Raw genomic sequence first — 54,700 nt, forward strand, 5'->3', positions numbered from 1 at the left:
GAGTGAGGGGCGGGCCCGGTTACGTGGTAACAGCGTGAACGCAAGCGGCGCGTGAAAGCGGCGTTAGACGTAGTGCATCCTGCGGGTCATGCCGCCGTCGACGACGAACTCCTGCCCGGTGATGAAGCCCGAGAGGGCCGGGGCCAGGAGGTGGACGGCCAGCGCGGCGATGTCCTCCGGCGTGCCGACGCGGCCGGCCGGGTGCTGCTGGTGGTCGCGGCGCGTCAGCTTCGGTTTGCGCCGGCTGGCTGGCGCGCGCCAGCCCTCGGTGGCGATCCAGCCCGGGCTGATGCAGTTCACCCGCACCTTCGGGCCTTCGCTCAGCGCCAGCGCATGGGTGAAGGCGACCAGCCCGCCCTTGGCCGCGGCATAGGCCTCGCTGTGGGGTTCGGACTGGTGGGCGCGGGTCGAGGCGATGTTGACGATGGCGCCGCCATCCGGCGTCTGGCGCAGCGCGGGCAGGGCATGGCGGCTGCACAGGAAGGCCCCATGCAGGCTGGACAGGCGCCGGTTCCATTCCGCCGGGTCCAGCCGTTCGAGCGGCGGCACGTGCGGATCCGGCAGGCCGGCGTTGTTCACCAGGCCGTCGATGCGGCCGAAGCGGTCCAGCGCCGCGGCGACGAACGCGGCGGCGCTGCGGTCGCTGGCCACGTCCAGGCGGCGGAACAGCGCCCGCGCCGGGGCGCCCCACTCGCGCAGGCAGGCGCGGCCGGCGTCGGCATCGAGGTCGCCGATCACCACGCTGCCGCCGGCGCCGATCACCGCCTGGGCGATGCCGCGGCCGATGCCCTGGGCGCCGCCGGTGACCAGGACCACGCGGTCCTGCAGCGGCGCCGGGTTCCAGGGCTGGATGGGCGGGATGGATGGCATGGGCTGGCTCCGGCCGGGACCTGCAGTGTCGCCACGCCCGCGTGCAGGGGATGCAGGCGCGACGGCGGCCGCGCCTGCACCCGGCTCAAGCTGCGTCGTCGTCCGCGAGCAGCCTGCGCCAGCCCTCGTGGCCGAGCTTGCGCAGGGTCGCGTAGTTGCGCTCCACGATCACGTCCGCTTCCGGGTAGGCGTCCACCGCGCGGCTGACGCTGTCCTCCCGCAGCAGGTGCAGGATCGGGTAGGGCGCGCGGTTGGAGTAGTTCTCGATGTCGTCCGGGCGGCTGTCGGCGAACTGGTAATCAGGATGGAAGCTGGCCACCTGCAGCACGCCGTCCAGCTCCAGCGCTTCCACCAGCGCGTCGGCCTGGTCGAGGAAGTCGTTGAAGTCGAGGAAGTCGCCCAGCACCAGCGGATGCACCAGCAGGGTGGTGTCGACCTGCCCGGCCGGGGTGTCGCGCAGCAGCACCAGCTCCTCGCCGAGCTGCTCGACCAGCTGCTCCGGCGTGGTCGCGTCGCTGACCACGAAGCGCACCTGCTCCTTGACGTACACCGCCTTGGCGAACGGGCACAGGTTCAGGCCTATCACGGCCTTCTCCAGCCAGCGCCGGGTGTCGGCCAGGACCTTCGCTTCGTCCAGCGCGCCCTCGGCGGGATTGCCCGCGTCCAAGTCAGTCACGGAAGTTCTCGAACTGCAGCGGGATGCCGAAATCGCCCTTGCGCAGCAGGGCGATGGCCTCCTGCAGGTCGTCGCGCTTCTTGCCGTTGACCCGCAGCTTCTCGCCGTTGATCTGGCTGTCGACCTTGAGCTTGGCGTCCTTGAGCGCGGCCTGGATCTTCTTGGCCGTCTCGCGCTCGATGCCCTGCCTGACGGTGACCTTCTGCCGCGCGCCGGCCAGGTTGGTCTCGACGTCGCCGAATTCCAGGCAGCGGATGTCGATGCCGCGGGCAGTCAGGCGCTGCTTGAGGATGTCGGTCATCTGCTTGAGCTGGAAGTCGCTGGGCGCGGACTGGCTGATGATGTTGTCGTCCAGGGCGAACTTCGCGTCCACGCCCTTGAAGTCGAAGCGGGTGGTCAGTTCGCGGCTGGCCTGGTCGACTGCATTGGTCAGCTCGTGGGTGTCCACTTCGGACACGATGTCGAACGAAGGCATTGGGATACTCCTGGTGCGATGCGCACATTCTAGGCGGTGCCCGGGCCGGGAGCGCGCATGGGGCCGCGCATGCGCGGATAATGGGCGCATGCCTCCCCGTCCCCGCTCGAACCTGGCCGCCGCCGGCTGGATGGTCGCCGCCATCGCCTGCTTCTCGGTGATGGACACGGCGATGAAGCTGCTGTCCGCCCGCTACCCGCCGTTGGAGGTGACCCTGCTGCGCGGCGCGGCCTCGTTGCCGTTCGTGCTGGCCTGGGTGATGGCCACCGCTGGCGTGCGCTCGATCCTGCCGGTGCGCTGGGGCCTGCACCTGCTGCGCGGCGTGCTGGGCATGGCGATGATCGGCTGCTTCGTGTTCGCCTTGAAGCGCATGCCGCTGTCCACCGCCTACACGATCTACTTCGTCGCGCCGCTGCTGGTGGCGGCGCTGTCGGTACCGGTGCTGGGCGAGCGCGTGGGGCCAAGGCGCTGGACCGCGATCGCCATCGGCCTGGTCGGCGTGGTCGTGGTGCTGCGGCCGGGCGTGGACGGGCTGGTGTCGTTCCCCGGGCTGATGGTGCTGCTGGCCGCCGCCGCCTATGCCGTGGCCGCGGTCAGCGTCAGCCTGCTGACCCGCACCGACACGCCCCAGTCGATGGTGGCGTGGTTCCTGGCGATCATGGCCATTGTCGCTGGCCTGGCGGCGATTCCCGGCTGGGTGCCACTGCAGCGCGGGGATGCGCTGCTGATCCTGGGCATGGGCCTGGCCGGTGCGCTCGGCCAGATCGCGCTGACCACCGCCTTCATGCGTGGCGACGCCTCGCTGATCGCGCCGCTGGAATACACCGGCCTGGTCTGGGTGATCGGCTGGGACTGGCTGTTCTGGCGCACCCTGCCGGACGGCGTCACCTGGATCGGCGCGGCCATCATCATGGGCAGCGGCCTGTACCTGCTGCGCCGCGAGCGCACGGTCGGGGCCTCGCGCAGCGCACCGCTGGACCATTCCTGAGCTGGCGCGGTACGCGGGGGAGCGGGACGCAGCGGCGCGCGGCTGGAACGCCGGCCCGCGCCGCCGGGGCAGGGCAGCTGCTAGGCTTGCCGGCCCGCGCGCCGATGCCTTCCAAGCCCACGTGATCCGGTTCCAGCAGGTCCACAAGTCCTACGCCGTGGGCGGCCGCCAGGTCGCCGCCCTGCATCCGCTCGACCTGGAGATCGAGGCCGGCGAGGTGTTCGGCATCATCGGCCACTCCGGCGCCGGCAAGTCCACCCTGATCCGCCTGATCAACCGCCTGGAGGCGCCCAGCGGCGGCCAGCTGTGGGTCGAGGGCCAGGACGTGGCGGCGCTGGACGGCGACGGCCTGCGCGCGCTGCGCCGCCGGGGCGGCATGATCTTCCAGCACTTCAACCTGCTGTCCTCGCGCACAGTGGCGCAGAACGTGGCCTTCCCGCTGGAACTGGCCGGCGAACCGCGCGCACGCATCGACGCGCGGGTGGCGGAACTGCTGGCGCGGGTCGGCCTGGCAGACCAGGCGAACAAGTATCCGGCGCAACTTTCCGGTGGACAGAAGCAGCGTGTGGGCATCGCCCGCGCCCTGGCCACCGGGCCGAAGATCCTGCTGTGCGACGAGGCCACCAGCGCGCTGGACCCGCAGACCACCGCCTCCGTGCTGTCCCTGCTGGCCAGGATCAACCGCGAGCTGGGCCTGACCATCGTCCTGATCACCCACGAGATGGACGTGATCCGCCGCGTCTGCGACCGGGTCGCCGTGCTCGACGCCGGCCGCCTGGTCGAGAGCGGCCCGGTCACCGAAGTCTTCCTGCACCCGAAGCACCCGACCACCCGCCGCTTCGTGTCCGAGGCCGAGCACGTGGACGAGCACGGGCTGCACGCCGACTTCGCCGCGGTGCAGGGCCGCATCCTGCGCCTGACCTTCCTCGGCGCCGATACCTATGCGCCGCTGCTGGGCCGGATCGCGCGCGAGGCGGGCGTGGACTACAACATCCTTTCCGGACGCATCGACCGCATCCGCGACACGCCCTACGGCCAGCTGGTCGTGGCCCTGGTCGGCGGCGACGCCGACGCGGCGCAGCGGGCGTTCGAGTCGGCCGGGGTCACCGTGGAGGTGCTGCGCACATGAACATCTTCGCCATGATCGCCACCAGCGCGGGCTTCTTCCGCAACCTGGACGCCGGCAAGTGGGCCGAGATCGGCCAGGCCACGCTGGATACACTCGCGATGCTTGGCGGCGCGCTACCGCTGACCATGCTGTTCGGCCTGCCGCTGGGCGTGCTGCTGTTCCTGGCCGGGCCGCGCCAGCTGCACGAGCGCCGCGGGCTGTACGCGGTACTGTCGCTGGTGGTGAACATCCTGCGTTCGGTGCCTTTCATCATCCTGATGATCGCGATGATCCCGCTGACCCTGGCGGTGATGGGCACCTCGCTGGGCGTACGTGGCGCGATCCTGCCGCTGGTGGTGGGCGCGGCGCCGTTCTACGCGCGCCTGGTGGAGACCGCGCTGCGCGAGGTCGACCGCGGCGTGATCGAGGCCACCCTGGCGATGGGCGCCACCACCTGGCAGCTGGTCTGGCGGGTGCTGCTGCCGGAGGCGCGGCCTGGCCTGGTCGCCGGCGCCACCGTCACCACCATCGCCCTGGTCGGCTTCACCGCCATGGGCGGTGCGATCGGCTCGGGCGGCCTGGGCGACCTGGCCTTCCGCGACGGCTACCAGCGTTCGCACACCGACGTGGCCCTGGTCACGGTGGTGCTGCTGCTGGTGCTGGTGCAGCTGGTGCAGATGCTGGGCGACCGCCTGGTAGCCCGCTACAGCCGCCGCTGAGCCTTATCCTCCATCCACGTCCTTCCCCACGGATTCCTTCCCATGCGCGCCATCCTCCTGCCCGTCCTCATCGCCGCCAGCACCGTGCTTGCCGGTTGCGGCGGCGGTTCCGGTTCCACCGGCAACGACACCCTCAGCGTGGCCGCCACCGCGGTGCCGCACGCCGAGATCCTGGAGGTGGCCAGGCCGATCCTGGAGAAGGAGGGCGTGCGCCTGCAGGTGCGCGTGTTCAACGACTACGTGCAGCCCAACGACCAGGTCGCGCAGAAGCACATCGACGTCAACTACTTCCAGACCGAGCCCTACCTGGATGCCTACAACAAGGGTCGGGGCACCGGCCTGGTGACGGTGACCGGCGTGCACATCGAACCGTTCGGCGCGTACTCGCGCCGCCACGCCTCGCTGGAGGCGCTGCCGGCCGGCGCCGACGTGGCCATCCCCAACGACCCGAGCAACAACTCGCGCGCGCTGATCCTGCTGCACACCGCCGGCGTGATCACCCTGGCGGACCCGAGCAACGCGCTGGCCACCCAGCGCGACATCACCGCAAATCCCAAGGGCCTGAAGTTCCGCGAGCTGGACTCGGCGATGCTGCCGCGGATCCTCGACCAGGTGGACCTGGCCCTGATCAACACCAACTACGCGCTGGATGCCGGGCTGGACCCCACCCGCGATGCGCTGGCGATCGAAGGCAGCGATTCGCCGTACGTGAACTTCCTGGTCGCCCGCCCGGACAACAGGGATGATCCGCGGGTGCAGGCCCTCGCACGCGCGCTGACCAGCCCGGAAGTGAAGGCCTTCATCGAAGACAAGTACAAGGGCGCCGTGCTGCCGGCGTTCTGAGCCGCGCGCATGCCGGTCCTGCTGGCCCTCGTCGCCGTCCTGGCGCTGTTCCTGGCCCTGCTGCCGGTGGCGCTGGCGCTGCGCATCCGTGGCGCCTTCAACACCCGCCGCCAGGCATGGGTGCTGCCGCTGCGGCTGGCCTGGTGGTCGAGCCTGTTGTCGGCGGGGCTGTTCGCGCTGACCGTGCTGCTGGCGGGATTCTTCTGGAGCAACGTGTGGAGCTACGTGCCCGTGGCGGCGCTGGCGGGCATCGCGCTCGGCCTGCTCGCCACCACCCGCGTGCGCTTCGTCGAGACCACCGAGGGCCTGTTCTACCGGACCAGCCCGGTGGTGTCGGTGGGCCTGATGGTGCTGGTCCTGGTGCGGCTGGTGGCCGGCATGGTGCAGGGTTTCCGCGTGGCCTTCGGCGGCGCGGCGTGGCCGGAATCGGGCTGGCTCAGCCATGCCGGGATGATGGCCGTCGGCGGCCTGCTGCTGGGCTATGCCCTGGTCATGACCCGATACCTGTACGCACGTACCGCGGCGTACAGGCGCGACGGCGGGGTGCTGCGCCGCCGGTGAGGGCGCGCGTCGGTTAGCCTTTCCCGGTCCACCCGGGGAGGAACACGATGGTGCTGCAGTGGATCGGTGGGCGCCTGGCGCGCTTCCTGGCAAGGCCCCGTCCGGGTCGCTCACGCGGTCCCACCAGCCGCCTGGAGCTGGTGGCGGCGACCCTGCGCCGCGGCGACGTGCTGCTGGTCGAAGGCACCAGCCGCTTCGCCAGCGCGATCAAGTACCTCACCCAGTCGACCTGGTCGCATGCCGCACTGTGCCTGGGCGTACCCGACGGCGAAGACCAGCCGTGGTTCGTGGACGTGGACGTCAACGACGGCGTGCGCAGCGTGCCGCTGTCGGAGTTCGCGGGCCTGCACCTGCGCATCTGCCGGCCGGTGGGGCTTGCGCCAGGCGAAGTCGATGCTGTCGCCGGCTTCATGCTGGAGCGGCGGGGCCACAGCTACGACCTCAAGAACATCCTCGACCTGGCGCGTTACCTCATCCGCCAGCCGCCGGTGCCGGACACCTTCAAGCGGCGGATGCTGGCGCTGGGCAGTGGGGAGCCGACGCGCGCGATCTGTTCCACCCTGCTGGCGCAGGCCTTCGGTTCGATCGGCTACCCGATCCTGCCCGGGATCGAAGTGCTGGAGGGACAGGGCGCGGACGGACGGTTCATGCGCGAGGAGGTGCTGCACATCCGCCACCACAGCCTCTATACGCCCCGCGACTTCGACGTCTCGCCGTTCTTCCAGGTGGTCAAGCCGCGGCTGGAGGCAGGATTCGACTACCGCCGCGTGGTGTGGGCGTCGCAGCCATTGCACGACGCGATCGCCGCCACCGCGGCCTGACACGTCTGGCCGCGGCGCAGACGCGGGGAACGGGCCCGGGGGCCCGTTCTCCCTTGCAGCGTTGGAACGCGTGGTGGATCAGAAGCGCGCGCCGATACCGATGCCGACGGTCCACGGGTCGAGCTTGAGGTCCTCGCCGGTGCCCTGGCCGGCCACGCGGACTTCCGGGCGCGAGTGCATGTAGCGCACGTCGGTACGGGCGAACCAGGTCTCGTTGATGTTCATGTCCACGCCGACGGTGCCGATGGCGCCCTTGGCGGTCTCCAGGCCGACGACGCCGTCCAGGCCGGCCACGTCCTCGTTGCTGAAGTTGGATTCGTAATAGCCCAGGCCCACGAACGGACGGAAGGTCTGGCCGGCCTGGCCGAAGTGCCACTGGCCGCTCAGCGCGATCGGCTGCTGCTGGACGGTGCCCAGCTTGCCCAGGCTGTCGCTGCGGACCCGGTGGTCGAACTTGTCGGCCGCGCCCCACAGCTCCACCGCGAAGTTCTCGGTGGCGTACCAGCTGGCGCTCAGGGTCGGGGCCGGGCCGCCGTCGACCCGCAGGCCATTGCCCGGATCGGAGGGCTCCATGTGGGTGATGCCACCGACCACGGCGAAGCGCTTGTCGGCCGCGGTGGAGGTGGAGGCGTCCTGGGCGAACGCCGGGGCGGCGACGGCCAGGGCGGGAACCAGGGCGAGGGTCAGGATTCGAATGGACCGCATGGGGGAGTCTCCTCTTCGTTGTTGTGTGCCCGTGGAGTGGGCGCGGCCGAACGTAGGAGCCCGCGGATGAACCAAACCCTGCCACATCCTGAGGATCCGGGGTCGCGTTCAGCAAAACCCGCGCAAGCTGCGTGGTTGCTTGGACGCGGGGCGCGTACCGGATTCATCCACGTCGTTGCGGCGTGGATGGTGCGCGAGCAGGGGGTGTACGTGATGCGCCGGTGATAGGGCGCGACCCTGCGGTTGCGTATGGTCTCTGTTGAAACCGTGAGGCGCTGAAAGCGGCTCGCAACGTTACGGCTGCGGAGGTTGGCGGGTGGGGCGCGTACGGACACAATAGGGGTCTTTCCCCACGCATAACGCCGGAGCCCTGGCATGGCCGAAATCAAGGAAGCGCGCGTCCCCGACATCGGGGATTACAGCGACGTCCCCGTCATCGAAGTCCTGGTCGCCGTAGGCGACACCGTGAGCCAGGACCAGGGCCTGGTCACCCTGGAGTCGGACAAGGCGACGCTGGAAGTGCCTTCTCCCTATGCCGGCGTGGTCAAGGAACTGAAGGTCAAGCTGGGCGACACCCTGTCCGAGGGCAGCGTCGTGGCCCTGATCGAGGTCGCCGAAGGCAGCAGCGCGCCGGCCCCCGCCGCCGCGCCGAAGGCCGATGCGGCCCCGGCCGCACCGCAGACCCCGGCCGCCTCGGTCAAGACCGCCGAGACCAGCGAGCGCATCGAGCCGGTGGCCGTGCCCGAAAAGGCCGACAACCTCGCCCAGCGCGACATCGGCCAGGCCCAGCTGCAGCAGCCGTCCGGCCAGCGCCCCCCGCCGGTCGAGTTCAACGCCGACAGCGTGCTTCCGGAAAAGGTGCCTTACGCCACCCCGGCGGTGCGCCTGTTCGCGCGCGAGCTGGGCGTCGACCTGTCCCAGGTCACCGGCAGCGAGCGTGGCGGCCGCATCACCAGGGAAGACGTGCAGCGCTATGTCAAGGCCGCGCTCGCCGGTGGCGCCTCGCCCTCGGCTCCGGCCGGGGGTGCGACCGGTGGCAGTGGCCTCAACCTGCTGCCGTGGCCGAAGGTGGACTTCAGCAAGTTCGGCGAGGTCGAAACCAGGGCCCTGTCGCGGATCAAGAAGATCTCCGGCGCGAACCTGGCCCGCAACTGGGCGATGATCCCGCACGTCACCCAGTTCGACCAGGCCGACATCACCGAGCTGGAAGAACTGCGCGTGCAGCTCAACAAGGAGCAGGAAAAGGCCAAGTCGGGCATCAAGCTGACCATGCTGGCCTTCCTGCTCAAGGCCTCGGTCGCCGCGCTGAAGCAGTTCCCCGAGTTCAACGCCTCGCTGGACGAGAGCGGCGAAAACCTGACCCTCAAGAAGTACTTCCACATCGGCTTCGCCGCCGACACGCCGAACGGCCTGGTCGTGCCGGTGATCCGCGACGTGGACAGGAAGGGCGTGCTGCAGATCGCCCAGGAGATGGGCGAGCTGGCGAAGAAGGCGCGCGACGGCAAGCTGGGTCCGGCCGACATGACCGGCGGCTGTTTCTCGATCAGCTCGCTGGGCGGCATCGGCGGCACCGCGTTCACCCCGATCATCAACGCGCCGGAAGTGGCGATCCTGGGCGTGTCCAAGTCCAGCTTCCAGCCGGTGTGGGACGGCAAGCAGTTCGTGCCGCGCCTGACCCTGCCGCTGTCGCTGAGCTACGACCACCGCGTGATCGACGGCGCCGCCGCCGCGCGCTTCACCAGCTACCTGGCCCAGGTCCTCGCGGACATGCGCCGCGTGCTGCTGTAACGGAGGGCACATGGCGAACACGATCGAAGTGAAGGTCCCCGACATCGGCGACTACAGCGATGTCCCGGTGATCGAAGTGCTGGTGGCCGTTGGCGACAAGGTCGCCAAGGACCAGGGCCTGGTCACGCTGGAATCGGACAAGGCCACGCTGGAAGTGCCGTCCTCGGCCGCCGGCGTGGTCAAGGAGGTCAAGGTCAAGGTCGGCGACAGGCTGTCCGAAGGCAGTGTCGTGGTGGTGCTGGAAGCCGAAGGCGCCGCGGAAGCGCCAAAGGCGGCCGCAGCGGCGGCTCCCGCGGCTGCGCCGGCTCCGGCCGCCGCGCCCGCGGCTGCGGCGCCCGCCGCTGCCCGTGGTGGCGCGGTCGAGGTCAAGGTCCCGGATATCGGCGACTACAAGAACGTCCCGGTCATCGAGGTGCTGGTCGCCGTCGGCGACACGGTGAAGAAGGACCAGGGCCTGGTCACGCTGGAATCGGACAAGGCCACCCTGGAAGTGCCGTCCTCGGCCGATGGCGTGGTCAAGGAGATCCGGGTCAAGGTCGGCGATACCCTGTCGGAGGGTGATGTCGTGGTGGTGCTGGAAGGCGCCGCTGCCGCCGCTCCGGCGCCGGTGGCGCCGGGCAGCAAGCCGCCGGTGGCCCCGTCGCACCGCGCTCCCGCCGAACCGGCCGCACCGAAGCCGGCGCTGTCCACCGGCAAGCCGGCCGACATCGAGTGCCGCATCGTCGTGCTCGGTTCCGGTCCCGGCGGCTACACCGCCGCCTTCCGCGCCGCCGACCTGGGCCTGGATACGGTGCTCATCGAGCGCCATTCCAGCCTCGGCGGCGTGTGCCTCAACGTCGGCTGCATCCCGTCCAAGGCGCTGCTGCATTCGGCGGCGATCATCGAGGAGGCCGCGCATGCCGACGAGTGCGGCATCGAGTTCCCGGCGCCGAAGATCCACCTGGACAAGCTGCGCGCGTACAAGGACAAGGTCGTCGGCCAGCTGACCAAGGGCCTGGCCGGCATGGCCAGGCAGCGCAAGGTGCGCACGGTGCAGGGCGTGGCGAAGTTCGTCTCGCCCAACGAGCTGGAGATTTCCGGCGCCGACGGCAAGACCCAGCTGCTGCGCTTCGAGCAGTGCATCATCGCCGCCGGTTCGCAGGCTGTGAAGCTGCCGAACTTCCCGTGGGACGACCCGCGGATCATGGATTCGACCGACGCGCTGGAACTGGCCGAGGTGCCGAAGAAGCTGCTGGTCGTCGGCGGCGGCATCATCGGCCTGGAAATGGCCACCGTGTACAGCGCCCTGGGCGCGAAGGTCACCGTGGTCGAGTTCATGGACCAGCTGATGCCGGGCGCCGACAAGGACCTGGTCAAGCCGCTGGCCGACCGCCTGAAGAAGCAGGGCATCGAGGTGCACCTGAAGACCAAGGCGTCCGGGGTGAAGGCCGAAAAGAAGGGCATCACCGTGACCTTCGAGTCCGCCACCGAAGGCGAAAAGCCGGCGCTGGAATCGGGCACCTGGGACCGCGTGCTCGTCGCCGTCGGCCGCGCGCCGAACGGAAAGAAGATCGACGCGGAGAAGGCCGGCGTGCAGGTCAGCGACCGCGGCTTCATCCCGGTCGACCGGCAGATGCGCACCAACGTCCCGCACATCTTCGCCATCGGCGACATCGTCGGTAACCCGATGCTGGCCCACAAGGCCACGCACGAGGGCAAGCTGGCCGCCGAGGTGGCGGCCGGCGAGAAGAAGGAATGGGTGGCGCGGGTGATCCCGTCGGTGGCCTACACCAGCCCCGAGATCGCCTGGGTCGGCGTGACCGAGACCGAGGCCAAGGCCAAGGGCCTGAAGGTCGGCGTGGGCAAGTTCCCGTGGGCGGCCAGCGGCCGCGCCATCGGCATCGGCCGCACCGAGGGCTTCACCAAGCTCGTCTTCGACGAGGAGACCCATCGCATCATCGGCGCCGGCATCGTCGGCGTGCATGCCGGCGACCTGATCTCCGAGCTGGCGCTGGCCATCGAGATGGGCGCCGAGGCCGGCGACATCGGCCACACCATCCATCCGCACCCGACCCTGGGCGAGACGGTGGCGATGGCGGCCGAGGTGTACGAGGGGACGATCACGGACCTCTACATCCCGAAGAAGAAGTAACCGCACCTTCGTGCCACAACGGAAAACCCCGGCTTTGGCCGGGGTTTTCCTTCATGCATCGGTGGAGCGGGTTCAGAACGCCAGGGTCACGCCCACCACCGGGCCCTTGAAGCGCTGCTCCCAGCCGACGATGCCGTCGCGGATGCCGTCGCCGGTGACGTTGCGCTTGACGTCCAGGCGGTACCACTCGTAGCCGGCGAACAGGCCGAAGTTGTCGGTGAAGCGGTACTCGGCCACGGCGTTGGCGCGGGTGATGCTGCCGTCGTAGTCGCCGAAGTTGCCCCAGTCCGCGTCCAGGTACTGGCCCTGCAGGTTCAGCAGCCAGCGATCGCCCGGGCGCGCGGTCAGGCGCAGGCCCACCACCGGCGCATAGCCGTCCTCGCTGGTGTCGTCGCTCCAGCGGTCCTCGCCGGCTTCCGCCACCAGGCTGGCCTTGGCCTTGGCCCATTCGGCGCCGATCTGCAGGCCCAGGCTGAAGGAGTCGGTCTGCACCACCGAGTAGTCGTACAGCAGGCTGGCGATCTGGAAGTCCAGTTCGGCCTCGGCGTAGCTGCCGGCCGGGATGGTGGTGTCGTCGTAGGAGATGCCCTCGTCGAGGGTCTCGCGCCGCTTCTTGTCGTAGTTGAAGTAGTCGAATACCAGGCGCTGGCGCTCGGACATCCGGAACACGCCGTCGATCCGCGGCACGCGCTCGCTGCTGCCGAAATCGAAGTCCTCGGAGAAGCGGTAGCGCTCGCCCATGAACGTGGTCGCCGCGGACAGCTCGGTCTCGGCCTTGGCGTTCATCGCGCCGATACGCAGGGTGAAGCGGTCGTCGCGGCTCTCCTGGGCGGCGGCATGGCCGGCACAGGCGAGCAGGGCGGCGGCGAGCAAGGTGGGGGCGGTACGCAGTTGCATCGTCTCGGTCGCGTGTGAGTGGAGGGGCCGCAACTATGCGTGCCCCTCCGGTCCACGCGCCGTGAGCCCGGCGCACAGGTTTGGTGAAGGCGCTGAAAGGACGAAGGCCCCGGTTGGGCCGGGGCCTTGGCGGCGACGGATCGACGAGGAACTCCGCGGCTGCATGGGTACGACTTCCCGGCCGGCAGGAAGTTCCCGGCGCACCCTGCCGAAAGGAAGGCAGGGCCCGGCCGGCAGGCAGGGCACGTCCAGGGGCGGGCACCGATCCACGACCTTCGTCGGTTGTCCCCCAAAATGTCCCGCTGCTATACTTTTGCGGCTCAACGGGCGCATCTGCTGCAGTGCAGCCTGCTTCCGCTCTCCCTCAAAGGTACCTTCGCGTGATGGATTCAGTTGCCGCGGGTCGGCGACAGGCCGGTCGCGCGATTGCCTGGCAGGCGGCAGTAACGTTGCTGACCTCCCTGGCCTGCCTCTGGTTCGGCTGGAAAGCGGGCGCGGCGGCACTGGTGGGCGGGACTGCGGTCCTGCTGGGCGGATGGATCGCGGCCCGCATCGGGCTGGGCGGCGGCATCACCGGGGCGGTTCCGGCGATGGCGCGGCTGCTGGCAGGGATGCTGGCCAAGTGGTTCGTCCTGGTCGCCTTGATGGTGATCGGGGTGGCAGCGATGGGTTTGCCCCCGCTGCCGATGCTGGCGGCGGCGCTGGCCACCTTGGTGGCGCAGGTGCTTGCCCTGGCGCGACATCCCTGAATGGCTCAGGCCAGCAGGGCGGTTATACCGCAATAAACAACCCAGGTCGTTAGCACAGGAAGATCGGACCTATGGCGGGCGAGGCGGAACTTACCCCTACCAGCTACATCCAGCACCACCTGCACAACCTGACGGCACACGTCGGCGAGGGCAGCTTCTGGACGATTAACGTCGACACGCTGGCGACCTCGGTCCTGATGGGACTGTTCATGGTCTTCCTGTTCTGGCTGGCGACCCGCAAGGCCACCTCCGGGGTGCCTGGCAAGTGGCAGGCCTTCGTCGAGATCTGCCTGGAGTTCGTGGACCGCCAGGCCCGCGACACCTACCACGGGACCAGCAAGCTGGTGACGCCGATCGCGATCACCCTGTTCTTCTGGATCCTGTTGATGAACCTCATCAAGATGATCCCGGCGGACTTCATCGCCAAGCCGCTGGAGCTGGTGGGCGTTCCCTACTGGAAGCCGGTGCCGACCGCCGACGTCAATGCCACCCTCGGCATGTCGATCAGCGTGTTCTTCCTGATGATCATCTTCGCGCTGCGCGCCAAGGGCCTGGGCCACTTCACCGCCGAGTTCCTGACCGCGCCGTTCGGCAAGTGGATGATGCCGTTCAACCTGATCCTCAACATCGTCGAGTGGCTGAGCAAGCCCATCTCGCTGGCGATGCGACTGTTCGGCAACATGTTCGGCGGCGAGATCGTGTTCCTGCTGATCTGGGTGCTCGGTGGCGCAGGCCTGCTGGGCATGCTCGGCGGCGCGGCGTTCGGCTTCGGCTGGATGATCTTCCACCTGCTGGTGATCCCGCTGCAGGCCTTCATCTTCATGATGCTGTCGATCGTCTACCTCAGCCTGTCCGAAGACAGCCACTGATCCCTTTTCGCTTCACCCTTCGTTCCCACCGTTTCACCAACTCAGCTATCCGTTCCGGAGAAAACCATGGAAACCGCACTGACCGCCCTCGCTTCCGTCCAGGCTTCGACCGTTCTGGCCATCGGCATCATGATCGGCCTGGCCGCGCTGGGCGCCGGCCTGGGTCTGGCCATCATGGCCGGCAAGTTCCTGGAGTCGGCCGCCCGCCAGCCGGAACTGATCCCGGTGCTGCAGGTCCGCATGTTCATCACCGCCGGCCTGATCGACGCCGCGTTCATCATCTCGGTCGCCGTGGGCCTGCTGTTCGCCTTCGCCAGCCCGTTCCTGGTCGGCGGCCTGAACCCGGCCGCCTAACTGTCGGACCGGAGTTCCCCGACGGGTCTGCCGCCGGTCCGAACAGGATCCGGCGGCAGCATGTAGGCGGCGCGGTGGCGATGCCATCGCCCGCCTGAGCACAGGCAGAGCGTACCAATGAACCTCAATCTGACTCTTTTCGCCCAGGCGCTGGCCTTCGCAGGCCTGATCTGGCTGATCGCCACCAAGATCTGGCCGCCGCTGCTGAAGGCCCTCGAGGAGCGCCAGCAGAAGATCGCCGAGGGCCTGGCCGCGGCCGACCGCAGCCAGAAGGATCTCGCGCAGGCGCAGGACAAGGTCAACGAGCTGCTGAAGGAAGCCCGCGCCAAGGCCAACGAGATCATCGACCAGGCCCACGCGCGCGCCAACCAGATCGTCGACGCTGCCCGCGAGGAAGCCGTGGTCGAGGCCAACCGCCAGAAGGCGCTGGCCCAGGCCGAGATCGAGGCTTCGGCCAACCGCGCCCGCGAGGAACTGCGCAAGCAGGTTTCCCTGCTGGCCGTGAGCGGCGCCGAGAAGCTGCTGCAGCGCGAGATCGACGCCAAGGCGCACAAGGCGCTGCTGGACGAACTGGCGGCCGAGATCTGACATGAGCCAGGCGCTGACCCTCGCACGTCCCTATGCCCGCGCCGCCTTCGGCGCGGCCCGCGATGAAGGGCGCCTGGACGCCTGGTCGCAGGCGCTGGCGTTCTCGGCGCAGGTCGCGGCCGACCCGCGCGTGGCCTCGCTGCTGCTCAACCCGGAACTGGGCGACGAGGCGGCCACCGCGCTGCTGGCGCCGCAGGACGCCGGCGACAGCTTCCGCCGTTTCCTGGCGGTGCTGGCCGAAGCCGGGCGCCTGCCGCTGCTGCCCGAGATCGCGGGCCTGTTCGAACAGCTCCGCGCCGAGGAACAGCGCGTGGTGCGGGCCAGGGTGACTTCCGCCACCGAGCTTTCGGCCGACGAGCTGGAGAAGATCCGCGGCGCCCTGCGCCGGCGCTTCGGCCGCGAGGTCGAGGTGGAGCAGGCGGTCGACGCCAGCCTGATCGGCGGCGCGGTGATCGACACCGGCGACGTGGTCATCGACGGCTCGCTCAAGGGCAAGCTGGCGCGCCTGCAGACCGCCCTGGCGGACTGACCGGACGCCGCACCCAGACAGTTCACTTTTCAGGTCGCAACCCGGGATCCGGCGCGCGACTCCAAGGAAACCAACATGGCTACCACGCTCAACCCCTCCGAAATCAGCGACCTGATCAAGTCCCGCATCGAGCAGGTCAAGCTGTCGTCCGAGGCCCGCAACGAGGGCACCGTGACCAGCGTGTCCGACGGCATCGTGCGCATCTTCGGCCTGGCCGACGTGATGCAGGGCGAAATGATCGAGCTGCCGGGCAACACCTACGCGCTGGCCCTGAACCTGGAGCGCGACTCGGTCGGCGCGGTGGTCCTGGGCGACTACGAGCACCTGCGCGAGGGCGACGTGGCCAAGACCACCGGCCGCATCCTCGAGGTCCCGGTCGGTCCGGAGCTGCTGGGCCGCGTGGTCAACGCCCTGGGCGAGCCGATCGACGGCAAGGGCCCGATCAACGCCAAGCTGACCGCGCCGGTGGAGCGCGTGGCCCCGGGCGTGATCTGGCGCAAGTCGGTCGACCAGCCGGTCCAGACCGGCTACAAGTCGGTCGACGCCATGATCCCGATCGGCCGCGGCCAGCGCGAGCTGATCATCGGCGACCGCCAGACCGGCAAGACCGCCATGGCGATCGACGCGGTGATCAACCAGAAGGGCACCGGCATCAAGTGCGTGTACGTGGCGATCGGCCAGAAGGCCTCGACCGTCGCCAACATCGTGCGCAAGCTGGAAGAGAACGGCGCGATGGCCCACACCGTGGTCGTCGCCGCCACCGCCTCCGAGTCGGCCGCCATGCAGTACATCTCGGCCTACTCCGGCTGCACCATGGGCGAGTACTTCATGGACCGCGGCCAGGACGCGCTGATCGTGTACGACGACCTGTCCAAGCAGGCCGTCGCCTACCGCCAGATCTCGCTGCTGCTGAAGCGCCCGCCGGGCCGCGAAGCCTACCCGGGCGACGTGTTCTACCTGCACTCGCGCCTGCTGGAGCGCGCCGCGCGCGTGTCCGAGGAGTACGTCGAGAAGTTCACCAACGGCGAGGTGAAGGGCAAGACCGGTTCGCTGACCGCGCTGCCGATCATCGAGACCCAGGCCGGCGACGTGTCCGCGTTCGTGCCGACCAACGTGATCTCGATCACCGACGGCCAGATCTTCCTGGAAACCGACCTGTTCAACGCCGGCATCCGCCCGGCCGTGAACGCCGGTATCTCGGTGTCGCGCGTCGGTGGCGCCGCCCAGACCAAGATCATCAAGAAGCTGTCCGGCGGCATCCGTATCTCGCTGGCGCAGTACCGCGAGCTGGCGGCGTTCGCCCAGTTCGCCTCGGACCTGGACGAAGCGACCCGCAAGCAGCTCGAGCGCGGCCAGCGCGTCACCGAGCTGATGAAGCAGAAGCAGTACCTGCCGATGTCGATCGCCAACCAGGCGCTGTCGATCTACGCCGTCAACGAGGGTTACCTGGACGACGTGCCGGTCGCCAAGATCGGTGCCTTCGAGGAAGGCCTGCACGCCCACTTCGCCAACACCGCCGGCGAGCTGATCGAGAAGATCAACAGCACCGGCGCCTGGAACGACGAGATCGAGGCTGCGTTCAAGAAGGGCATCGAAGAGTTCAAGGCGACCGGTACCTGGTAAGCCGAAGCGCGGCGGGTGATCCCGCCGGGTAGACGGAACCAAGTCCAAACGGCGGGCCCCTGGGCCCGCCAAACGGGAAGAAGAGATGGCTGGCGGACGCGAAATCAAAACCAAGATCAAGAGCGTGCAGAACACCCGCAAGGTGACCCGCGCGCTGGAGATGGTCTCGGCCTCCAAGATCCGCAAGGCGCAGGATCGGATGCGGACCTCGCGCCCGTACGCGCAGGCGATGAAGCAGGTGATCGGCCACCTGGCCCAGGCCAACACCGACTACCAGCACCCGTTCCTGGTCCAGCGCGAGCAGGTCAAGCGGGTCGGCTACATCGTGGTCTCCTCCGACCGCGGCCTGGCCGGCGGCCTCAACAACAACCTGTTCCGCAAGCTGCTGGGCGAGATCCGCCAGCACAACGAGCAGGGCGTCGAGGTCGACATGGTCACCATCGGCCAGAAGGCGCAGGCCTTCTTCCGCCGGATCAAGGTGAACATGGTCGGCAGCGTCACCCACCTGGGCGACGTGCCGCACCTGGACGACCTGGTCGGCGTGATCAAGGTGATGCTGGACGCGTACACCGAAGGCAAGGTCGACCGCGTGTACGTGGTCTACAACCACTTCGTGAACACGATGAGCCAGAAGGCCACGTTCGACCAGCTGCTGCCGCTGCCGGCGGCGCAGACCGACGTGCCGGCCCACGACTGGGACTACATCTACGAGCCCGACGCGGCCACGGTGCTGGACCACGTGATCACCCGCTACATCGAGTCCCTGGTCTACCAGGCGGTGCTCGAGAACGTCGCCTCGGAGCACGCGGCGCGCATGGTGGCGATGAAGGCCGCCAGCGACAACGCGACCAAGCTGATCGGCACCCTGAACCTGGTCTACAACAAGGCCCGCCAGGCGGCGATCACGCAGGAAATCTCCGAAATCGTCGGCGGCGCCGCGGCGGTCTGATCCACATCCATCGGGAGTCCCGCGCCTGCGCGGGGCCCTGAAGAAAAAACCTTCGGCGACCCGGTCGCGAGAAATTTCAAGAGTCTGAGGAAATCACCATGAGTCAGGGCAAGATCGTTCAGATCATCGGCGCGGTCGTCGACGTCGAGTTCCCGCGCGCGGAAGTGCCGAAGGTGTACGACGCGCTGAAGGTCGATGGCACCGCCATCACCCTGGAAGTGCAGCAGCAGCTCGGCGACGGCGTCGTGCGCACCATCGCGCTGGGCTCCACCGACGGCCTGAAGCGCAACCTGGTCGCCACCAACACCGGCCGCGCGATCTCGGTGCCGGTCGGCGCCGGCACCCTGGGCCGCATCATGGACGTGCTGGGCAACGCCATCGACGAGGCCGGCCCGGTGCAGGCTTCCGACCACTGGGAAATCCACCGCGCTGCCCCGTCCTACGAGGACCAGTCCTCGGCCACCGAGCTGCTGGAGACCGGCATCAAGGTGATCGACCTGATGTGCCCGTTCGCCAAGGGCGGCAAGGTCGGCCTGTTCGGCGGCGCCGGCGTCGGCAAGACCGTCAACATGATGGAGCTGATCAACAACATCGCCAAGGCGCACAGCGGCCTGTCCGTGTTCGCCGGCGTGGGCGAGCGTACCCGCGAGGGCAACGACTTCTACCACGAGATGAAGGACTCCAACGTCCTCGACAAGGTGGCGATGGTCTACGGCCAGATGAACGAGCCGCCGGGCAACCGCCTGCGCGTGGCCCTGACCGGCCTGACCATGGCCGAGTACTTCCGCGACGAGAAGGACGCGTCGGGCAAGGGCAAGGACGTGCTGCTGTTCGTGGACAACATCTACCGCTACACCCTGGCCGGTACCGAAGTGTCCGCGCTGCTGGGCCGCATGCCGTCGGCGGTGGGCTACCAGCCGACCCTGGCCGAGGAAATGGGCGTCCTGCAGGAGCGCATCACCTCGACCAAGACCGGTTCGATCACCTCGATCCAGGCCGTGTACGTGCCCGCGGACGACCTGACCGACCCGTCGCCGGCGACCACCTTCGCCCACCTCGACGCCACCGTCGTGCTTTCGCGCAACATCGCCGCCCTGGGCATCTACCCGGCGGTCGACCCGCTGGATTCGACCAGCCGCCAGCTGGACCCGAACGTCATCGGCCACGAGCACTACGACACCGCCCGTCGCGTCCAGGCCACGCTCCAGAAGTACAAGGAGCTGAAGGACATCATCGCGATCCTGGGCATGGACGAGCTGTCGGAAGAGGACAAGCTGGCCGTGTCGCGCGCCCGCAAGATCGAGCGCTTCTTCAGCCAGCCGTTCCACGTGGCCGAAGTGTTCACCGGCTCGCCGGGCAAGTACGTCTCGCTGAAGGACACCATCCGCGGCTTCAAGGGCATCGTGGACGGCGAGTACGACCACCTGCCGGAGCAGGCCTTCTACATGGTCGGCACCATCGAGGAAGCCGTCGAGAAGGCCAAGAAGATCGCCTGAGTGCGGTCTTCCCGGTCCATTGAGCACAGCGAGGCAGCATGAGCACCATCCGTTGCGACATCGTCAGCGCCGAGCAGGAGATCTTCCACGGCGAGGCCACCCTGGTCGTGGCCACCGGCGAGCTGGGCGAGCTGGGCATCGCGCCGCGGCACGCGCCCCTGATCACCCGCCTGAAGCCGGGCAAGGTCGTGGTGACGCTGCCGGACGGCTCGTCGCTGGACTTCGCCATTTCCGGCGGCATCCTCGAGGTGCAGCCGCAGGTGGTGACCGTGCTGGCCGACACCGCGATCCGCGCCGAGGACATCGACGAGGCCGCGGTGCGCAAGGCCAAGGAAGAGGCCGAGCGTGCGCTGGCCGGCCGCAGCGAGGCGATGGACGTGGCCGAGGCGCAGCAGCGCCTGGCCGAGGTCACCGCCCAGCTGCAGGCGCTCGAGCGCCTGCGCCGCAACCTCAAGCACTGACGCGCGCCGCCCGGTCCGCCGGGTCGCGCCACGGAGAACGCCGGCCCAGTGCCGGCGTTTTTCGTTGGACGCCGGCAGCTGGCCGGCGTTTTCGTTTCAGGCGCCACGTTCGCCGCCACCGGGCCGGCGCGGCGGTAGACTCCCCTGTCGTCCCGCCAGTCCCCCGCAAGCCATGACCATCACCGCGCAGGAAGCCCTGCAACGCACGATCGAACACCGCGAGATCTTCCACGACGAGATGGTCGACCTCATGCGCCAGATCATGGGCGGGCAGGTCTCGGCGGTGATGGCCGCGGCCCTCCTCCCCCGCCTGCGGGTGAAGAAGGAGACGGTGGGCGAGATCGCCGGCGCGGCCACGGTGATGCGCGAGTTCTCGCGCAAGGTCGAGGTCGCCGACCGCAGCCACCTGGTCGACATCGTCGGGACCGGCGGCGACGGCTCGCGCACCTTCAACATCTCCACCTGCTCGATGTTCGTGGCCGCCGCGGCCGGCGCGCGCGTGGCCAAGCACGGCGGGCGCAGCGGGTCCTCCAGCGCCGGCGCGGCCGATGTGCTGGAGGCGCTGGGTGCGTCGATCGAGCTGCAGCCGGAGCAGGTGGCCGAATCCATCGCCCGCACCGGCATCGGTTTCATGTTCGCGCCGATCCACCATCCGGCGATGAAGGTGGTCGCGCCGGTACGGCGCGAGATGGGCGTGCGCACGATCTTCAACATCCTGGGCCCCCTGACCAATCCGGCCGGCGCGCCCAACATCCTGATGGGCGTGTTCCATCCCGACCTGGTCGGCATCCAGGCGCGCGTGCTGCAGGAGCTGGGTGCCGAGCGCGCCCTGGTGGTGTGGGGCCGCGACGGCATGGACGAGATCTCGCTGGGCGCGGCCACCCTGGTCGGCGAGCTGCGCGACGGCAAGGTGCGCGAGTACGACATCCATCCGGAGGACTTCGGCATCGCCATGTCGGCCAGCCGCAACCTGAAGGTCGAGGACGCGGCGCAGTCGCGCGGCATGCTGCTGGGCGTGCTGGATGGTGCGCCCGGACCGGCGCGCGACATCGTCCTGCTCAATGCCGCCGCGGCGCTGTACGTGTCCGGCGTCGCGAACGACATCCCCGAAGGCATCGAGCGCGCGCGCAAGGCGATCGACTCCGGGACCGCGCGCGCCGCGCTCAACCGCTACGTCGAAACCAGCCGTGCCCTGGCCGCGGAGGCGGCCCCGGCGTGAGCGGCGGCGGCTTCGCCACGCTGCCGGCGCCGCCGTACTACATGGTGGTGTTCGCCTCGCAGCGCAACGACGCCGATCCGGAGGAATACGCCGCCGCGGCTGGGCGGATGGTGGAGCTGGCGCGCCGGCAGCCCGGTTTCCTGGGCGTGGAGTCGGTGCGCGGCGCCGATGGTTTCGGCATCACCGTGTCGTACTGGGAAAGCGAGGCGGCGATCGCCGCCTGGCGCGCGCACGCCGAGCACGCGGAGATCCGCCGCCACGGCCGTGCCCACTGGTACGAGCGCTACGAGCTGCGCGTAGGCAGGGTGGAGCGCGCCACCGGCTACCGCGCCGGCGACACCGCCGACACCCGCTGAGCGGCGCCGGGCGGCGCCCGGCTCATGCGAGAATGCCGGTCCCGGCCATGGCCGGGGTGCCGCGCCTTACAGGACACCCATGAGCGACATCCTGCAGACCATCCTGGCCCGCAAGGCCGAAGAAATCGCCGAGCGACGGGCGCGCCTGCCGCTGGCCGAGGTGGCCGCGCGCGCGCGCGACGCCGGCCCGGTGCGCGGCTTCGCCGCCGCCCTGCAGGCCGCCATCGCCCAGGGCGATCCGGCGGTCATCGCCGAGGTGAAGAAGGCCAGTCCTTCGCGCGGGGTGATCCGTTCCGACTTCCGTCCCGACGAGATCGCGGTCAGCTACGAATTCGGCGGCGCGTCCTGCCTGTCGGTGCTGACCGACGTGGACTTCTTCCAGGGCGCGGACGAGTACCTGCAACAGGCGCGCGCCGCCTGCACCCTGCCGGTGCTGCGCAAGGACTTCACCATCGATCCCTACCAGGTGCACGAGGCGCGCATGCTCGGCGCCGACTGCATCCTGCTGATCGTCGCCGCGCTGGACGACCAGCAGCTGGCCGAGCTGTCCGGCACCGCGCTGGAGCTGGGCATGGACGTGCTGGTGGAAGTGCACGACATCGACGAGCTTGAACGCGCGCTCCAGGTGCCGGTGCCGCTGGTGGGCATCAACAACCGCAACCTGCGCACCTTCGAGGTGTCGTTGGACGTGACCCTGCGGATGAAGGACGCGGTGCCGCGCGACCGCCTGCTGGTCACCGAAAGCGGCATCCTCGCGCCGCCGGACGTGGCGCTGATGCGCCAGGCCGGCGTGCATGCCTTCCTCGTCGGCGAGGCCTTCATGCGCGCCGAGGAGCCGGGCGAGGCCCTGCGACAGCTGTTCTTCGAGGAAGCATGAGCAACGACTGGCCCGAACCCAGGGCGAACGCGCCGCTGGTGGTGTTCGACTTCGACCACACCCTGTACGACGGCGACTCCGGCAGCCACCTGTTCGCGTGGATGATCCGCCGCAACCCGCTGCGGGTGCTGGCCGCGCTGCTGCTCACCCCGATCCTCGGGCCGATGGTGGCGTTCCTGCCAACCCGCCGCTGGGGCATTTCCGGCTACGTGTGGATCGGCAGCTTCGGCATGCACCGGGTGCGCGAGTTCGACCGGGTGATCGACCGCTACGTCGCCACCCACCGCGAGGAGATCGCCAGGCGCCTGCTGTCGACCGCGCTGGAAGTGTTCGCCAACCACCGCCGCCGCGGCGACCGCGTGGTCGTGGCCACCGGCGCGCCGCCGGAACTGGCGCGGGCGATCCTGGGCTTCGTCGCCCATGCGGACGTGCCGGTGATCGGCACCGAGGTCGGGCCGCGCCTGGGCGGGGTCAAGGCCACCCGCCACTGCCACAACCGCGAGAAGGTGCGCATGCTGCGCGAGCGCGGCTACAGCGACATCGACATGGCCTACAGCGACAGCACCGCGGACCTGCCGCTGCTGCAGGCCGCGCGCCAGCCGGTGGTGGTCAATCCCAAGCGCGGGCGCGAGGCGTTCTTCCGCCAGGTGCTGCCTGCCGGTACGCCGATCCTCAACTGGGGTTGCCCCGGACGCGGCGGCGATACGCCGCCGGCGCCGCAGGCCTGAGCCCGCGGCCGTACGGCCCCGCTCAGCGGGTGCCGTAGACCACGACGGTCTTGCCGCGTGCGTGCAGCAGGCCGTCGGCCTGGAGCTTCTTGAGCACGCGTCCGGCCATCTCGCGCGAGCAGCCGACCAGGCGCGCCAGCTCCTGGCGGGACACCCGCAGCTGGGTGCCCTGCGGGCGGCTCATGGCATCCGGCTCGCGGGCCAGGTCGTGCAGGGTGCGCACGATGCGGTCGGGGACGTCCAGGAACGCCAGGCGGCTGGCCTTGCGGCTGGTGGTCAGCAGGCGCCGCGACAGCTGCACGCCGATCGAGTAGAGCAGGCGCGGGGCATCGGCGGCCAGCGAGCCCAGCATCAGCTGCTGCAGGCGCTCGTAGCTGATCTCGGCCAGTTCGCAGGCGGCGCGGGTGCGCAGGATGACCTCGCGGCTGTCGCTCTCGATGAACAGGCCCATCTCGCCGACGAATTCGCCGGGACCGAAGTAGCCCAGCACCAGCTCACGCCCGTCCTCTTCCTCGGCGATGATGCTGACCGAGCCGCTGACCACGTAATAAAGGGTACCGGCGGGGTCGCCAGGCCTGAACACGTCGGTGCGATTGGGATACCGGCGGCGCTGGCAATGGACGAGGAACCGGTCGATGACTGCCTGGTCCAGCGAGAGCGGGCTGCTGGCAAAACGCACGGGAGACACGATGGCGGGATTCCTGGCGTTCATGAATTGGGGGGTGGTAGGCGTAGCGAAGGGTACCCCCGTGTCGCCCCGGGGGGCAAACCGGGGTTTACGGGGCGTACCCCCTTCACCGCCTTTGCCTCATAATGCCGCGTTTCCCACCCCCAGAGGCATGACCGCCGTGGTCAAACCGCTGCCGCGCCTGAGGCTGCAAGGCTTCAACAACCTGACCAAAGCGCTGAGCTTCAACATCTACGACGTCTGTTACGCGGTCTCCGAAGACGAGCGCCAGCGCTACATCGAGTACATCGATGAAGCGTACAACGCCGACCGCCTGACCCAGATCCTCACCGACGTGGCGCGGATCATCGGCGCGAACATCCTCAACGTGGCCCGCCAGGACTACGACCCGCAGGGTGCGTCCGTCACCATCCTCATCTCCGAGGAACCGGTGATCGACAAGAAGCAGGCCGGCAAGGAGGTCATCTCCGACGCGGTGGTCGCGCACATGGACAAGAGCCACATCACCGTCCATACCTACCCGGAAACGCATCCGCAGAACGGCATCGCGACCTTCCGCGCGGACATCGACGTGGCCACCTGCGGCGTGATCTCGCCGCTGAAGGCGCTGAACTACCTGATCGAGAGCTTCGAGTCCGACATCGTGGTGATGGATTACCGCGTGCGCGGCTTCACCCGCGACATCAAGGGCAAGAAGCACTACATCGACCACAAGATCAACTCGATCCAGGACTTCCTGGCCAAGAACATCCGTTCGCGCTACGAGATGATCGACGTGAACGTGTACCAGGAGAACATCTTCCACACGAAGATGCACCTGAAGGAGTTCGACCTCGACACCTACCTGTTCGAGGAGAAGGCCCGCAACCTCTCGTTCAAGGAGCGCATGCGCATCGAGGCGCTGCTCAAGCGCGAGATCGAGGAGCTGTTCCACGGCCGCAACCTGGTCGAGTAACCGCGCGGTTACACGTGGTTGCAGTGGCACCGGGCACACTGGCCGGGCCTGGAAAACAAGGCGGGACGACCCGCCCGCGGCAGGCGCCGCGAACGCGGGACCGACGGCGGTCCGGAACCTGGTTCCGGGCCGCTTTTGCGTTTGTGGCCCGGATGGAACGGAGGAGAACGACGATGTCCTGGATCCTGCTCGTGCTGGCCGGCCTGCTGGAGGTGGTGTGGGCCGTGGGCCTGAAGTATTCCGAAGGCTTCACCCGGCCGCTGCCCAGCGTGGTCACGGTGGTGGCGATGCTCGGCAGCTTCTGGCTGCTGGCCTCGGCCCTGAAGGCCATCCCGCTGGGCACGGGCTACGCGGTGTGGGTCGGCATCGGCGCGGTCGGTACCGCGCTGGTGGGCATGCTGGTCTTCCGCGAGCCGGCAACCGTGGCGCGGCTGCTGTGCATCGGCCTGATCGTGGCCGGCATCGCCGGGCTGAAGCTCACCAGCGCCTGACCGCGCCGCGCGGGGAACGGGCCAGGGCGGTTGGCACGGGGGAGTAGGTGGACACGCACCGGTGGCCTTCCATCCGCCACACCCCGGATGCGCTGTGCTTATCCGGGCTACGGATCAACCCCCGAATCCCCAATCACCAATCCCCAATCACCAATCACCAATCCCCAATCACCAATCACCAATCACCAATCACCAACCACCAACCACCAACCACCAACCACCAACCACCAACCACCAACCACCAAACCATCAGATCCGGTACGCCACCAGCTTCATGAACTTCGAGGCCAGGGCCATCGCCTGCGGGATGGGCGGCGGCAGGGCGCGGGCGCCGGCGTGCTCGGCGTTGTCGGCATGGCGGGCCTCGTCTTCCTTCATCACCCGGATGATCTCGCGGCTGCGCTGGTCGGCGGCCGGCAGCGACTCCAGGTGCTCGTCCAGGTGGGCCTCGACCTGGCGCTCGGTCTCGACCACGAAGCCCAGGTTCCAGCCGTCGCCGCGCAGCCCGGCGAGGGTGCCGATGGCGTAGCTGCCGGCGTACCAGAGCGGATTGAACAGGCTGGGGCGGCTGTCCAGCTCGCGCAGCCGCTGCGCGCACCAGGCCAGGTGGTCGGTCTCCTCCTGGGCCGCGTCCAGCAGGTGCTCGCGGGTGGCCGGGTCGCGGGCCACCGCGGCCTGGCCGAAGTACAGGCCCTGGGCGCAGACCTCGCCCACGTGGTTGATCCGCATCAGGCCCGCGGCATGGCGGCGCTCGGCCCTGGGCAGCACCGGGTCCTTGGCACGGGCCGGGCAGGGCCGGGACGCCGGCGGGTCGCCCAGGGTGGTCTCCAGGGCGCGCTGGGCCTCGACCAGGACGCGATCCAGCGGGGACAGGTGGCGGGCGACGGAAGGCATGGGCGGGACTCCTGCGTGGACGGCGATTGTCGGCCGGGCCGCCGGCGCCGCCAAGTGAAGGCCGGGAAGGGTCGCGCCGTCCCCGGTCCAGGTAGGGGGGCGACTTGCGCCGGGCCTTCCGGATGCGCTAACATCCCGCGTCTTTGCTGCACCCTTCACAACGCGAGGCAAAGTTCCGTCCGGGCAATTCCGGGTGCGGAATCCGCCCGACCAACCTTCGAGTCCCCATGAAGACCTTCATCGCCAAGTCCGAGACCGTCCAGCGCGACTGGTATCTCGTCGACGCCTCCGGCAAGACCCTGGGCCGCCTGGCCGCCGAGCTTGCCCACCGCCTCCGCGGCAAGCACAAGCCCACCTACACCCCTCACGTTGATACCGGCGACTACCTGGTCGTGGTCAACGCCGAGAAGATCGCCGTGACCGGCAACAAGCTGCAGGACAAGATGTACCACCGCTTCACCGGGTACGTCGGCAACCTGAAGAGCGAGACCCTGGCCCAGGCGCTGGAGCGCCACCCGGAGCGCGTGATCGAGATCGCGGTCAAGGGCATGCTGCCCAAGGGCCCGCTGGGCCGTGCGATGTACCGCAAGCTCAAGGTCTATTCCGGTTCCGAACACCCGCACGCGGCGCAGCAGCCGAAGCCGCTGGAAATCTGAGGCACATACGATGGCTACCACGCAAAACTACGGCACCGGCCGTCGCAAGTCCTCCACCGCCCGCGTGTTCCTGCGCAAGGGCAGCGGCAACATCACCGTCAACGGCCGTCCGCTGGACGAGTTCTTCGGCCGTGAGACCGCGCGCATGATCGTGCGCCAGCCGCTCGAGCTGACCCAGTCGACCGACAAGTTCGACGTCGTCGTCACCGCCACCGGCGGCGGCACCACCGGCCAGGCCGGTGCGATCCGCCTGGGCATCGCCCGCGCCCTGGTCGAGTACGACGAGTCGCTGAAGTCCGACCTGCGCAAGGCCGGCTTCATGACCCGCGACGCCCGCGAGGTCGAGCGCAAGAAGGTCGGCCTGCACAAGGCCCGCCGCGCCACGCAGTTCTCCAAGCGCTGATGCGCTGGATGGGCCATCCCCTGCCGGGGGTGGCCCGGAGGGAGGTGGCGACCCCGCCCGGGCGCCACTTCCTTCAGCCACCGGTATGGAAATTCCGGTGGATGCAGGTATAATTGCCGACCTGCAGCTACAGCCCCGTCGCCAAGCGGTAAGGCACCTGACTCTGACTCAGGCATTCGGTGGTTCGAATCCATCCGGGGCTGCCATATCCAAAGAAGAAGCCCGGCCTCAAGCCGGGCTTTTTCGTGCCGATGATCCTAGGGCTGCCATCGGACCACCTCATGCCTACCAGCCCGGGAACCGCACAGAGTTCCCTTGCGCGATTCGTCAGGCACACCGCATTGATGCGGGCCATCGGCTTTGTCGTCGCGGCCCTCGGCATCGTGTCGTCGCTGGACGGGCAGGGTGCCCCGGCCTGGGTACTGGCCTTGCTGGCGGTCAATACCGTGGCCTGGCCGGCCTTTGCCTGGTGGCGTGGCGAGAGCACGCTGCAACCGCTGCGTACCGCCTACCGGCTGCTCCTGGTCGATACCGCCATCGCCGGTTTCTGGATGGCGATGATGGGCTTCGACCTGCTGCCCTGCGCGATGCTGCTGGCGGTGATGCTGCTGGACCGGCTGATCGCCGGCGGCTGGAGCCTGGCCGGACGCGCGCTGCTCACGACCCTGGCCGGTGCCGTGGTGGGCTGGGTGGTCGCCGGCTTTCCTTTCCATCCTGAAACCACCTTCCGCACCATGCTCTGGTGCATGCCGTTCTTCCTGCTCTATCCGCTGGGCACCGGCACGGTGGCGTGGCGCCTGACCGAGCAGGTGCGCATGCGCAAGCGCGAGCTGGAGCAGGATTCGCGCATCGATCCGCAGACCGGGTTGAACACCCGCCGGCAGTGGCAGGCGCAGGTGGTGGCCGAGGTGCGGCGCTACCGTCGCCACGGCACGGTGGCCTCGCTGATGATGCTGGACATCGACCACTTCAAGCAGATCAACGACGCCGAGGGCCACCTGGCCGGCGACGAGGTGATCCGCAGGGTCGCCGCCTGCGTGCTGGACAACCTGCGCGGCGGCGACGCCGCCGGCCGCTTCGGCGGCGACGAGTTCGGCGTGCTGCTGCCGGGCACCGCGCGCGAGGCCGCCCTGGATGTCGCCCGGCGCCTGGCCCAGGCGGTGCGGGAGTGCGTCATGAGCGCCGGCCGCCCGGTCACGCTGAGCATCGGCGTGGCCGAGATCGGCCCCGGGCTGGACGAGTTCGAATCGTGGACCGGCGCTGCCGACGCGGCCCTCTACCGGGCCAAGCTCGCCGGACGCAACTGCGTCCGCGACTGAGCCAGCGTTCCCGGCAGGACTCAGCCCGCCGCCGGGCGGCAGCCCAGCGCGGCCAGCGGCCCGTGCAGCGCCGGTACCTGCATCAGCCAGGGGGCGGCCAGGGTCAGCAGTCCCGCGCCCAGCACCAGCATCGCCAGCGAAGTGCGCAACGCCGGCCGCTGCAGCCAGCGGCCCATGCGCGCCCCGGTCCAGGTCAGCGGCAGCATCACCGGCAGCGTGCCCAGCCCGAAGGCGGCCATCACCAGGGCGCCACCGGCCGCGCTGGCCTGCAGCCAGGCCACGGTCAGCAGGCCCAGGCTCAGGCCGCAGGGCATCCAGCCCCACAGCGTGCCCAGTGCCAGGCGCTTCCAGCTGCGGTCGGCGGGGATCAGGCGCCGGCGCAGCGGCTGCAGCCAGCGCCAGGCCTGGATCCCCGGTTTGGCCAGCAGGTCGAAGCGGCCGCCGCGGTCCAGCAGGCGCAGGGCAACCAGCACCAGAGCCAGCCCGGCGGCCATGCGCAGGCCCACGCCCAGCGCCTCGATCCGCAGCAGCCGCAGCACGCCACCGCCCAGCCCACCGACCAGGGCGCCGGCCAGCACATAACCGAGGATGCGCCCGGCGTTGGCCTGCCAGGCCACCGTGCGCGCCGGGCCGGCGGCCATGGCGTGGAAGCCGGTGGCGATGCCGCCGCACATCACCGCGCAGTGCAGCCCGCCGAGCAGTCCGGCGGTGAGCGCCGCCAGCAGGGTGGGCAGGTCGACCGGGAAGATCATGGCGGCGGGGTGTCGCCCTCGCGCTGGTGCCCACGGGGCGGGGCCGGGCGGTCGTCGTCCTCGAGGATGTCCAGCGCGGGCGTGTCGAGGTCGTCGAACTGGCCGCGCTTGACCGCCCAGACGAAGGCGGCGATGGCCACGCCCAGCAGCACCAGGCTGATCGGGATCAGCAGCAGCAGGATCCTCATGCGCGTGCCTCGCGGCCAGGGGCGGAAGCGCCATTGTCGCCGCTGGCGGGCAGCGGCGCGCGACGCGCCAGGCGCAGCGCGTTGAGGGTCACCAGCAGCGAGGACAGGGCCATGCCCAGCGCCGCCAGCCAGGGCGTGACCAGGCCGGCGGCCGCCAGCGGGATCGCCAGCACGTTGTAGGCGGCGGCCCAGGCCAGGTTCTGGCGGATGATGGCGCGGGTACGGCGGGCCAGCGAAACCGCGGCCGGGTTCCGCAGCAGGCCCGCGCCGGTGGTCACCAGGTCGGCGGCGCGGTGGGCGAGCGAGGCGCCCTGGCCCATGGCCACGGAGACGTCGGCGCCGGCCAGCACCGGGGCGTCGTTGAGGCCGTCGCCGACCATGGCCACGATGCGCCCCTCGGCCTGCAGGCGGCGCACCAGCGCCAGCTTGTCCTCCGGCGACTGCCGGGCATGGCGCTCGTCCAGCCCCAGCGTCGTGGCCAGGCGGGCCACTGCGGCTTCGCCATCGCCGCTGGCCAGGTGCAGGCGCAGGCCCTGCGCGCGCAGCCCGGCCAGGGCGTCGACGGCGTCGGTCCGGGCGCGTTCCTCCAGCACGAAGCGCGCGGCGGCGCGCCCGCCGTCGCCAAGCCACAGCGCACCATCGTCCTGGCGGCCGGCGGCGAAATCGGCCCGGCCCAGGCGCCAGGCACGGCCCTGGACCACGCCCTGCACGCCGCGCCCCGGCACGGTGTCCACGGAGCTGGCGGCCAGTGGCGTGGCGCCGGCGAACGCCGTGGCCAGCGGATGGCCGGTATCGCGGTCCAGCGCCGCGGCGATCGCCAGCACGCCGGCCTCGTCCAGGCCGTCCTCCAGTACTTCGACCAAGGCCAGCACCGGGCGGCCGTCGCTGAGGGTGCCGGTCTTGTCGAACACCACGTCGGTGGCGCGGGCCAGTGTATCCAGCGCGTCCGGGCGCATGGCCAGCAGGCCGATCCGCGCCAGCGCCCCGTGCGCGGCGGCCAGGGCGGTGGGCACGGCCAGCGACAGCGCGCAGGGGCAGCTGATCACCAGCAGGGCCAGGGTGACTTCCAGCGCCCGCTCCGGCTGCCAGTGCCACCAGCCGGCGAACACCACCGCCGCCACCGGCAGCAGCGACATCACGAAGCGGCTGCCGATACGGTCGGCCACCCGCGCCAGGGTGGGGCGGTGGGCCTGCGCCTGCTCCACCAGGCGGGCCAGCTGCGACAGGCGGGTGGCGGTGCCGGTGCAGGTGACCCGCAGGCGGGCCGGGCGCTCGCGGCAGATGGTGCCGGCGTAGACGGCCTCGCCGGCGGTGCGGCGCACCGGGGCCGACTCGCCAGTCAGCAGTGCTTCCTCGAACCAGGCCTCGGCGCTGTCGCCATCGGCCAGCAGCACGCCGTCGGCCGGCACCGCCTCGCCGGCGGCCACGCAGGCCACGTCCCCGGGCGCCAGCGCCGCCAGCGGCACGGTCTCGCGGCGGCCGTCGGCCAGTTCGCGGGTGGCGAAGGCCGGGCGCGCACGCGCCAGTGCGTCGACCTGGGCCGAGGCCACGCTGCGCGCGCGCTGCTCGAGCATGCGCGCGGCCAGCAGCAGGAACACGAACATCACCGCCGCGTCGTACCAGACGTGCGGTCCGCCGCGGATGGTCTCCACCAGGCTGGCGAAGTAGGCCAGCAGGGTGGAGCTGGCGATCAGGAAATCCATGCCCAGGCGGCGCTGGCGCAGCTCGCGCGCGGCGCCGGCCAGGAATGGCCAGCCGGAGTAGAACACCACCGGCGCGCACAGCAGGAAGGTCAGCCAGCGGAAGAAGTCGCGGGTCGCCTCCGGCATGGTGCTGTCGAAGTCCAGGTACAGCGCCTCGGCCATCATCATGGCCTGCAGCATGCCCAGGCCGGCGATGCCCAGCCGCAGCAGCCAGCGCCGGCGCTCGCGCGTGCGTTCGCGTTCAAGCGCCTCGCTGCCGGCCAGGTAGGGCCGGTAGCCGAGCATCGCCAGGCGTCGCAGCGGCGCCGACAGCGCGGTGCGGGCCGGGTCCCAGACGATGCGGATGCGACCGGTCACCGCATTGGCGCCACAGTCGACGATGCCCGGCTCGCGCGCCAGGGCGCGGTCGATCAGCCAGGCGCAGGCAGCGCAGCGCATGCCGTCGGTAAGCAGGGTGATCTCGCGGCCGCCCTCGACCGCACGGCTGTGCGCGGCCTGCACGTCGGCGCGGTCCCACACCGCCAGGTCCGGCAGCTGCTCGCCGACCTTGCCGGCGGCGGCGCTGCGCAGGCGGTAGTAGCCGTCGAGGTTGGCCTGGGCGATCCACTCGGCCGCCGCGGCACAGCCCTGGCAGCAGAAGGAACGGGCCTGGCCGTCCAGCTCCAGCACGCAGGCGTTGGCCGGCAGGGCCTCGCCGCAGTGATGGCAGTGGCCGGCCCCGGATGCGGTGGCCGGCATGGCCAGGGCCGCCGCCATCGCGATCAGCCTTCGCCGCCGCCCAGCGACGGGGCCAGGCGCGCCGCGTGCTGTTCCCTGGGCAGCCGGCCCTGCAGGCGCCAGCTGCCATCGGCCGCGCGCAGGCGGGCGATCCAGTCATGCGAGCCGTCCACGACCTGCCCGGCGCGCCAGCCCGGACCATGCGGCTGCAGCTCCAGCTGCAGGTCGTCGGCCTGGCGGGTCGGGTGCTCCAGCTGCAGGCTCAGCGGCGCCTTCTGGTCGAACCTGCCGGTGGCCGGCAGCACTTCGACGATGCCGTCCTCCACCCGCAGCACCACGCTCAGGCCCAGCTTCCTCGCCCGGGCGTCCGGGCCCAGGTCGGCGGTCTGGATCTGCGACACCCGGCGCACCGGATCGGTCACCACGTCGGCGCCGCCGGATCGGACCGCGATCACCACCAGGCCCACGCCGGCGACGATCGACAGCAGCGGCAGGCCGACGACCAGCCACATCACCGGATTGCGCCAGGGCGAGGGATGCTTGTGCGGGTTTGAATCGTTCATTGGACCGGTCCGAAGAAGCTGCTCTCGATGATGCGCCTTTCGCTGCCATCGATGCTCCCGACGACGAACCGCAGGTCGTGGCGCCCGGCGGGAATGCCCTCGCCCGCCACCACGCTCACCGCCACGGGCACCACCTGCTCCGGTCCCGCGTCCACCTCGCCGGCGCCGGCAAGGCGCAGCGGGGCGTCCGTTTCAAGGATGATCCGGTAACGCTGCTCCTGCTGGCTCTTGTTGACCACCTTGAGCGTGTAGTCGTTGGCGACGCTGCCGTCGCCGGACTGGCGGTACAGCGCGTTGCGGTCGCGCAGCACTTCCACGATCAGCTCGCTGCGGTGGGTCACGCCCCAGGCCCAGGCCACGCACAGGCCCAGCAGGACCAGTCCGTAGATGAGGATGCGCGGGCGCAGGACCCGGCTGGGCTTGCCGTCGATGCCGTTCTGCGTGGCATAGCGGATCAGGCCGCGCGGATAGCCCATCTTGCCCATGACCTCGTCGCAGGCGTCGATGCACGCGCCGCAGGCGATGCACTCGTACTGCAGGCCGTTGCGGATGTCGATGCCGGTCGGGCAGACCTGCACGCAGATCGTGCAGTCGATGCAGTCGCCCAGCTCCTCCGGCGCGAACTTCGGCAGCGGCGCCGGCTTCTCGCCCGCGCCGGCCAGGGTGATGGTGCCGCGCGCCTGGGCGCGGTTGTCGGCCGCGGTCGGGTGCGCGCTGGCGCGGAACACGTAGTCGTAGGCGGTGCGCGGGTCGAGCAGGCCGCGGGCGCGCTCGAGCACGCTGGCGAGGCCGCGCTTGCGCGGGCCGCGCGGCTCGCCGCGCATCGGGTCGTAGGCGATCAGCAGGGTGTTGCGGTCGAACATCGCGCTCTGGAAGCGCGCGTACGGGCACATGTACTTGCACACCTGCTCGCGCAGGAAGCCGGCGTTGCCCCAGGTGGCCAGGGCGTAGAAGAACACCCAGAAGGTTTCCCAGCCGCCCAGCTCGAACGGGACCAGGCGCGAGCCCAGGTCGCGGATCGGGGTGAAGAAGCCGACGAAGGTGAAGCCGGTCCACAGCGCGAACGCAAGCCACAGCGCGTGCTTGGCGCCCTTGCGCAGGATCTTCTCGCGGTTCCAGGGGCCGGCATCCAGCTTCATGCGCTTGGGCCGGTCGCCTTCGGTCCAGCGCTCCATCCACAGGAACACCTCGGTCCAGACCGTCTGCGGGCAGGCGTAGCCGCACCACAGGCGGCCGGCGAGCGCGGTGAAGAAGAACAGCGCGAACGCGGCGATGATCAGCAGCAGCGCCAGGAACAGGAAGTCCTGCGGCCAGAACGCCAGGCCGAACACGTAGAACTTGCGCGCCGGCAGGTCGAACAGCACCGCCTGGCGGCCGTCCCACTCCAGCCAGGGGAACAGGTAGAACATGCCCAGCAGCCACACCACCGCGGCAACGCGCAGGCGGTTGAAGCGGCCGGAGACGTCGCGCGGATAGACCTTGCGCTCGCTGACGTAGAAGGAGTTGCCCTGGTCGTCGACCACGTCCAGGGGAATGCGCTTGCTCACGGCGTCCACCGTACGCCGGGGGCGTGGCAGGAAAGGGAAAGGATGCGTTCTTGGGCAGTCATGGCGTTTTGCTTGGCCGCGTCCGCGGCGTGGCGTGCGGGGGAGTCCGCCGCATGTCCCAGTATCCGCATCCGGTTCGCGCGCGAAAGCGACAGATTGTCCCAGGGCCGCGCGCCGGAGCGCGCTTATTCAGGCGGAAGCGCGCGGTTGAAGCGGCTGGAGGGACGCAGCAGGATCCAGGTAAAGAGGCTGGATGAGGCGGTCGCGAGCCAGAAAATGAAAAACCCCAGCGTGTAGCCGAGCTCGCGGGTCATCGGCAGGCCGGGGAAGGTGATGTCGCGCAGGACCAGCGGGTCGACGAAGGCGAAGAACACCATCGTCGACACGCCGGCCGCGAAGAAGCTGGGCCAGGCGATGGCCCCCACGCGCTGGGCCAGCGGACGTGGGGGGTGGTCAAGGCGTGGCTCGCTGAAGTCGGTCACTGTTGTGCCGTCGGTTCCCCGGACTGGGTCCGATTATGCGACAGCGACCAGACGTAGGCACCAGCCAGGCGGGCACGGGTCTCGCCGAGCAGCTCGCGGTGCGCGGGCATGCTGCCGTGGCGGCCTTCGGTGATGGTCTTGCGCAGGCTCTCGCGGCTGCTGCCGTACAACCAGTAGTTGTCGGTCAGGTCGGGGGCGCCCAGGTCCTGGTTGCCCTTGCCGTCGATGCCGTGGCACGCCACGCAAACGCCCTCGTACAGCTTCTTGCCCTGGGCCGCCATGAAGTTGTTCTGCATGGCTTCCGGATCGGACAGGGTGCGCACGTAGGCGATGGTGTAGTCCACCGCTTCCGGGCCGCCCATCCCGGTCAGCACGGTGCCCCATTCCGGCATGACGCCCTCGCGGCCGTCGAGGATGGTCTCCAGGATGCGGTCCGGCGTTCCGCCCCAGTGCCAGATCTCGTCGGTCAGGTTCGGGTAGCCGACCGCGCCCTGGCCCGAGGAGCCATGGCAGGTGGCGCAGGTGTTGCTGAAGATCGAGCGGCCCAGGGCCACCGCCTTCGGATCCTGCGCCAGCTCGTCGATCGCCTTGCCGGCGTAAGGCTTGAAGGTCTGCTCCAGGCGCGCGTCCTGCACCGCCTTCTCCTCGGCATGCTCCTTCTGCGAGGTCCAGCCGCTGTAGCCGGGAATGCTGCCCAGGCCGCCGTACCAGATGATGTAGCCGATGGCGAAGACGATGGTCAGGTAGAACAGGTTGATCCACCAGCGCGGCAGCGGCTTGTTGTACTCGGTGATGTCGCCGTCCCAGGTGTGCAGCGTGTCCTCGGGCTTCGGATCGCCCGGGCGCCGGCGCGACGTCCACCACAGCAGCCAGACGTAGCCGACGATGTTCAGCGCGACCAGGGCGATGACGTACCACGTCCATCCCATGCTCATGCGCGGTTCCCCCTAATGTTGCCCTGATGCGAGTCCTCTTCCAGCGGCAGGTGCGCCGCCTCTTCGAACTCGGTCCTGCGTGCCGGGCTCCAGGCCCAGATCCAGCCGCCGATGAACAGCACCAGCAGCAGCGCGGTCACGATTCCGGAAATCACTGCTGGCCTCCCTTCGGCGCGTGCCGGCCGAGCCCCTGCAGGTAGGCGACCACCGCGTCGAGCTCGGTCTTGCCCTCGAGCTCGGCCGGGGCCTGCTCGATCTGCTCGTCGGTGTAGGGGTCGCCGAGTGCCTTGAGCGCACGCATGCGCGAGGCGACGGACTGGCCGTCGAGCTTGCCCTTGGCCAGCCACGGGAAGGCCGGCATGTTCGACTCGGGCACCACGTCGCGCGGATTGATCAGGTGCACGCGGTGCCAGTCATCGGAGTAGCGGCCGCCGACGCGGGCCAGGTCCGGACCGGTGCGCTTGCTGCCCCACTGGAACGGACGGTCGTAGACCGACTCGCCGGCCAGCGAGTAGTGGCCGTAGCGCTCGGACTCGAAGCGCAGGGTGCGGACCATCTGCGAGTGGCAGTTGTAGCAGCCCTCGCGGACGTAGATGTCGCGCCCGGCCAGCTCCAGCGCCGGGTAGGGCTCCACGCCCTCCAGCGGCTCGATCGCCTCGGCCTGGAACATCAGCGGCACGATCTCGGCCAGGCCGCCGAAGGAGACGGCCACCGCGATCAGGACGGCCATCAGGCCGACGTTCTTCTCGACTTTTGCGTGCGGATTCTGGTTGTCGCTCATGGTTGTCCTTCCTCCTCAGGCGCGCGCATCGGAGGCCGCGACGGGCAGCACCGGCTGGGGAGCGATCGCCGGGGCGGAGCGCCAGGTGCGCAGCACGTTCCAGGCCATCACGCACATGCCGGACAGCACCAGCAGGCCGCCGCCCAGGCGGATCAGGTAGTAGGGGTAGGTCGCGTGCAGCGCCTCGACGAAGCTGTAGGTCAGCGTGCCGTCGGGATTGGTGGCGCGCCACATCAGGCCCTGCATGACGCCGGCGATCCACATCGAGGCGATGTACAGCACCACGCCGCCGGTGTGCAGCCAGAAGTGCAGGTCGATGGCCTTGATCGAGAACATCTGCTCGCGGCCCAGCAGCTTCGGCAGCAGGGCGTAGATCGAGCCGATGGAGATCATCGCGACCCAGCCCAGGGCGCCTGCGTGCACGTGGCCGACGGTCCAGTCGGTGTAGTGCGACAGCGAGTTCACCGTCTTGATCGACATCATCGGCCCCTCGAAGGTGGCGATCATGTAGAACGAGATGGCGACGATCAGGAACTTCAGGATCGGGTCGGTGCGCAGCTTGTACCAGACGCCGGAGAGGGTCATGACGCCGTTGATCGCGCCGCCCCAGGACGGCGCCAGCAGGATCAGCGAGAACACCATGCCCAGCGACTGCGCCCAGTCGGGCAGCGCGGTGTACTGCAGGTGGTGCGGGCCGGCCCACATGTACACGGCGATCAGCGCCCAGAAGTGCACGATCGACAGCCGGTAGGAGTACACCGGGCGGCCGGCCTGCTTGGGCACGTAGTAGTACATCATTCCCAGGAAGCCGGCGGTCAGGAAGAAGCCGACCGCGTTGTGGCCGTACCACCACTGCACCATCGCGTCGACCGCGCCGCTGTACACCGGGTAGGAGTGCAGGGCGCCGGTGGGGATGGCGATGTTGTTGACGATGTGCAGCAGCGCCACGGCGATGATGAAGCTGGCGTAGAACCAGTTCGCCACGTAGATGTGCTTGACCCGGCGCTTGGCGATCGTGCCGATGAACAGCACCGCGTAGGCCACCCACACCGCCGCGATCAGGATGTCGATCGGCCAGATCAGCTCGGCGTATTCCTTGCCCTGGGTCAGGCCCAGCGGCAGGGTCACGGCGGCCAGCACGATGACCAGCTGCCAGCCCCAGAACACGAAGGCCGCCAGCCCGTCCGAGATCAGCCGCACGTGGCAGGTGCGCTGCACCACGTGCAGGCTGGTCGCCATCAGCGCGCAGCCGCCGAACGCGAAGATCACCGCATTGGTGTGCAGCGGGCGCAGGCGCCCGTAGCTGAACCAGGGCAGGTCGAAATTGAGCGCCGGCCAGTAAAGCTGGGCGGCGATGATCACGCCTACCAGCATGCCCACGATGCCCCAGACCACGGTCATGACCGCGAACTGACGCACCACCTTGTCGTTATATGTCCCCTGAACGGTCGACACTTCCCTATCCTCCTGTGGATGGGAGGCATCATCGGCAGCGCCGGCAAGCGGGGCATTGATCAGGATCAAGGCGCCAAGCCCCGTTAACGCGTTATCCCTTGGAATAGGGGAACTGCGTCCCGGTTCCGGCCCCTCGAAGCGCCCATGGGCGTACCGCTGTATCGTTTAGCACTGAGACGTACCGAGCCGTTGCGGATGAGCATCTACGCGCTGGAAGCCGTTTTCTCCCCGAAGTCGGTAGCCGTGGTCGGGGCCAGTCCCCGGGCCGGGTCGGTCGGCCGCACCGTGGTCCAGAACCTGCGCCAGGCGGGTTTCGCCGGCCAGGTGGGCCTGGTGAACCCCAAGTACCGCCAGATCGAGGGCGTGCCGGCGGTGGGTTCGCTGCGGCAGCTGCCCTTTTCGCCGGAACTGGTGGTGGTCACCACCCCGGCCGAAACCGTGCCCGGGGTGATCGCCCAGGCCGTGGAAGTGGGCGCGCGGGCGGCCGTCGTGGTCACGGCCGGCCTGGGCCAGGGCCCGGGCTCGCTGCTCGAGAACCTGAGGAACGAGGCGCGTCCGCATGGCCTGCGCATCGTCGGTCCCAACTGCCTGGGGGTGATGGCGCCGCACGCCGGGCTCAATGCCAGCTTCGCCGCGCGCAGCCCGCTGCCGGGCGACCTGGCCCTGGTCTCCCAGTCCGGCGCCATCGCCGCCGGGCTGGTCGAGTGGGGCGCCGCGCGCTCGATCGGGTTCTCGGCCGTGGTCTCGCTGGGCGACGCCCTGGACGTGGACTTCGGCGACCTGCTGGACTGGTTCGCGCAGGATCCGAAGACGCGCGCCATCCTGCTGTACATCGAATCCATCCGCGACGCGCGCAAGTTCATGTCCGCCGCGCGCGCCGCGGCCCGCTCCAAGCCGGTGGTGGTGGTCAAGTCGGGGCGCCACGCCCAGGGCGCGAAGGCCGCCGCCACCCATACCGGCGCCCTGGCGGGGTCCGACGCGGTGTACGACGCTGCCTTCCGCCGCGCCGGCCTGCTCCGCGTGCACGCGCTGGACGAGCTGTTCGCCGCGGCCGAGACCCTGGGACACCTGCGCCAGGCCCCGGGCCGGCGCCTGGCCATCCTCACCAACGGCGGCGGCATCGGCGTGCTGGCGGTGGACCGGCTGGTCGACCTCGGCGGCACCCTGGCCACGCTGGATCCAGGGACCGTGCGCGCCCTGGACCGGGTGCTGCCGCCGACCTGGTCGCGCTCCAACCCGGTGGACATCGTCGGCGACGCCGACGCGGCCCGCTACACGGCCGCCCTGGAGGCGCTGCTGGCCGATCCGGGCAACGACGCGGTGCTGGTGATGAACGTGCCCACGGCGCTGTCGTCCTCGATCGAGGCGGCCGATGCGGTGGCTTCGGTACTGCAGCGGCGGCCGCGCCCCGGCGCCGGCAAGCCGGTGCTGGGCGTGTGGCTGGGCGGCGGCCAGGAAGCGCTGTCGCGGCTGGACGCGGCCGGGGTGCCGACCTACGCCACCGAGGCGGACGCCGTTCGCGGCTTCACCTACCTGGTGCGCCACCGCGAGGCGCAGCAGGCACTGATGGAGACTCCGCCCAGCCTGCCCGAGGACTTCGTGGTCGATGCCGCCGCCGCCCAGGCGATCGTCGGCCGCGCGCTGGAGCAGGGACGCAACTGGCTCGATCCGCTGGAAGTGGTCGCGCTGCTGGGTGCGTACGGCATCCCGGTGACGCCGGCCTGGCTGGCCGCCGACGCCGACGCCGCGGTCGAGGCCGCGCGCCCGCTGCTGGCGGACGGCAAGCTGGTCGCGCTGAAGATCCTGTCGCCGGACATCGTGCACAAGTCCGACGTGGACGGCGTGCGCCTGAACCTGTCCAGCGAGGCCGCGGTGCGCGAGGCGGCCGCGTCCATCCTGGCCCGCGCCCGCGAGCTGCGGCCGCAGGCGCGGATCGAGGGCGTGACCGTGCACCCCATGGTGGCCAGGTCCAAGGCGCGGGAGCTGATCGCCGGCATTGCCGACGACCCCACCTTCGGGCCGGTGATCGTGTTCGGCCGCGGCGGCACCGCGGTCGAGGTGATCGACGACAAGGCCCTGGCCCTGCCGCCGCTGGATCTCCACCTGGCCCACGACCTGATCTCGCGCACCCGCGTCAGCCGCATCCTCAAGGCCTACCGCGACGTGCCGGCGGCCGACGAGCGCGCGGTGGCGCTGGTGCTGGTCAAGCTGGCGCAGCTGGCGGCCGACGTGCCCCAGATCCGCGAGCTGGACATCAATCCGCTGCTGGCCGACCGCGAGGGCGTGATCGCGGTGGATGCGCGGGTGGCGATCGCGCCCCATCCGGGCCCGGCGCAGAAGGGGCCGTGGCATTCGAGCTTCGTGATCCGCCCGTATCCGAAGGAATGGGAGCGCATGGTCGACCTGGCCCAGGGGCGGCGGATGTTCGTGCGCCCGGTGCGGCCTGAGGACGAGAAGATGTTCCTGGAGTTCTTCTCGCGGGTCAGCGACGAGGACCTGCGCCTGCGCTTCTTCTCCGCGGTGCGCCACTTCAGCCACGAGTTCATCGCCCGCCTGACCCAGCTCGACTACGCGCGTTCCATCGCCCTGGTGGCGATCGATCCGGAGAACGGCGAGATGCTCGGCGCGGTGCGCCTGCTGGCCGACGCCAACTACGAGCGCGGCGAGTACGGGATCATGGTCCGTTCCGACCTCAAGGGCCTGGGCATCGGCTGGCAGCTGATGCGGATCATGATCGAGTGGGCCGGCAGCATCGGCCTGAAGGCGGTCGAGGGCCAGGTGCTGCGCGAGAACGTGACCATGCTGGCGATGTGCCAGCAGCTGGGTTTCAAGGTCAGGCCGGACCGCGAGGATCCGACGGTGATGGACGTGCTGCTGGACGTGGCGGCGGCGAGGGCCGCGGGCTGAAGCCTCGCGCCGTGTTCACGCCCGCTTCCTATCGTTCCCGGGTGGACGAAGGAGGTGGCAGGTGGACGAGGCGGATGTACTGGTGTCGGCGGTGGCCCGGCGGGTTTGACCGCCGCCACCTACCTGGGAAGGCTGCACCGGCGCTGCGTGGTGGTCGACGCCGGCGACAGCCGCGCGCGCTGGATTCCCGAAAGCAACAACTGCCCCGGCTTTCCCCAGGGGATTGCCGGCACCACGCTGCTGGCGCGGCTGCGGGCCCAGGCCGAGTCGTTCGGTGCCGTGCTCGAGCACGGCATGGTGGAGTCCCTGGAGCGCGACCCGGAAGGCATGTTCGTCGCCCAGGCCGGCGATGGCAGGGTCTGGCGCGCGCCGGCGGTCATCCTCGCCACCGGGCTGAAGGATCGCCTGCCCGATCTTGCCGACGTGGAAGAAGCGATCGGCTGCGGCGCGCTTCGCCTGTGCCCGGTCTGCGATGCCTACGAGGCCAGCGACCAGGCCATCGGCATCCACGGTCCCTGGGACACGATCATCGACCACGTACCGTTCCTGCGCGGCTACAGTCCGCGCCTGGCCCTGCTGCCGACCGATGCGGTGCCGGCTTCGCTGCCGCCGGAACTGGACGTGGAAGTGCTGCCGGCAGGCGGCCGCCTGGTGTACGCGGACGGCCGTTGCGGCTACGTGGTCGACGGCCACTGCCACCGCTTCGACACCATCTATCCGTTCCTCGGATGCGACAGCAGCGCGCACCTGGCCAGGCAGGCGGGCGTGGTGCTGTCCGACACCGGCGAGATCCCGGTCGATGCGCGCCAGCGGACCTCGGTGCCCGGACTCTATGCGGCCGGCGACGTGGTCAGCGGGCTCAACCAGATCTCGGTGGCGGTGGGCCAGGCGGCAATCGCCGCACTGGGTGCACACAACCGCCTGCCGCCACGGCCGCGCGAACTGCAGGAGAAGTAGGACCGGGCGCCACAGGGTGCCGCCTGGACCGACCCGCCGGGGGGAGGTGCGGCGGGCCGGCTGGCGACAAGGAAGTCAGGCCTGCGGAACCCTGACGTGGCCTTCCATCAGCACGCGCGCGCTGCGGCTCATCACCGCGCGGGTCACGGTCCACTGGCCATCGACCTGGGCGACCGATGCGCCCACGCGCAGCGTCCCGGAAGGGTGGCCGAAGCGCACCACGTCGCGCGAGCCGCCACCAGCGGCGCGGTTGACCAGGGTGCCCGGGACCGCGGCGGCGGTGGCGATCGCGACCGAGGCGGTGCCCATCATCGCGTGGTGCAGCTTGCCCATCGACATCGCGCGCACGTTGAGGTCGATGTCGCCGGCGGCGATCTGTTTGCCGCTGCTGGCGAGGTAGTCGCGCGGCGGCGCCACGAAGGCGACCTTGGGCGTGTGCTGGCGCCTGGCTGCTTCCTCGGGCGAGGAGATCAGGCCCATGCGCAGCGCGCCGGCGACGCGGATGGCCTCGAGCTTCGCCAGGATCGCCGGATCGCCGTTGATCGCCGGCTGCAGCTCGGTGCCGGTGAAGCCGATGGCCTGTGCTTCCACGAACACGGTGGGGATGCCGGCGGTGATCAGGGTCGCCTCCAGCGTGCCCATGCCGGGCACCTCGAGGCTGTCGACCAGGTTGCCGGTGGGAAACATGCTGCCGCCGTCGTCGCCTTCCTCGGCCGGATCGAGGAACTCGACCACCACCTCGGCGGCGGGGAAGGTCACGCCGTCCAGTTCGAAATCGCCGGTCTCCTGCACCTGGCCGCCGCTGACCGGCACGTGCACGACAATGGTCTTGCCGATGTTGGCCTGCCACACTCGCACTTCCACCGTGCCTTCCTGCGGGATGCGCGCCGGGTCGATGAAGCCGTTGGCCACGGCGAACGGACCGACCGCGGTGCTGAGGTTGCCGCAGTTGCCGCTCCAGTCGACGAAGTCCTCCTCGATCGCGACCTGGCCGTAGAGGTAGTCCACGTCATGGCCCGGGCGCGTGGCCGGGCCGATGATCACGCACTTGCTGGTGCTGGAGGTGGCGCCGCCCATGCCGTCGGTGTGCTTGCCGTAGGGGTCGGGCGAACCGATCACCCGCTGCAGCAGGCGGTCGCGCGCCGGACCCGGCACCCGCGCCGCGGCGGGCAGGTCCTGCAGGCGGAAGAACACGCCCTTGGAGGTGCCGCCGCGCATGTAGGTGGCGGGGATGCGGAGCTGGGGCTTGTGGCTCATGGGATGGGCTTGGCAGGGGGCAGGCAGGAGTGGAGGACGCGGCTCATGCCCCGTCCGGGATTTCGGGTTCGACCAGCTTCGCCAGCATGTCCAGCGAATCGCGCCAGCCGAGGTGGCACATGTCCACCGGGATGGCCGCGGGAATGCCTTCCTGCACGATCGTCAGGGCGGTACCGGCGACGCTGGGCTGCAACGACACGGTCACCTGCATCTCCCCGGGCAGGCCGGGGTTGTCGAAGGTGTCGGTGTGCCGGAGCAACTCGTTCTCGACCAGCTCGACGAAGCGCACGCGGAACGATTCGCTGTTGCCGGTGGAGAAGTTGGTGAAGGCCATGCGGTAGCCCACGCCCGCTTCGAACTCGAGCATGCGCGCGGTGAAGCCGTACGGCGGCATCCATCGCACCAGCGCGTCCGGATCGGTGAACGCGCGGAACGCCCTGGCCGGCGGTGCGGCCAGGATGCGGTGCAGGCGGACGGTTCCGGTGGCGGTGGTCTCGGTCATGGTCGTGGCTCCTTCGCAGTGGGTCATGCCACTGCGACGAACCGGTCAGGCCGCCTTCGACGCCTCCAGGAAGTCCTGGGCGAAGCGCTGCAGCACGCCGCCGGCCTCGTAGATCGACACCTCCTCGGCCGTATCCAGGCGGCAGGTCACGGGGACCTCCACGGTCTCGCCGCTGCGGCGGTGGATGACCAGGGTCAGGTCCGCGCGCGGGGCGCGGGTGCCGACCACGTCGAAGGTCTCGGTGCCGTCGATGCCCCAGGTGTTGCGGTTCTGGCCGGGCTTGAACTCCAGCGGCAGCACGCCCATGCCGATCAGGTTGGTGCGATGGATGCGCTCGAAACCCTCGGCCACGATCGCCTCCACGCCGGCCAGGCGCACGCCCTTGGCGGCCCAGTCGCGCGAGCTGCCCTGGCCGTAGTCGGCGCCGGCGATGATGACCAGCGGCTGGCGGCGCTCCATGTAGGTCTCGATCACCTCCCACATGCGCATCACCTTGCCCTCCGGCTCCAGCCGCGCCAGCGAGCCCTGGCGCACGCTGCCATCCTCGTTGCGCACCATCTCGTTGAGCAGCTTCGGGTTGGCGAAGGTCGCGCGCTGCGCGGTGAGGTGGTCGCCGCGGTGGGTGGCGTAGGAATTGAAGTCCTCCTCCGGCAGGCCCATCTTCGCCAGGTATTCGCCGGCGGCGCTGTTGGGCAGGATGGCGTTGGACGGGGACAGGTGGTCGGTGGTGATGTTGTCGCCCAGCACCGCCAGCGGGCGCATGCCGCGCAGCGTGCGCTCGCCGGCCAGCGCGCCCTCCCAGTACGGCGGGCGGCGGATGTAGGTGCTCATCGGGCGCCAGTCGTACAGCGGCCTGACCGGTTCGCCGTGCTCCACGCGCACGTCGAACATCGGCCCGTAGACCTTGCGGAAGTGCTCGGGCTTGACGCTGGCGCGGACGATCGCGTCGATCTCCTCGTCCGAGGGCCAGATGTCCTTGAGCGTGACCGGGTTGCCCTGCGGGTCCAGCCCCAGCACGTCCTTCTCGATGTCGAAGCGCACGGTGCCGGCGATGGCGTAGGCGATCACCAGCGGCGGCGAGGCCAGGAAGGCCTGCTTGGCGTACGGGTGGATGCGGCCGTCGAAGTTGCGGTTGCCGCTGAGCACGGCGGTGGCGTACAGGTCGCGGTCGACGATTTCCTGCTGGATCTTCGGGTCCAGCGCGCCGCTCATGCCGTTGCAGGTGGTGCAGGCGAAGGCGACGATGCCGAAGCCCAGCTTCTCCAGGTCAGGCAGCAGGCCCGACTCCTCCAGGTACAGCTGCACGGCCTTGGAGCCCGGCGCCAGCGAGGTCTTCACCCACGGCTTGCGCAGCAGGCCGCGTGCGTTGGCATTGCGCGCCAGCAGGCCGGCGGCGATCACGTTGCGCGGGTTGGAGGTGTTGGTGCAGCTGGTGATGGCGGCGATGATCACCGCGCCATCGGGCAGCAGGCCGCGGGCCTCTTCCTCGCGCGCGGCCTGCAGCTTGGCCTCGTCGGCGATGCCGCGTTCGGCCAGGGCCGTGGTCGGCAGGCGCCGGTGGGGGTTGGACGGGCCGGCCATGTTGCGCACGACCGAGGACAGGTCGAACTCCAGCACGCGCTCGTACTGCGCCTGCTGCAGGTCGTCGGCCCACAGGCCGGCGGTCTTCGCGTAGTTCTCCACCAGCTGCACCTGCTGCTCCTCGCGCCCGGTCAGGCGCAGGTAGTCCAGGGTCTGCTGGTCGATGTGGAACAGCGCGGCGGTGGCGCCGTACTCCGGGCACATGTTGGAGATGGTGGCGCGGTCGCCGATGGTCAGCGCCGCGGCACCCTCGCCGAAGAACTCCAGGTAGTGGCCGACCACGCGCTCCCTGCGCAGGAATTCGGTCAGGGCCAGGACCACGTCGGTGGCGGTGATGCCCGGCTGCGGCCGGCCGGCCAGGCGCACGCCGGTGATGTCGGGCAGGCGCATCCACGAGGCACGGCCGAGCATCACGTTCTCGGCCTCGAGGCCGCCGACGCCGACGGCGATCACGCCCAGCGCGTCCACGTGGGGGGTGTGCGAGTCGGTGCCCACGCAGGTGTCGGGGAAGGCGACGCCGTCGCGCACGTACACCACCGGCGACATCTTCTCCAGGTTGATCTGGTGCATGATCCCGTTGCCCGGCGGGATCACCTCCACGTTGCGGAAGGCGTGCCGGGTCCACTCGATGAAGTGGAAGCGGTCGGCGTTGCGGCGGTCCTCGATCGCGCGGTTCTTCTCGAAGGCCTGCGGGTCGTAGCCGCCGCACTCGACCGCCAGCGAGTGGTCGACGATCAGCTGCACCGGGACGACAGGATTGACCTGCGCCGGGTCGCCGCCCTTGTCGGCGATCGCGTCGCGCAGGCCGGCCAGGTCCACCAGCGCGGTCTGGCCGAGGATGTCGTGGCAGACCACCCGCACCGGGAACCAGGGGAAGTCCAGGTCGCGGCGGCGCTCGACCAGCTGCCGCAGGTAATCGTCCAGGTGGGCCGGATCGGCGCAGCGGACCAGGTTCTCGGCGTGCACGCGCGAGGTGTAGGGCAGGGTGGCCCAGGCGCCGGGCTGCAGGGCTTCGACCGCCTCGCGGGCGTCGTACCAGTGCAGGGGGGTACCGGAGAGGGGCTTGCGGTGCTTGGTGTTCATGGCGGGCAGGTGCGCTGGCGTCGCGCCGGCCAGCCTGCCGCCGGTGCTGCTGCACCGGCCTGCCGGGCGTGCCGGGCATGGATCGGGAGGTCGATCTTACCCCCGCGGTACCGCCCGGCCCGCCGAAACGCGCTTTTTCCGGGCGCATTACGCCCTGAATGCGCGCCTTGTATTGATGCCGGCGATCAATGCGTCGGCGCCGGCCTTCAGCCGCTGCAGCCGCCGCAACAGACCGAGGGCACGATGTGGATGGCCTGCTGCGGCACCGCAACACCGGCGGCGGCAAGGATCGCCCGGACCTCGCTGGTGCCGGCGCAGGTGGCCACGCGCAGGTGGCCGCTGGCAGGGTCCAGGTCGACCAGGGCGGCAGGATCGCTTTCCAGCAGGGCGCGCTCGATGCGCGTCAGGTCGACCCGCGACGGATCGATGCGGATGTCCAGTTCCATGGCGGATTCCGGAAATGGCCGCGTGGCGGCCCGGTGGAGGCCGCCCGCGCCCCGTGGCACGGGCGGCACGCGGCTTACTTGGTGACGACCAGCTTGCCCTTCATCATGGCCGAGTGGCCCGGGAAGCTGCAGAAGAAGCTGTAGTCGCCGCCGGCCGCCAGGGCCTTGCCCGGGAAGGTGATCTTGGTGCTCTGGCCGCCGCCGACCAGGTCGGTGTGCGCGATCACGCGGGCGTCGCCCTTGGGCACGTAGGCGTTGGCGGCGCCGGCCTTGATGCCGTCGCGGGCGATGCCGGCCATGTCCGGGGTCTTGCTGATGACCACGTTGTGGCCCATCGCGGTGACCGGCAGCTTGCCGGTGTGGGCCAGCTCGACGGTGATGGTCGGGCAGCTGGCCGAGACGGTGGCCTCCTTCAGGTCGAACTTCATCGCATCGTCGCCCTTGAGCGAGATGGTGCAGTTGCCGGCGGCCTGGGCCATGCCGGCGGCGCCCAGCAGGGCGAGGGCGGCGAGGATGCGGGTGCGGTTCTTCATGGTGTTGCTCCGTGATGGCAGGGGTGGATGGAAAGCGTCAGTCCGCGGCAAGGAGGGTGCGGACCTGTTGCAGGAATGCGGGATCGGGGGCAATGCCGGTGACTTCGGAACGCGCGACCTCCCGGCCTTCCGCGTCCAGCAGCACCAGCACGCTGGTGTGGTTGATGCTGCCGTCCTCGCGGAAGCGGTAGCGTACGCCCAGTACGCTGGCCAGGGCGCGCACGGCGTCCGGTTCCGGGCGCAGGTAGCGCCAGGCGTCCGGCGTGCGGTGGTCGGCCGCGACCGCGGCCAGGGCTTCGGGCGTGTCGCGCGCCGGATCCAGGGTGAGGACGGCCACGCCCAGGCGGGCACCGTCCTCGCCAAGCTGCTTCTGCAGCGCCTTGGCGTTCTCCAGGATCAGCGGGCACATCAGGTGGCAGTTGGCGTAGAACATGGACACCAGCTGCGGCTGGCCGCGCAGGGCGGACCACTGCAGCTGGCGCCCGTGCTGGTCGGTCAGGTCGGCCTGCACCTGGTAGAGCGATTCGCCCGGCAGGGAATCCACGGCCTGCGGGCCAGGCGTGGCCAGCGCGGCGAGCGCGACCGGCAGAGGACCGCACACGGAAAGCGCCAGGGCCAGGCCCAGGGCGGTGCGCAGCGGGTTGATGCGATGTTTCATGGCTGGCTCCTCGCGCAGCGGAAGCCCAGGTTGCCGAGGGTGGCAGAGGGCGTGAGGGCCGACAGCAGGACGAAGCGCTTGACCACGCCGTAGTCGGCCGGATCGTTGAAGGCCATGGCCGAGGCGCCGCAGTACTGCAGGGCATTGCCGTCGTCCTGGCCGCGGCGGTCGCCGTCGCCCAGCAGCGAGGTGGCGTCGCCGGTCCACTCCCAGTACGCGCCATGCATGCCGCGCAGGCCGTGGACGTTGGCCGGTGCATCGGGCGCGGCGTCCGGCGCGTGCGGCGTGCCGTCGTTGGCCTGGCGCAGGCGCCACTGCCGGTCGTGGCGGGCGTCGGCACGGGTCGCGTCGGCGGCCGCGGCGTATTCCCATTCGATGAAATCAGGCAGGCGGCCGCCGGCATCGCGGCAGAACGCGTCGGCGGCGTACCAGTTCACGTGGACCACCGGCGCATCGGCCTCGAGCCTGGCGCCGGGCGCGTCCGCACTTTCCCAGTGGCCCAGGTAGCCGGGGCTGGAGAACAGCGCGGGAATGCGGTCGCGCCGCCACTGCGGCTGGCGCGCGAGGAAGGCCGCGAACTGGGCATTGCTGACCGGGCGCTCCATCAGCTGGAACGCGGCGACCGGCAGATGCTGCCGGTCATCCTCGAAGCGCACCGCCGAGCGGAACATGCCGCCGGGGACGGCCCGCCACTCGATCCCGGCGCCGGCGGCCGCCGCATCCGTGGCGCCGGCCGCCGGCAATGCCGGGGCCAGCGCCAGGAGGAGGGCGGTCGTCGTTGCCAGGAGCGTGCTGCGGGCCATCGTCGTGCCTTCGTTGCTCAGTGGTGCGCGCCCTGGGGCTCGCCTTCCGGGTACTCGATGTCGTGCTGCTGGCCGCTGTAGATCGCCTCGTTCTCCTCGCCATCGACCTTGAGGATGCCCAGCGTGCCCTTGTGGAAGGCGCGGAACAGGCTGTGGTCGACCAGCACGAAGTTGCCGGGCACGTCGGCCTTGAACTCGACGATGGCCGAGCCACCGGCCGGGATCAGCGTGGTCTGCACGTTCTCCTGGTACTTGCTGCCGCCCTCGAAGTAGACCTTGTCGAAGATCTCGCCGATGACGTGGAAGCTGGAGGTCAGGTTGGGGCCGCCGTTGCCGACGTACATGCGGATCTTCTCGCCGGCCGTGGCCTGCAGCGCGTTGTCGCCGGTGAGCGCGCCGACCGAGCCGTTGAAGACCACGTAGGTCGGCGTCTCGTCGATGCCCTTCTCCAGGCTGAAGGCCTGCAGGCCCTTCTCGCCGGTGGCGCCCTCGGTGTAGAAGTCGCCCTGCATCACGTAGAACTCCTTGTCCACCGGCTCCATGCCTTCCTCCGGCTCGACCAGGATCAGGCCGTACATGCCGTTGGCCACGTGCATGGCCACCGGGGCCATCGCGCAGTGGTAGACGTACAGGCCCGGGCTCAGCGCCTTGAACGTGAACTGCGTCTCGCGGCCGGGCAGGGTGAAGGTCGCCTCGGCGCCGCCGCCCTGGCCGGTCACCGCGTGCAGGTCGATGTTGTGGGAGAAGTGCGAGCTGTGGTGGTTCTTCAGCCGGAACTCCACCGTGTCGCCCTCGCGGACGCGGATGAAGCTGCCGGGGACCGAGCCGCCGAAGGTCCAGAAGTTGTAGGTGACGCCGTCGTCCAGCTGCATCTCCTTTTCGACCATCTCCAGGTCGACCACGACCTTGGCCGGGGTCTTGCGCGAGATCGGAGCCGGGACCAGCGGCGGCGCGGTCAGCTGCGCCTGCACGACCGGCAGCGGGGCGTCGGAAGCCTTGGCCTTGGCGGCGAAGGCGGGAGCGGAAGCCAGGGCGATCGCCGCGGAAAGGGCGCCGATGGCCAGGTGGTGACGGATCTTCATGTTTCGTCTCTTTCGTCTCGTTGGGCTGCGGGACGAACAGTGCGCGTACGGGGCCGCACGGACCTTGATTTGCATCAATCGGCGGCCCGCGGCGGGTGCGACCTGCGTCCGGCTTGACCCAGGTCAAGCCGCCCCCGGGAACCGGCCTGCGCGGCCCGGCGATTGACCACCATCAAGGCGCGCGCCATGGGCGCGGCCAAGACTGCGCGCACTCCAAGGGAACACGCGCAAGAGGCGCACCATGACCCGAACGCTGCTCGCAAGCGCCCTCGCCACGGCGCTCTGCGTCGTCGCCGCCCCCGCCGCCATCGCCGCGGACGGCCATGTACATACGGATATCGCGGCCACCGACCTGGAAGGCGTCGTGGTGCTGGGCGTGGCCCCCGTGGCCGCCGCGACCTTCACCACCGATCCGAAGCTGCCGCGCCAGCCGGTCCCGGCCAGCGACGGCGCCGACTACCTGAAGACCATCCCCGGCTTCTCCACCCTGCGCAGTGGCGGCACCAACGGCGACCCGGTGCTGCGCGGGATGTTCGGCTCGCGCATCGCCCTGCTGGTCAACGACGGCGCGCTCAGCGGCGCCTGTCCCTCGCGCATGGACAACGCCATGTCCTACATCGCGCCGGAGACCTACGACCGCCTGACCGTGGTCAAGGGTCCGCAGACCGTGCTGTGGGGCGGTGGCGCCTCGGCCGGCACGGTGCGCTTCGAACGCGAGATCCCGTACTTCGACCGCCCCGGCCTGCGCGCGCAGGGCAGCGTCCTGGCCGGCGGCAACGGCCGCAACGACCAGGTGCTGGACGTCAGCGCCGGCACCCCGCGCGGTTACCTGCGCGCGGCCGGAAACCGCTCCGAGGCCGACGACTACCGCGGCGGCGATGGCCGCCGCGTGCCATCGGCCTGGGACAGGTGGAATACCGATGCAGCCATCGGCTGGACCCCCGATGCCGACACCGTGCTGGAACTGTCCGCCGGCGCCGGCGACGCGCAGGCCCGTTACGCCGGCCGCGGCATGGACGGCTCGCAATTCCGTCGCGACAGCCTCGGCCTGCGCTTTGAAAAGAAGCACATGGGCGGCGTGCTCGATGCGGTGGTGGCCAACCTCTACCGCAACGAGGTCGACCACGTGATGGACAACTACAGCCTGCGCGACCCGGATCCGGGCTCGGCCATGCCCATGCCGATGGCCAGCAACGTCGGCGACACCAGCGAAGGCGGACGCGTGGCCCTGACCTTCCAGCACGACCGCTGGGAACTGACCGCCGGCGTCGACGGCAGGCAGGGCGAGCACCGTCGGCGCAGCGCCATGGGCCGCGGCGCCTGGCAGCAGGCGCCGTGGAGCCATGACGCGCGTACCCGCAGCCTGGGTGTGTTCGCCGAATCGCACTGGCACATCGACGAGGTCCACCACCTGATGTCCGGCCTGCGCGTGGACCACGCCCGCGTCGCGGACCGCCGCGCCCAGGTCGGCAGCGGCATGTCGGCCATGCCCAACCCGACCGCCGGGCATCGCCGCGAGGAGACCCTCGCCGGGGGCTTCCTGCGCTACGAGCACGACATGGCCGGGCGCTTCGGCTGGTATGCCGGCCTCGGCCATGCCGAGCGCATGCCGGACTACTGGGAGCTGTTCTCGCCCACGATGGGGCCACAGGGCGCGGCCAATGCCTTCGCCGGCGTGCAGCCGGAGCGCACCACCCAGCTCGATGCCGGCCTGCAGTACCGTGCCGGCGCCTTCGAGGCCTGGGCCTCGGTCTATGCCGGGCGGATCGACGACTACATCGTGTTCGACTACCTGTCCGGCGGGATGACGGGCAGCGCCACGCGCGCGCGGAACCTGGACGCGGACATCGCCGGTGGCGAACTGGGCATGGATTGGAAGCCGCGTGCCGGGCTGAAGCTCGGCGGCGCGCTGGCCTATGCCTGGGGTCGCACCGGCGAGGGCGCGCTGCCGCAGATGCCGCCGCTGGAGGCGCGCCTGAGCGCCAGCGTGGAGCAGGGCGACTGGTCCTGGGGCGCGTTGCTGCGCGTGGCCGCGCACCAGCACCGCGGCAATACCGGCCAGGGCAACGTGGTCGGCCGCGACCTGGGCCCGAGTCCGGGTTTTGCGGTGTTCTCGCTCAACGGCGGCTACCGCCTGGACGAACACCTGCAGCTGGCCGCGGGCATCGACAACCTGTTCGACCGCCACTACCGCGAGCACCTCAACGCCGCCGGCAACAGCGGTTTCGGCTATCCCGCCGAGCCGGAGCGCATCGCCGAACCGGGGCGCACGGCCTGGATCAAGCTCAACTTCAGGTACTGAGCCGGCTGTCGCCGGCGGCGGCATGATCGCCGCCGCCGGACATCCGCGCCTTCAGCGGTAGGCTTCCGGATGCATCCGGAAGTGGCGCGCGCGTCGCAGGCAACGCAGCAGGCAGAGCGCAGTCGCCGCATGGGCCGCGGCCAGGGCCAGGCCGGCGGCAAGCGTCGCCAGCGGTCCGAGAAGCGCAGCCGGCAGCAGCACCGCCGCGACAAGATGCAGGGCCAGGGCGCGGCGCTTGTCTTCCTCCGGCTGCAGGCGGCCCACCGCGGGAATGCGCATGCCGCGCGGGCAGCGGCCGCGCAGGTCCACCCAGGCGATGAACGCGACGATCTCCAGCAGCATGCCGGTGACCAGCAGCGGTGTGCCGACCCCCAGGCCCAGCGCTCCGGCAAGCATGGCCCACGCCGGTGCTTCCAGGCCTGGAGCGCCGGCCGCACCCGCGCAGGCCGCCACGGCCGCCAGGCACAGCGCGATGCAGCCGGCGCACCAGAAGCGCACCAGGACCGGATTGCGCCGGTGCGGCGCCTGCCATTGCAGCCACAGCACTGCGGCGGCGAGGACGCCGGCCTGCAGGGCGAGGGCCAGCGTGACCACGGCGGCCGGTGCGCCCAGCAACCGCGCCACTGCCGCGGCCAGCGGCAGGGCCACCGCTGCGACGGTCCAGGCACGCTGCGCGCGTGGCCCCACCTGCGCCGTGCCCTGGAACATCGGCACGGTCACGCCTCCCACTGCCGCCAGCAGGCCAAGCAGCCAGCCGCCGCCGCCAAGCATGGCGTGGGCGTCCACCACCTGGTCCAGGGGCAGCATGAGGTAGCCGCGCAACAGTGCGGTCGCCACCACGCCCAGCAGCGCCGTCGCCGCCAGTGCCAGCAGCGCCGCGCCGATGCCCGCCCGCAGCAGCCGCTGCGTTCCCCGGCGCAGCAGCGCCGGCAGGGGCGGGGCGAGCACGGGCAACAGCGATGCCGCGAGCAGGGTCGCCGCCGCGGGCAGCAGCGCGGGCCAGTGGCAAAGCGCCAGTACGAACAGGGCCAGGCCCAGGTTCAGCGCCGCATGCGCCAGCGGCAGCAGGCGCACGGCGCGCACCGGCGTGCCCGCGGCCACCGGCAGGAACTGCAGCAGGCTGCCGAGCATGGCGTTGCCAAGCACGCCCAGGGTGAACACATGTACCAGGGCCACCACCGGCGGCGACCAGCGTCCGCCGTCCAGGAGGTGCGGGTCGGCGGCCATCATCGTGCCGGCAACGATGCCCCATGCAGGCGCGCACAGCAGGAAGCGCAGCGGCCGCGCCGCCGGCGGCGCGGCCGCGAAGGCCAGGCCGCTCACGCCCGTGCCGTTGCCGCGCCCGGAGCGGGCGCAGAGGTGGAGGCAGACCCGGTGCGCGGCCGCCGCCAGATCGCGATGCGGCAGCCCCCTTCGGGCAGATCCGCAAGCCGCCATGCCGAGCCCTGCGCTTCCAGCATGGGCAGCAGCGGTACCGGACGGAACGGCGTCAGCGCCACCAGGACGGCGCGTGCGGGCAGGGCATCCAGCGCTTCGAGGATGTGCTGCAGCGGTTCGGGCGGCGGCAGGTGGCGGAGGTCGAGCAGAGGGGACATGGCGATCGGTGGGCGGGTGCGGGCCGCTGCACGTTCGCAGCGCGGCCGCCGCGATGCATTGACGTACATCAGCCGCGTGCGCGTATCACCCCGCCGCCGCGGCGTCTTGACCCTGGTCATGGCTCCCCGGCGCCGACGGGCCCAGCGTGCGCGCAACCCCACACACCGGCTCCCCCGATGCCTGTCCAATACCGTCCGCGCCACATCGTCCCCCTGCTTGCCCTGGTCATGCTTCCCCTGCCGGCGTTGGCCGCGCAGGACGAAGGCCCCGGAACCTGGCTCGACCTGCGCTACCGCCACGAACGCGTGGACCAGTCCGGCTTCGGCGAGGATGCGGTCGCCGACACCTTGCGCCTGCGCGTGGGCGCGCGCAGCGCGCCGTGGCACGGCTGGTCGGCGCTGGCCGAGGCCGACGCGGTGCTGGGCCAGGACGATGGTCGCTACAACGACACCCGCAATGGCCGCCGGGCCTATCCCGTGGTCGCCGATCCGGCCGGCGCGGAGATCAACCAGGCCCTGCTGCGCCACGCCGGCACGCGCACCGTCGCGACCCTGGGGCGGCAGCGGATCAACCTGGACAACCAGCGCTTCGTCGGCGGCAGCGCCTGGCGGCAGAACGAGCAGACCTACGACGGCGTGCGCCTGCAGCTGGCCGCCACGCCGCGCCTGGCGCTGGATTACGCCTGGATCGGCGGCGTCAGCACCATCTTCGGGCCGGCCGACAGCAGCGCCTCCACCCGCGCCAACCGTTCCGACAGCGGCGGCGACAGCCACGTGCTGCGCGCCGCGTTGCAGCTTGCGCCATCGCTGCGCCTGGTCGCCTACCACTACCGGGTGGAACTGGAGGACATGGCGGTCACTGCGGCAGCGCCGCTGGGCACCCTGGACAGCCGTACCAGCGGCCTGCGCCTGGAGGGAACCCGGGGTCCGTGGAGCTATGCGGCCGAATACGCAGGCCAGCGGGACCTGGCGGGCAACCCGTGGGGGCTCGACAGTCGCTACGTACTGGCGGAGCTGGGCTATGGCCTCGCGGGCGGCACCGTGCTGAAGGCCGGATACGAGTCGCTGGGCGGCGGCGAAGGCGA

57 protein-coding genes and 1 tRNA gene (1 of these 58 cut by a window edge) are annotated in these 54,700 nt (G+C 70.2%); 31 read left to right on the plus strand and 27 right to left on the minus strand.

The annotated features are described in order from the left end of the window. Positions 1-63 precede the first annotated feature (63 nt). The 3 genes from CSC68_RS11460 to CSC68_RS11470 all read right to left on the minus strand — a co-directional run bounded on the left by CSC68_RS11460 (position 64) and on the right by CSC68_RS11470 (position 2,021). Positions 64-870 carry an SDR family oxidoreductase gene (locus tag CSC68_RS11460; RefSeq protein WP_162203693.1) on the minus strand — a complete coding sequence of 269 codons (807 nt, stop codon included), beginning with the start codon at positions 868-870 and terminating at the stop codon, positions 64-66. A gap of 85 nt (positions 871-955) precedes the next feature. Then, entirely contained in the window at positions 956-1,546 is a 591-nt protein-coding gene (locus CSC68_RS11465; RefSeq protein ID WP_425501244.1) for a DUF1415 domain-containing protein, read from the minus strand. Beyond that, entirely contained in the window at positions 1,539-2,021 is a 483-nt protein-coding gene (locus CSC68_RS11470) for a YajQ family cyclic di-GMP-binding protein (protein WP_013533994.1), read from the minus strand. The genes CSC68_RS11465 and CSC68_RS11470 overlap by 8 nt, the downstream gene beginning before the upstream one ends. A gap of 88 nt (positions 2,022-2,109) precedes the next feature. Between CSC68_RS11470 and CSC68_RS11475 the strand changes: the two genes are divergently transcribed. From CSC68_RS11475 to CSC68_RS11500, 6 genes are all read left to right on the plus strand, one after another. Next, entirely contained in the window at positions 2,110-3,009 is a 900-nt protein-coding gene (locus CSC68_RS11475) for a DMT family transporter (protein ID WP_162203694.1), read from the plus strand. A gap of 121 nt (positions 3,010-3,130) precedes the next feature. Then, entirely contained in the window at positions 3,131-4,138 is a 1,008-nt protein-coding gene (locus CSC68_RS11480) for a methionine ABC transporter ATP-binding protein (protein ID WP_162203695.1), read from the plus strand. Further along, entirely contained in the window at positions 4,135-4,836 is a 702-nt protein-coding gene (locus CSC68_RS11485) for a methionine ABC transporter permease (RefSeq protein ID WP_162203696.1), read from the plus strand. The genes CSC68_RS11480 and CSC68_RS11485 overlap by 4 nt, the downstream gene beginning before the upstream one ends. A 42-nt stretch (positions 4,837-4,878) precedes the next feature. Next, complete coding sequence (locus CSC68_RS11490; protein WP_162203697.1) at positions 4,879-5,679, plus strand: MetQ/NlpA family ABC transporter substrate-binding protein; 801 nt, start codon at positions 4,879-4,881, stop codon at positions 5,677-5,679. A gap of 9 nt (positions 5,680-5,688) precedes the next feature. Next, a complete protein-coding gene (locus CSC68_RS11495) occupies positions 5,689-6,240 on the plus strand; it encodes a hypothetical protein (protein ID WP_162203698.1) in 552 nt (183 codons plus the stop codon). A 47-nt stretch (positions 6,241-6,287) separates the two neighbouring features. After that, positions 6,288-7,061: a C40 family peptidase gene (locus tag CSC68_RS11500; protein ID WP_162203699.1), complete on the plus strand. Its 774-nt coding sequence runs from the start codon at positions 6,288-6,290 to the stop codon at positions 7,059-7,061. A gap of 78 nt (positions 7,062-7,139) precedes the next feature. On the opposite strand, the gene CSC68_RS11505 is transcribed toward CSC68_RS11500, so the two are convergent. Then, positions 7,140-7,766 carry an OmpW/AlkL family protein gene (locus CSC68_RS11505; protein WP_162203700.1) on the minus strand — a complete coding sequence of 209 codons (627 nt, stop codon included), beginning with the start codon at positions 7,764-7,766 and terminating at the stop codon, positions 7,140-7,142. Positions 7,767-8,141: 375 nt separating this feature from the next. Between CSC68_RS11505 and CSC68_RS11510 the strand changes: the two genes are divergently transcribed. Further along, the gene (locus CSC68_RS11510; RefSeq protein WP_162203701.1) at positions 8,142-9,554 is read left to right on the plus strand and encodes a dihydrolipoyllysine-residue acetyltransferase; all 1,413 of its coding nucleotides are present in this window, start codon (positions 8,142-8,144) and stop codon (positions 9,552-9,554) included. Positions 9,555-9,564: 10 nt separating this feature from the next. Then, complete coding sequence (gene lpdA / locus CSC68_RS11515; protein WP_162203702.1) at positions 9,565-11,685, plus strand: dihydrolipoyl dehydrogenase; 2,121 nt, start codon at positions 9,565-9,567, stop codon at positions 11,683-11,685. Between the two features lie 72 nt (positions 11,686-11,757). Here lpdA and CSC68_RS11520 read toward each other — a convergent pair whose 3' ends face one another. Further along, positions 11,758-12,582, minus strand: a complete 825-nt coding sequence (locus CSC68_RS11520; RefSeq protein WP_162203703.1) for an outer membrane protein — start codon at positions 12,580-12,582, stop codon at positions 11,758-11,760. 383 nt (positions 12,583-12,965) lie between these two features. On the opposite strand from CSC68_RS11520, the gene CSC68_RS11525 reads away from it, so the two are divergent. The 13 genes from CSC68_RS11525 to CSC68_RS11585 all read left to right on the plus strand — a co-directional run bounded on the left by CSC68_RS11525 (position 12,966) and on the right by CSC68_RS11585 (position 23,380). Then, positions 12,966-13,331: a hypothetical protein gene (locus CSC68_RS11525; protein WP_246193547.1), complete on the plus strand. Its 366-nt coding sequence runs from the start codon at positions 12,966-12,968 to the stop codon at positions 13,329-13,331. Between the two features lie 71 nt (positions 13,332-13,402). Next, the gene (gene atpB, locus CSC68_RS11530; RefSeq protein WP_162203704.1) at positions 13,403-14,200 is read left to right on the plus strand and encodes a F0F1 ATP synthase subunit A; all 798 of its coding nucleotides are present in this window, start codon (positions 13,403-13,405) and stop codon (positions 14,198-14,200) included. A gap of 66 nt (positions 14,201-14,266) precedes the next feature. Beyond that, entirely contained in the window at positions 14,267-14,554 is a 288-nt protein-coding gene (gene atpE / locus CSC68_RS11535) for a F0F1 ATP synthase subunit C (RefSeq protein ID WP_162203705.1), read from the plus strand. 117 nt (positions 14,555-14,671) lie between these two features. Next, positions 14,672-15,142 (plus strand): F0F1 ATP synthase subunit B, encoded by a 471-nt coding sequence (locus tag CSC68_RS11540; RefSeq protein ID WP_162203706.1) that lies wholly within the window; start codon positions 14,672-14,674, stop codon positions 15,140-15,142. A 1-nt stretch (position 15,143) separates the two neighbouring features. Next, on the plus strand, positions 15,144-15,671 hold the full coding sequence (locus CSC68_RS11545) for a F0F1 ATP synthase subunit delta (RefSeq protein ID WP_162203707.1): 528 nt from the start codon (positions 15,144-15,146) through the stop codon (positions 15,669-15,671). 75 nt (positions 15,672-15,746) lie between these two features. Beyond that, on the plus strand, positions 15,747-17,294 hold the full coding sequence (gene atpA, locus CSC68_RS11550) for a F0F1 ATP synthase subunit alpha (protein WP_162203708.1): 1,548 nt from the start codon (positions 15,747-15,749) through the stop codon (positions 17,292-17,294). An 85-nt stretch (positions 17,295-17,379) separates the two neighbouring features. Further along, a complete protein-coding gene (atpG, locus tag CSC68_RS11555; protein WP_162203709.1) occupies positions 17,380-18,243 on the plus strand; it encodes a F0F1 ATP synthase subunit gamma in 864 nt (287 codons plus the stop codon). A gap of 98 nt (positions 18,244-18,341) precedes the next feature. Next, on the plus strand, positions 18,342-19,739 hold the full coding sequence (atpD, locus tag CSC68_RS11560; RefSeq protein ID WP_162203710.1) for a F0F1 ATP synthase subunit beta: 1,398 nt from the start codon (positions 18,342-18,344) through the stop codon (positions 19,737-19,739). Positions 19,740-19,777: 38 nt separating this feature from the next. Next, positions 19,778-20,200, plus strand: coding sequence for a F0F1 ATP synthase subunit epsilon (locus CSC68_RS11565; RefSeq protein ID WP_019398223.1), 423 nt, complete (start codon positions 19,778-19,780; stop codon positions 20,198-20,200). Positions 20,201-20,372: 172 nt separating this feature from the next. Beyond that, the gene (gene trpD, locus CSC68_RS11570) at positions 20,373-21,419 is read left to right on the plus strand and encodes an anthranilate phosphoribosyltransferase (protein ID WP_162203711.1); all 1,047 of its coding nucleotides are present in this window, start codon (positions 20,373-20,375) and stop codon (positions 21,417-21,419) included. Beyond that, a complete protein-coding gene (locus CSC68_RS11575; RefSeq protein WP_211365743.1) occupies positions 21,416-21,775 on the plus strand; it encodes an antibiotic biosynthesis monooxygenase family protein in 360 nt (119 codons plus the stop codon). Before trpD ends, CSC68_RS11575 begins: the two co-directional genes overlap by 4 nt. 79 nt (positions 21,776-21,854) lie before the next feature. After that, positions 21,855-22,652 (plus strand): indole-3-glycerol phosphate synthase TrpC, encoded by a 798-nt coding sequence (gene trpC, locus CSC68_RS11580; protein ID WP_162203712.1) that lies wholly within the window; start codon positions 21,855-21,857, stop codon positions 22,650-22,652. Continuing rightward, positions 22,649-23,380 (plus strand): haloacid dehalogenase-like hydrolase, encoded by a 732-nt coding sequence (locus CSC68_RS11585; protein WP_162203713.1) that lies wholly within the window; start codon positions 22,649-22,651, stop codon positions 23,378-23,380. The genes trpC and CSC68_RS11585 overlap by 4 nt, the downstream gene beginning before the upstream one ends. Positions 23,381-23,402: 22 nt before the next feature. On the opposite strand, the gene crp is transcribed toward CSC68_RS11585, so the two are convergent. Then, positions 23,403-24,092 (minus strand): cAMP-activated global transcriptional regulator CRP, encoded by a 690-nt coding sequence (crp, locus tag CSC68_RS11590; RefSeq protein ID WP_162203714.1) that lies wholly within the window; start codon positions 24,090-24,092, stop codon positions 23,403-23,405. 136 nt (positions 24,093-24,228) lie between these two features. Between crp and speD the strand changes: the two genes are divergently transcribed. Then, positions 24,229-25,023 carry an adenosylmethionine decarboxylase gene (speD, locus tag CSC68_RS11595; protein WP_024870477.1) on the plus strand — a complete coding sequence of 265 codons (795 nt, stop codon included), beginning with the start codon at positions 24,229-24,231 and terminating at the stop codon, positions 25,021-25,023. 173 nt (positions 25,024-25,196) lie between these two features. After that, the gene (gene sugE / locus CSC68_RS11600) at positions 25,197-25,514 is read left to right on the plus strand and encodes a quaternary ammonium compound efflux SMR transporter SugE (RefSeq protein WP_162203715.1); all 318 of its coding nucleotides are present in this window, start codon (positions 25,197-25,199) and stop codon (positions 25,512-25,514) included. Between the two features lie 249 nt (positions 25,515-25,763). Here sugE and coq7 read toward each other — a convergent pair whose 3' ends face one another. Next, on the minus strand, positions 25,764-26,408 hold the full coding sequence (coq7, locus tag CSC68_RS11605) for a 2-polyprenyl-3-methyl-6-methoxy-1,4-benzoquinone monooxygenase (RefSeq protein ID WP_162203716.1): 645 nt from the start codon (positions 26,406-26,408) through the stop codon (positions 25,764-25,766). Positions 26,409-26,635: 227 nt separating this feature from the next. On the opposite strand from coq7, the gene rplM reads away from it, so the two are divergent. From rplM to CSC68_RS11625, 4 genes are all read left to right on the plus strand, one after another. Next, on the plus strand, positions 26,636-27,064 hold the full coding sequence (gene rplM / locus CSC68_RS11610; RefSeq protein ID WP_162203717.1) for a 50S ribosomal protein L13: 429 nt from the start codon (positions 26,636-26,638) through the stop codon (positions 27,062-27,064). A gap of 10 nt (positions 27,065-27,074) precedes the next feature. Then, positions 27,075-27,467, plus strand: a complete 393-nt coding sequence (rpsI, locus tag CSC68_RS11615; protein ID WP_024867475.1) for a 30S ribosomal protein S9 — start codon at positions 27,075-27,077, stop codon at positions 27,465-27,467. A gap of 131 nt (positions 27,468-27,598) precedes the next feature. Next, positions 27,599-27,673: transfer RNA gene (locus CSC68_RS11620), tRNA-Gln, on the plus strand. Between the two features lie 138 nt (positions 27,674-27,811). Then, a complete protein-coding gene (locus CSC68_RS11625) occupies positions 27,812-28,786 on the plus strand; it encodes a sensor domain-containing diguanylate cyclase (protein WP_162203718.1) in 975 nt (324 codons plus the stop codon). Between the two features lie 20 nt (positions 28,787-28,806). On the opposite strand, the gene CSC68_RS11630 is transcribed toward CSC68_RS11625, so the two are convergent. The 10 genes from CSC68_RS11630 to ccoN all read right to left on the minus strand — a co-directional run bounded on the left by CSC68_RS11630 (position 28,807) and on the right by ccoN (position 37,909). Next, entirely contained in the window at positions 28,807-29,538 is a 732-nt protein-coding gene (locus tag CSC68_RS11630; RefSeq protein ID WP_162203719.1) for a sulfite exporter TauE/SafE family protein, read from the minus strand. Next, positions 29,535-29,726 carry a cbb3-type cytochrome oxidase assembly protein CcoS gene (gene ccoS, locus CSC68_RS11635; protein ID WP_162203720.1) on the minus strand — a complete coding sequence of 64 codons (192 nt, stop codon included), beginning with the start codon at positions 29,724-29,726 and terminating at the stop codon, positions 29,535-29,537. The genes CSC68_RS11630 and ccoS overlap by 4 nt, the downstream gene beginning before the upstream one ends. Further along, the gene (locus CSC68_RS11640; RefSeq protein WP_162203721.1) at positions 29,723-32,185 is read right to left on the minus strand and encodes a heavy metal translocating P-type ATPase; all 2,463 of its coding nucleotides are present in this window, start codon (positions 32,183-32,185) and stop codon (positions 29,723-29,725) included. The genes ccoS and CSC68_RS11640 overlap by 4 nt, the downstream gene beginning before the upstream one ends. A gap of 5 nt (positions 32,186-32,190) precedes the next feature. Beyond that, complete coding sequence (locus CSC68_RS11645) at positions 32,191-32,709, minus strand: FixH family protein (RefSeq protein ID WP_162203722.1); 519 nt, start codon at positions 32,707-32,709, stop codon at positions 32,191-32,193. Then, on the minus strand, positions 32,706-34,256 hold the full coding sequence (locus CSC68_RS11650) for a 4Fe-4S dicluster domain-containing protein (protein ID WP_162203723.1): 1,551 nt from the start codon (positions 34,254-34,256) through the stop codon (positions 32,706-32,708). Before CSC68_RS11650 ends, CSC68_RS11645 begins: the two co-directional genes overlap by 4 nt. A gap of 185 nt (positions 34,257-34,441) precedes the next feature. Then, complete coding sequence (locus CSC68_RS11655) at positions 34,442-34,738, minus strand: hypothetical protein (RefSeq protein ID WP_162203724.1); 297 nt, start codon at positions 34,736-34,738, stop codon at positions 34,442-34,444. Next, positions 34,735-35,673 carry a cytochrome-c oxidase, cbb3-type subunit III gene (ccoP, locus tag CSC68_RS11660; protein WP_162203725.1) on the minus strand — a complete coding sequence of 313 codons (939 nt, stop codon included), beginning with the start codon at positions 35,671-35,673 and terminating at the stop codon, positions 34,735-34,737. The genes CSC68_RS11655 and ccoP overlap by 4 nt, the downstream gene beginning before the upstream one ends. Continuing rightward, a complete protein-coding gene (locus CSC68_RS11665) occupies positions 35,670-35,828 on the minus strand; it encodes a cbb3-type cytochrome oxidase subunit 3 (RefSeq protein ID WP_162203726.1) in 159 nt (52 codons plus the stop codon). Before CSC68_RS11665 ends, ccoP begins: the two co-directional genes overlap by 4 nt. Continuing rightward, entirely contained in the window at positions 35,825-36,454 is a 630-nt protein-coding gene (gene ccoO, locus CSC68_RS11670) for a cytochrome-c oxidase, cbb3-type subunit II (protein WP_162203727.1), read from the minus strand. Before ccoO ends, CSC68_RS11665 begins: the two co-directional genes overlap by 4 nt. A gap of 15 nt (positions 36,455-36,469) precedes the next feature. Beyond that, the gene (gene ccoN, locus CSC68_RS11675) at positions 36,470-37,909 is read right to left on the minus strand and encodes a cytochrome-c oxidase, cbb3-type subunit I (RefSeq protein WP_162203728.1); all 1,440 of its coding nucleotides are present in this window, start codon (positions 37,907-37,909) and stop codon (positions 36,470-36,472) included. Positions 37,910-38,104: 195 nt separating this feature from the next. Here ccoN and CSC68_RS11680 point away from each other — a divergent pair, with 195 nt between their 5' ends. Together CSC68_RS11680 and CSC68_RS11685 are read left to right on the plus strand one after the other, a co-directional pair. Next, on the plus strand, positions 38,105-40,816 hold the full coding sequence (locus CSC68_RS11680; RefSeq protein ID WP_162203729.1) for a bifunctional acetate--CoA ligase family protein/GNAT family N-acetyltransferase: 2,712 nt from the start codon (positions 38,105-38,107) through the stop codon (positions 40,814-40,816). A gap of 105 nt (positions 40,817-40,921) precedes the next feature. Next, positions 40,922-41,773 carry an NAD(P)/FAD-dependent oxidoreductase gene (locus tag CSC68_RS11685; protein WP_246193548.1) on the plus strand — a complete coding sequence of 284 codons (852 nt, stop codon included), beginning with the start codon at positions 40,922-40,924 and terminating at the stop codon, positions 41,771-41,773. Between the two features lie 75 nt (positions 41,774-41,848). Here CSC68_RS11685 and prpF read toward each other — a convergent pair whose 3' ends face one another. The 8 genes from prpF to nirK form a co-directional block, all read right to left on the minus strand. Beyond that, a complete protein-coding gene (gene prpF, locus CSC68_RS11690) occupies positions 41,849-43,030 on the minus strand; it encodes a 2-methylaconitate cis-trans isomerase PrpF (protein WP_162203730.1) in 1,182 nt (393 codons plus the stop codon). Between the two features lie 43 nt (positions 43,031-43,073). Continuing rightward, positions 43,074-43,532 carry an SRPBCC domain-containing protein gene (locus tag CSC68_RS11695; protein WP_162203731.1) on the minus strand — a complete coding sequence of 153 codons (459 nt, stop codon included), beginning with the start codon at positions 43,530-43,532 and terminating at the stop codon, positions 43,074-43,076. 45 nt (positions 43,533-43,577) lie between these two features. Further along, positions 43,578-46,196 carry a Fe/S-dependent 2-methylisocitrate dehydratase AcnD gene (gene acnD / locus CSC68_RS11700; RefSeq protein ID WP_162203732.1) on the minus strand — a complete coding sequence of 873 codons (2,619 nt, stop codon included), beginning with the start codon at positions 46,194-46,196 and terminating at the stop codon, positions 43,578-43,580. 206 nt (positions 46,197-46,402) lie between these two features. Next, a complete protein-coding gene (locus tag CSC68_RS11705; protein WP_162203733.1) occupies positions 46,403-46,642 on the minus strand; it encodes a hypothetical protein in 240 nt (79 codons plus the stop codon). A 74-nt stretch (positions 46,643-46,716) separates the two neighbouring features. Continuing rightward, on the minus strand, positions 46,717-47,175 hold the full coding sequence (gene azu, locus CSC68_RS11710; protein ID WP_162203734.1) for an azurin: 459 nt from the start codon (positions 47,173-47,175) through the stop codon (positions 46,717-46,719). A 37-nt stretch (positions 47,176-47,212) separates the two neighbouring features. Further along, positions 47,213-47,833 carry an SCO family protein gene (locus CSC68_RS11715; RefSeq protein WP_162203735.1) on the minus strand — a complete coding sequence of 207 codons (621 nt, stop codon included), beginning with the start codon at positions 47,831-47,833 and terminating at the stop codon, positions 47,213-47,215. Continuing rightward, entirely contained in the window at positions 47,830-48,636 is an 807-nt protein-coding gene (locus CSC68_RS11720; protein WP_162203736.1) for a formylglycine-generating enzyme family protein, read from the minus strand. Before CSC68_RS11720 ends, CSC68_RS11715 begins: the two co-directional genes overlap by 4 nt. A 17-nt stretch (positions 48,637-48,653) precedes the next feature. Beyond that, positions 48,654-49,718, minus strand: coding sequence for a copper-containing nitrite reductase (gene nirK, locus CSC68_RS11725; protein WP_162203737.1), 1,065 nt, complete (start codon positions 49,716-49,718; stop codon positions 48,654-48,656). A 241-nt stretch (positions 49,719-49,959) separates the two neighbouring features. Here nirK and CSC68_RS11730 point away from each other — a divergent pair, with 241 nt between their 5' ends. Next, on the plus strand, positions 49,960-52,020 hold the full coding sequence (locus CSC68_RS11730) for a TonB-dependent copper receptor (protein WP_162203738.1): 2,061 nt from the start codon (positions 49,960-49,962) through the stop codon (positions 52,018-52,020). Positions 52,021-52,071: 51 nt separating this feature from the next. Here the strand turns inward: CSC68_RS11730 and CSC68_RS11735 are convergent, their stop codons facing one another. Together CSC68_RS11735 and CSC68_RS11740 are read right to left on the minus strand one after the other, a co-directional pair. Continuing rightward, positions 52,072-53,343 (minus strand): hypothetical protein, encoded by a 1,272-nt coding sequence (locus CSC68_RS11735; protein WP_162203739.1) that lies wholly within the window; start codon positions 53,341-53,343, stop codon positions 52,072-52,074. Further along, entirely contained in the window at positions 53,340-53,735 is a 396-nt protein-coding gene (locus CSC68_RS11740) for a DUF2249 domain-containing protein (RefSeq protein ID WP_162203740.1), read from the minus strand. The genes CSC68_RS11735 and CSC68_RS11740 overlap by 4 nt, the downstream gene beginning before the upstream one ends. A 57-nt stretch (positions 53,736-53,792) precedes the next feature. On the opposite strand from CSC68_RS11740, the gene CSC68_RS11745 reads away from it, so the two are divergent. Further along, a protein-coding gene (locus tag CSC68_RS11745) for an alginate export family protein (RefSeq protein ID WP_170296352.1) crosses the window boundary here: on the plus strand, positions 53,793-54,700 show its 5' portion. 337 nt of this gene lie beyond the right edge of the window; only the first 908 of its 1,245 coding nucleotides appear in the window; it begins with the start codon at positions 53,793-53,795; its stop codon lies beyond the right edge, outside the window.

The sequence above is a fragment of the Pseudoxanthomonas suwonensis genome (assembly GCF_010093235.1).
Taxonomy (GTDB): Bacteria; Pseudomonadota; Gammaproteobacteria; order Xanthomonadales; family Xanthomonadaceae; genus Pseudoxanthomonas; species Pseudoxanthomonas suwonensis.

Bases quoted from the DNA above. Each gene is read 5' to 3' on its own strand.
- atpB (WP_162203704.1), top strand. From the start codon at position 13,403: ATGGCGGGCGAGGCGGAACTTACCCCTACCAGCTACATCCAGCACCAC.
- CSC68_RS11715 (WP_162203735.1), bottom strand. From the start codon at position 47,833: ATGAAACATCGCATCAACCCGCTGCGCACCGCCCTGGGCCTGGCCCTG.
- CSC68_RS11470 (WP_013533994.1), bottom strand. From the start codon at position 2,021: ATGCCTTCGTTCGACATCGTGTCCGAAGTGGACACCCACGAGCTGACC.
- coq7 (WP_162203716.1), bottom strand. From the start codon at position 26,408: ATGCCTTCCGTCGCCCGCCACCTGTCCCCGCTGGATCGCGTCCTGGTC.
- CSC68_RS11505 (WP_162203700.1), bottom strand. From the start codon at position 7,766: ATGCGGTCCATTCGAATCCTGACCCTCGCCCTGGTTCCCGCCCTGGCC.
- CSC68_RS11625 (WP_162203718.1), top strand. From the start codon at position 27,812: ATGCGGGCCATCGGCTTTGTCGTCGCGGCCCTCGGCATCGTGTCGTCG.
- ccoP (WP_162203725.1), bottom strand. From the start codon at position 35,673: ATGAGCATGGGATGGACGTGGTACGTCATCGCCCTGGTCGCGCTGAAC.
- sugE (WP_162203715.1), top strand. From the start codon at position 25,197: ATGTCCTGGATCCTGCTCGTGCTGGCCGGCCTGCTGGAGGTGGTGTGG.
- CSC68_RS11645 (WP_162203722.1), bottom strand. From the start codon at position 32,709: ATGAACGATTCAAACCCGCACAAGCATCCCTCGCCCTGGCGCAATCCG.
- CSC68_RS11705 (WP_162203733.1), bottom strand. From the start codon at position 46,642: ATGGAACTGGACATCCGCATCGATCCGTCGCGGGTCGACCTGACGCGC.
- CSC68_RS11520 (WP_162203703.1), bottom strand. From the start codon at position 12,582: ATGCAACTGCGTACCGCCCCCACCTTGCTCGCCGCCGCCCTGCTCGCC.
- CSC68_RS11720 (WP_162203736.1), bottom strand. From the start codon at position 48,636: ATGGCCCGCAGCACGCTCCTGGCAACGACGACCGCCCTCCTCCTGGCG.
- CSC68_RS11640 (WP_162203721.1), bottom strand. From the start codon at position 32,185: ATGGCGGCGGCCCTGGCCATGCCGGCCACCGCATCCGGGGCCGGCCAC.
- rplM (WP_162203717.1), top strand. From the start codon at position 26,636: ATGAAGACCTTCATCGCCAAGTCCGAGACCGTCCAGCGCGACTGGTAT.
- CSC68_RS11695 (WP_162203731.1), bottom strand. From the start codon at position 43,532: ATGACCGAGACCACCGCCACCGGAACCGTCCGCCTGCACCGCATCCTG.
- CSC68_RS11630 (WP_162203719.1), bottom strand. From the start codon at position 29,538: ATGATCTTCCCGGTCGACCTGCCCACCCTGCTGGCGGCGCTCACCGCC.
- lpdA (WP_162203702.1), top strand. From the start codon at position 9,565: ATGGCGAACACGATCGAAGTGAAGGTCCCCGACATCGGCGACTACAGC.
- CSC68_RS11500 (WP_162203699.1), top strand. From the start codon at position 6,288: ATGGTGCTGCAGTGGATCGGTGGGCGCCTGGCGCGCTTCCTGGCAAGG.
- atpG (WP_162203709.1), top strand. From the start codon at position 17,380: ATGGCTGGCGGACGCGAAATCAAAACCAAGATCAAGAGCGTGCAGAAC.
- CSC68_RS11680 (WP_162203729.1), top strand. From the start codon at position 38,105: ATGAGCATCTACGCGCTGGAAGCCGTTTTCTCCCCGAAGTCGGTAGCC.
- rpsI (WP_024867475.1), top strand. From the start codon at position 27,075: ATGGCTACCACGCAAAACTACGGCACCGGCCGTCGCAAGTCCTCCACC.
- atpA (WP_162203708.1), top strand. From the start codon at position 15,747: ATGGCTACCACGCTCAACCCCTCCGAAATCAGCGACCTGATCAAGTCC.
- CSC68_RS11495 (WP_162203698.1), top strand. From the start codon at position 5,689: ATGCCGGTCCTGCTGGCCCTCGTCGCCGTCCTGGCGCTGTTCCTGGCC.
- CSC68_RS11585 (WP_162203713.1), top strand. From the start codon at position 22,649: ATGAGCAACGACTGGCCCGAACCCAGGGCGAACGCGCCGCTGGTGGTG.
- CSC68_RS11565 (WP_019398223.1), top strand. From the start codon at position 19,778: ATGAGCACCATCCGTTGCGACATCGTCAGCGCCGAGCAGGAGATCTTC.
- ccoS (WP_162203720.1), bottom strand. From the start codon at position 29,726: ATGAGGATCCTGCTGCTGCTGATCCCGATCAGCCTGGTGCTGCTGGGC.
- CSC68_RS11485 (WP_162203696.1), top strand. From the start codon at position 4,135: ATGAACATCTTCGCCATGATCGCCACCAGCGCGGGCTTCTTCCGCAAC.
- ccoO (WP_162203727.1), bottom strand. From the start codon at position 36,454: ATGAGCGACAACCAGAATCCGCACGCAAAAGTCGAGAAGAACGTCGGC.
- atpD (WP_162203710.1), top strand. From the start codon at position 18,342: ATGAGTCAGGGCAAGATCGTTCAGATCATCGGCGCGGTCGTCGACGTC.
- trpC (WP_162203712.1), top strand. From the start codon at position 21,855: ATGAGCGACATCCTGCAGACCATCCTGGCCCGCAAGGCCGAAGAAATC.
- CSC68_RS11475 (WP_162203694.1), top strand. From the start codon at position 2,110: ATGCCTCCCCGTCCCCGCTCGAACCTGGCCGCCGCCGGCTGGATGGTC.
- CSC68_RS11460 (WP_162203693.1), bottom strand. From the start codon at position 870: ATGCCATCCATCCCGCCCATCCAGCCCTGGAACCCGGCGCCGCTGCAG.
- prpF (WP_162203730.1), bottom strand. From the start codon at position 43,030: ATGAGCCACAAGCCCCAGCTCCGCATCCCCGCCACCTACATGCGCGGC.
- CSC68_RS11490 (WP_162203697.1), top strand. From the start codon at position 4,879: ATGCGCGCCATCCTCCTGCCCGTCCTCATCGCCGCCAGCACCGTGCTT.
- CSC68_RS11525 (WP_246193547.1), top strand. From the start codon at position 12,966: ATGGATTCAGTTGCCGCGGGTCGGCGACAGGCCGGTCGCGCGATTGCC.
- CSC68_RS11540 (WP_162203706.1), top strand. From the start codon at position 14,672: ATGAACCTCAATCTGACTCTTTTCGCCCAGGCGCTGGCCTTCGCAGGC.
- atpE (WP_162203705.1), top strand. From the start codon at position 14,267: ATGGAAACCGCACTGACCGCCCTCGCTTCCGTCCAGGCTTCGACCGTT.
- CSC68_RS11730 (WP_162203738.1), top strand. From the start codon at position 49,960: ATGACCCGAACGCTGCTCGCAAGCGCCCTCGCCACGGCGCTCTGCGTC.
- nirK (WP_162203737.1), bottom strand. From the start codon at position 49,718: ATGAAGATCCGTCACCACCTGGCCATCGGCGCCCTTTCCGCGGCGATC.
- CSC68_RS11545 (WP_162203707.1), top strand. From the start codon at position 15,144: ATGAGCCAGGCGCTGACCCTCGCACGTCCCTATGCCCGCGCCGCCTTC.
- CSC68_RS11510 (WP_162203701.1), top strand. From the start codon at position 8,142: ATGGCCGAAATCAAGGAAGCGCGCGTCCCCGACATCGGGGATTACAGC.
- trpD (WP_162203711.1), top strand. From the start codon at position 20,373: ATGACCATCACCGCGCAGGAAGCCCTGCAACGCACGATCGAACACCGC.
- CSC68_RS11740 (WP_162203740.1), bottom strand. From the start codon at position 53,735: ATGACCAGGGTCAAGACGCCGCGGCGGCGGGGTGATACGCGCACGCGG.
- crp (WP_162203714.1), bottom strand. From the start codon at position 24,092: ATGAACGCCAGGAATCCCGCCATCGTGTCTCCCGTGCGTTTTGCCAGC.
- acnD (WP_162203732.1), bottom strand. From the start codon at position 46,196: ATGAACACCAAGCACCGCAAGCCCCTCTCCGGTACCCCCCTGCACTGG.
- azu (WP_162203734.1), bottom strand. From the start codon at position 47,175: ATGAAGAACCGCACCCGCATCCTCGCCGCCCTCGCCCTGCTGGGCGCC.